General features: G+C 62.1%; 50 protein-coding genes, 1 tRNA gene and 1 pseudogene. 21 read left to right on the top strand and 31 right to left on the bottom strand.

Annotated elements, in window-relative coordinates:
* The 3 genes from GOQ25_RS16260 to araD all read right to left on the bottom strand — a co-directional run.
* On the bottom strand, positions 1–345 hold a 345-nt coding region (locus GOQ25_RS16260), incomplete at its 3' end, for a tripartite tricarboxylate transporter substrate binding protein (protein ID WP_255448253.1).
* 98 nt (positions 346–443) lie between these two features.
* Positions 444–1,163, bottom strand: coding sequence for a ribonuclease activity regulator RraA (locus GOQ25_RS16255; protein WP_160351520.1), 720 nt, complete (start codon positions 1,161–1,163; stop codon positions 444–446).
* A gap of 42 nt (positions 1,164–1,205) precedes the next feature.
* Entirely contained in the window at positions 1,206–2,939 is a 1,734-nt protein-coding gene (gene araD, locus GOQ25_RS16250) for an L-arabinonate dehydratase (protein WP_160351519.1), read from the bottom strand.
* 102 nt (positions 2,940–3,041) lie between these two features.
* On the opposite strand from araD, the gene GOQ25_RS16245 reads away from it, so the two are divergent.
* Together GOQ25_RS16245 and GOQ25_RS16240 are read left to right on the top strand one after the other, a co-directional pair.
* Positions 3,042–3,746, top strand: coding sequence for a GntR family transcriptional regulator (locus GOQ25_RS16245; protein WP_160351518.1), 705 nt, complete (start codon positions 3,042–3,044; stop codon positions 3,744–3,746).
* A 73-nt stretch (positions 3,747–3,819) separates the two neighbouring features.
* Positions 3,820–4,737, top strand: coding sequence for a PhzF family phenazine biosynthesis protein (locus GOQ25_RS16240; protein WP_160351517.1), 918 nt, complete (start codon positions 3,820–3,822; stop codon positions 4,735–4,737).
* Between the two features lie 154 nt (positions 4,738–4,891).
* Here GOQ25_RS16240 and GOQ25_RS16235 read toward each other — a convergent pair whose 3' ends face one another.
* The 3 genes from GOQ25_RS16235 to GOQ25_RS16225 all read right to left on the bottom strand — a co-directional run bounded on the left by GOQ25_RS16235 (position 4,892) and on the right by GOQ25_RS16225 (position 9,306).
* Positions 4,892–6,691, bottom strand: coding sequence for a gamma-glutamyltransferase family protein (locus GOQ25_RS16235; protein ID WP_202109512.1), 1,800 nt, complete (start codon positions 6,689–6,691; stop codon positions 4,892–4,894).
* Positions 6,692–6,711: 20 nt separating this feature from the next.
* Positions 6,712–8,214 carry an ABC transporter substrate-binding protein gene (locus GOQ25_RS16230; RefSeq protein ID WP_160351515.1) on the bottom strand — a complete coding sequence of 501 codons (1,503 nt, stop codon included), beginning with the start codon at positions 8,212–8,214 and terminating at the stop codon, positions 6,712–6,714.
* Between the two features lie 180 nt (positions 8,215–8,394).
* On the bottom strand, positions 8,395–9,306 hold the full coding sequence (locus GOQ25_RS16225; RefSeq protein ID WP_236844382.1) for an MBL fold metallo-hydrolase: 912 nt from the start codon (positions 9,304–9,306) through the stop codon (positions 8,395–8,397).
* 103 nt (positions 9,307–9,409) lie between these two features.
* Between GOQ25_RS16225 and GOQ25_RS16220 the strand changes: the two genes are divergently transcribed.
* Positions 9,410–10,306, top strand: coding sequence for a DMT family transporter (locus tag GOQ25_RS16220; protein ID WP_160351525.1), 897 nt, complete (start codon positions 9,410–9,412; stop codon positions 10,304–10,306).
* Between the two features lie 100 nt (positions 10,307–10,406).
* Entirely contained in the window at positions 10,407–11,099 is a 693-nt protein-coding gene (locus GOQ25_RS16215; protein ID WP_160351513.1) for a GntR family transcriptional regulator, read from the top strand.
* 70 nt (positions 11,100–11,169) lie between these two features.
* Here GOQ25_RS16215 and GOQ25_RS16210 read toward each other — a convergent pair whose 3' ends face one another.
* A complete protein-coding gene (locus GOQ25_RS16210; RefSeq protein ID WP_160351512.1) occupies positions 11,170–11,433 on the bottom strand; it encodes a hypothetical protein in 264 nt (87 codons plus the stop codon).
* 114 nt (positions 11,434–11,547) lie between these two features.
* On the opposite strand from GOQ25_RS16210, the gene GOQ25_RS16205 reads away from it, so the two are divergent.
* The 4 genes from GOQ25_RS16205 to GOQ25_RS16190 are packed head-to-tail and all read left to right on the top strand — an operon-like array spanning position 11,548 to position 13,192.
* Entirely contained in the window at positions 11,548–11,970 is a 423-nt protein-coding gene (locus GOQ25_RS16205; protein ID WP_160351511.1) for an organic hydroperoxide resistance protein, read from the top strand.
* Positions 11,971–11,992: 22 nt separating this feature from the next.
* Complete coding sequence (locus GOQ25_RS16200) at positions 11,993–12,316, top strand: hypothetical protein (protein WP_370519971.1); 324 nt, start codon at positions 11,993–11,995, stop codon at positions 12,314–12,316.
* A 50-nt stretch (positions 12,317–12,366) separates the two neighbouring features.
* Entirely contained in the window at positions 12,367–12,966 is a 600-nt protein-coding gene (locus GOQ25_RS16195) for an NUDIX domain-containing protein (protein WP_160351510.1), read from the top strand.
* On the top strand, positions 12,947–13,192 hold the full coding sequence (locus tag GOQ25_RS16190; RefSeq protein ID WP_160351509.1) for a DUF3820 family protein: 246 nt from the start codon (positions 12,947–12,949) through the stop codon (positions 13,190–13,192). Before GOQ25_RS16195 ends, GOQ25_RS16190 begins: the two co-directional genes overlap by 20 nt.
* 59 nt (positions 13,193–13,251) lie before the next feature.
* On the opposite strand, the gene GOQ25_RS16185 is transcribed toward GOQ25_RS16190, so the two are convergent.
* Entirely contained in the window at positions 13,252–14,388 is a 1,137-nt protein-coding gene (locus GOQ25_RS16185) for a hypothetical protein (protein WP_236844617.1), read from the bottom strand.
* Between the two features lie 37 nt (positions 14,389–14,425).
* Positions 14,426–15,154: a helix-turn-helix domain-containing protein gene (locus GOQ25_RS16180; RefSeq protein WP_160351508.1), complete on the bottom strand. Its 729-nt coding sequence runs from the start codon at positions 15,152–15,154 to the stop codon at positions 14,426–14,428.
* Positions 15,155–15,353: 199 nt separating this feature from the next.
* On the opposite strand from GOQ25_RS16180, the gene clpB reads away from it, so the two are divergent.
* Positions 15,354–17,951, top strand: coding sequence for an ATP-dependent chaperone ClpB (clpB, locus tag GOQ25_RS16175; protein WP_160351507.1), 2,598 nt, complete (start codon positions 15,354–15,356; stop codon positions 17,949–17,951).
* 125 nt (positions 17,952–18,076) lie between these two features.
* Here the strand turns inward: clpB and GOQ25_RS16170 are convergent, their stop codons facing one another.
* Positions 18,077–19,036 carry a LysR family transcriptional regulator gene (locus GOQ25_RS16170; RefSeq protein WP_160351522.1) on the bottom strand — a complete coding sequence of 320 codons (960 nt, stop codon included), beginning with the start codon at positions 19,034–19,036 and terminating at the stop codon, positions 18,077–18,079.
* 144 nt (positions 19,037–19,180) lie between these two features.
* Between GOQ25_RS16170 and GOQ25_RS16165 the strand changes: the two genes are divergently transcribed.
* Positions 19,181–20,623: an amidohydrolase family protein gene (locus tag GOQ25_RS16165; protein ID WP_160351506.1), complete on the top strand. Its 1,443-nt coding sequence runs from the start codon at positions 19,181–19,183 to the stop codon at positions 20,621–20,623.
* An 11-nt stretch (positions 20,624–20,634) separates the two neighbouring features.
* Complete coding sequence (locus tag GOQ25_RS16160; protein ID WP_160351505.1) at positions 20,635–21,591, top strand: tripartite tricarboxylate transporter substrate binding protein BugE; 957 nt, start codon at positions 20,635–20,637, stop codon at positions 21,589–21,591.
* Between the two features lie 50 nt (positions 21,592–21,641).
* On the opposite strand, the gene GOQ25_RS16155 is transcribed toward GOQ25_RS16160, so the two are convergent.
* From GOQ25_RS16155 to GOQ25_RS16135, 5 genes are all read right to left on the bottom strand, one after another.
* The gene (locus tag GOQ25_RS16155) at positions 21,642–23,024 is read right to left on the bottom strand and encodes a sulfite reductase subunit alpha (protein WP_160351504.1); all 1,383 of its coding nucleotides are present in this window, start codon (positions 23,022–23,024) and stop codon (positions 21,642–21,644) included.
* Between the two features lie 19 nt (positions 23,025–23,043).
* Positions 23,044–24,096, bottom strand: coding sequence for an FAD:protein FMN transferase (locus GOQ25_RS16150; protein WP_160351503.1), 1,053 nt, complete (start codon positions 24,094–24,096; stop codon positions 23,044–23,046).
* Positions 24,097–24,119: 23 nt separating this feature from the next.
* The gene (locus GOQ25_RS16145; protein ID WP_160351502.1) at positions 24,120–24,920 is read right to left on the bottom strand and encodes a DUF4198 domain-containing protein; all 801 of its coding nucleotides are present in this window, start codon (positions 24,918–24,920) and stop codon (positions 24,120–24,122) included.
* Positions 24,921–25,007: 87 nt separating this feature from the next.
* Positions 25,008–25,523, bottom strand: a complete 516-nt coding sequence (locus GOQ25_RS16140; protein WP_160351501.1) for a DUF2271 domain-containing protein — start codon at positions 25,521–25,523, stop codon at positions 25,008–25,010.
* A gap of 23 nt (positions 25,524–25,546) precedes the next feature.
* Positions 25,547–26,176: a PepSY-associated TM helix domain-containing protein gene (locus GOQ25_RS16135; protein ID WP_160351500.1), complete on the bottom strand. Its 630-nt coding sequence runs from the start codon at positions 26,174–26,176 to the stop codon at positions 25,547–25,549.
* Positions 26,177–26,241: 65 nt separating this feature from the next.
* Between GOQ25_RS16135 and crcB the strand changes: the two genes are divergently transcribed.
* Complete coding sequence (gene crcB / locus GOQ25_RS16130) at positions 26,242–26,628, top strand: fluoride efflux transporter CrcB (RefSeq protein WP_160351499.1); 387 nt, start codon at positions 26,242–26,244, stop codon at positions 26,626–26,628.
* A gap of 17 nt (positions 26,629–26,645) precedes the next feature.
* On the opposite strand, the gene hpnE is transcribed toward crcB, so the two are convergent.
* From hpnE to hpnC, 3 genes are read right to left on the bottom strand one after another with little or no spacing between them, the layout of a single operon-like run.
* Positions 26,646–27,968 carry a hydroxysqualene dehydroxylase HpnE gene (gene hpnE, locus GOQ25_RS16125; RefSeq protein WP_160351498.1) on the bottom strand — a complete coding sequence of 441 codons (1,323 nt, stop codon included), beginning with the start codon at positions 27,966–27,968 and terminating at the stop codon, positions 26,646–26,648.
* Entirely contained in the window at positions 27,965–28,828 is an 864-nt protein-coding gene (hpnD, locus tag GOQ25_RS16120; protein WP_160351497.1) for a presqualene diphosphate synthase HpnD, read from the bottom strand. Before hpnD ends, hpnE begins: the two co-directional genes overlap by 4 nt.
* Positions 28,829–28,875: 47 nt before the next feature.
* Positions 28,876–29,700: a squalene synthase HpnC gene (gene hpnC / locus GOQ25_RS16115; protein WP_160351496.1), complete on the bottom strand. Its 825-nt coding sequence runs from the start codon at positions 29,698–29,700 to the stop codon at positions 28,876–28,878.
* A 193-nt stretch (positions 29,701–29,893) separates the two neighbouring features.
* Between hpnC and alr the strand changes: the two genes are divergently transcribed.
* The 4 genes from alr (at position 29,894) to GOQ25_RS16095 (ending at position 34,011) form a co-directional block, all read left to right on the top strand.
* Complete coding sequence (gene alr, locus GOQ25_RS16110) at positions 29,894–31,024, top strand: alanine racemase (protein ID WP_160351495.1); 1,131 nt, start codon at positions 29,894–29,896, stop codon at positions 31,022–31,024.
* Positions 31,025–31,048: 24 nt separating this feature from the next.
* Positions 31,049–31,765: an SDR family oxidoreductase gene (locus GOQ25_RS16105; protein ID WP_160351494.1), complete on the top strand. Its 717-nt coding sequence runs from the start codon at positions 31,049–31,051 to the stop codon at positions 31,763–31,765.
* A gap of 65 nt (positions 31,766–31,830) precedes the next feature.
* Positions 31,831–33,192, top strand: coding sequence for a DNA repair protein RadA (gene radA / locus GOQ25_RS16100; RefSeq protein ID WP_160351493.1), 1,362 nt, complete (start codon positions 31,831–31,833; stop codon positions 33,190–33,192).
* A 42-nt stretch (positions 33,193–33,234) separates the two neighbouring features.
* Positions 33,235–34,011 carry a sulfite exporter TauE/SafE family protein gene (locus GOQ25_RS16095; RefSeq protein WP_160351492.1) on the top strand — a complete coding sequence of 259 codons (777 nt, stop codon included), beginning with the start codon at positions 33,235–33,237 and terminating at the stop codon, positions 34,009–34,011.
* A gap of 10 nt (positions 34,012–34,021) precedes the next feature.
* Here GOQ25_RS16095 and GOQ25_RS16090 read toward each other — a convergent pair whose 3' ends face one another.
* From GOQ25_RS16090 to radC, 6 genes are all read right to left on the bottom strand, one after another.
* Positions 34,022–35,425 (bottom strand): MATE family efflux transporter, encoded by a 1,404-nt coding sequence (locus tag GOQ25_RS16090; RefSeq protein WP_160351491.1) that lies wholly within the window; start codon positions 35,423–35,425, stop codon positions 34,022–34,024.
* Positions 35,422–37,152, bottom strand: coding sequence for a glycosyltransferase (locus GOQ25_RS16085; RefSeq protein WP_160351490.1), 1,731 nt, complete (start codon positions 37,150–37,152; stop codon positions 35,422–35,424). The genes GOQ25_RS16090 and GOQ25_RS16085 overlap by 4 nt, the downstream gene beginning before the upstream one ends.
* A 120-nt stretch (positions 37,153–37,272) precedes the next feature.
* On the bottom strand, positions 37,273–37,539 hold the full coding sequence (locus tag GOQ25_RS16080; protein ID WP_160351489.1) for a type B 50S ribosomal protein L31: 267 nt from the start codon (positions 37,537–37,539) through the stop codon (positions 37,273–37,275).
* Between the two features lie 111 nt (positions 37,540–37,650).
* Entirely contained in the window at positions 37,651–38,499 is an 849-nt protein-coding gene (gene kynA / locus GOQ25_RS16075; protein ID WP_160351488.1) for a tryptophan 2,3-dioxygenase, read from the bottom strand.
* Between the two features lie 58 nt (positions 38,500–38,557).
* A complete protein-coding gene (gene kynB, locus GOQ25_RS16070; protein ID WP_160351487.1) occupies positions 38,558–39,187 on the bottom strand; it encodes an arylformamidase in 630 nt (209 codons plus the stop codon).
* Between the two features lie 74 nt (positions 39,188–39,261).
* Positions 39,262–39,939, bottom strand: coding sequence for a DNA repair protein RadC (gene radC / locus GOQ25_RS16065; RefSeq protein WP_160351486.1), 678 nt, complete (start codon positions 39,937–39,939; stop codon positions 39,262–39,264).
* 183 nt (positions 39,940–40,122) lie between these two features.
* On the opposite strand from radC, the gene GOQ25_RS16060 reads away from it, so the two are divergent.
* The 3 genes from GOQ25_RS16060 to maiA are packed head-to-tail and all read left to right on the top strand — an operon-like array spanning position 40,123 to position 42,266.
* Positions 40,123–40,602 (top strand): peptidylprolyl isomerase, encoded by a 480-nt coding sequence (locus GOQ25_RS16060; protein ID WP_160351485.1) that lies wholly within the window; start codon positions 40,123–40,125, stop codon positions 40,600–40,602.
* Positions 40,602–41,585, top strand: a complete 984-nt coding sequence (ispH, locus tag GOQ25_RS16055) for a 4-hydroxy-3-methylbut-2-enyl diphosphate reductase (protein WP_160351484.1) — start codon at positions 40,602–40,604, stop codon at positions 41,583–41,585. The genes GOQ25_RS16060 and ispH overlap by 1 nt, the downstream gene beginning before the upstream one ends.
* A gap of 36 nt (positions 41,586–41,621) precedes the next feature.
* Positions 41,622–42,266, top strand: coding sequence for a maleylacetoacetate isomerase (maiA, locus tag GOQ25_RS16050; protein ID WP_160351483.1), 645 nt, complete (start codon positions 41,622–41,624; stop codon positions 42,264–42,266).
* 78 nt (positions 42,267–42,344) lie between these two features.
* On the opposite strand, the gene GOQ25_RS16045 is transcribed toward maiA, so the two are convergent.
* The 6 genes from GOQ25_RS16045 to GOQ25_RS16020 form a co-directional block, all read right to left on the bottom strand.
* Positions 42,345–43,328 (bottom strand): tripartite tricarboxylate transporter substrate binding protein, encoded by a 984-nt coding sequence (locus tag GOQ25_RS16045; RefSeq protein WP_160351482.1) that lies wholly within the window; start codon positions 43,326–43,328, stop codon positions 42,345–42,347.
* A 191-nt stretch (positions 43,329–43,519) separates the two neighbouring features.
* Positions 43,520–44,335, bottom strand: a complete 816-nt coding sequence (locus GOQ25_RS16040; RefSeq protein ID WP_160351481.1) for an enoyl-CoA hydratase — start codon at positions 44,333–44,335, stop codon at positions 43,520–43,522.
* An 80-nt stretch (positions 44,336–44,415) separates the two neighbouring features.
* Positions 44,416–45,189 (bottom strand): FadR/GntR family transcriptional regulator, encoded by a 774-nt coding sequence (locus GOQ25_RS16035; RefSeq protein ID WP_202109508.1) that lies wholly within the window; start codon positions 45,187–45,189, stop codon positions 44,416–44,418.
* A gap of 36 nt (positions 45,190–45,225) precedes the next feature.
* Positions 45,226–46,389 carry a CaiB/BaiF CoA transferase family protein gene (locus GOQ25_RS16030; RefSeq protein ID WP_370519970.1) on the bottom strand — a complete coding sequence of 388 codons (1,164 nt, stop codon included), beginning with the start codon at positions 46,387–46,389 and terminating at the stop codon, positions 45,226–45,228.
* Between the two features lie 265 nt (positions 46,390–46,654).
* Positions 46,655–46,730: transfer RNA gene (locus tag GOQ25_RS16025), tRNA-Thr, on the bottom strand.
* A gap of 594 nt (positions 46,731–47,324) precedes the next feature.
* Positions 47,325–48,260, bottom strand: a complete 936-nt coding sequence (locus GOQ25_RS16020; protein ID WP_160351479.1) for an aromatic alcohol reductase — start codon at positions 48,258–48,260, stop codon at positions 47,325–47,327.
* Between the two features lie 266 nt (positions 48,261–48,526).
* On the opposite strand from GOQ25_RS16020, the gene GOQ25_RS16015 reads away from it, so the two are divergent.
* A complete protein-coding gene (locus GOQ25_RS16015) occupies positions 48,527–49,432 on the top strand; it encodes a LysR substrate-binding domain-containing protein (RefSeq protein WP_028353760.1) in 906 nt (301 codons plus the stop codon).
* Between the two features lie 95 nt (positions 49,433–49,527).
* Here GOQ25_RS16015 and GOQ25_RS16010 read toward each other — a convergent pair whose 3' ends face one another.
* Positions 49,528–49,983: a hypothetical protein gene (locus GOQ25_RS16010; protein ID WP_202109507.1), complete on the bottom strand. Its 456-nt coding sequence runs from the start codon at positions 49,981–49,983 to the stop codon at positions 49,528–49,530.
* Positions 49,984–50,185: 202 nt separating this feature from the next.
* On the opposite strand from GOQ25_RS16010, the pseudogene GOQ25_RS19600 reads away from it, so the two are divergent.
* Positions 50,186–50,262 (top strand): annotated as a pseudogene (locus GOQ25_RS19600) (DUF1153 domain-containing protein); the annotation flags it as partial.

The raw sequence follows: 50,262 nt of genomic DNA, 5'->3' as shown, positions 1-50,262 counted from the left end.
GTCGTAGCGCAGGTTCTTGTACAGACTGGCGTTGATCGCGTGTGTGCTGATCGTCCCGCCAAACAAGGTGTAGCCATCTGCGGGCGCTTTGGCTACATAGGTCGCGCCGATGCCGCCAGCCGCGCCGGGCTTGTTTTCGACGACCACGTTTTGCTTGAGGCGCTCGCTGAGCTTTTGGGCGAGCGTGCGGCCGACGACGTCGGTGGAGCCGCCTACGGTAAAGGGCACCACATAGGTGATGGGCTTTTCAGTCGGCCACTCGGCGGCTTGCGCTGACAGGCCACAAGCGCTGAACGTGACGGCAAGCAATGCCGCAAGCAGATGGCGGCGTTGGGATGAACGCATTGTGGTCTCCGTGATTTTTATTGGATAGTGTGCGGCGCGCGAGCGATGCGCGCGCCGTTGGACGCTGCGCGGTGACGCACCGCGCAGCAGGCCTGACATCAACGGCCGTTTTGCTTACGCCATTCGGCGAATTGATCGCGCGTTTGCGGATCGGTGGGCGGGTACAGACCCAGGATGCTGCGGCCACCCTGGACTTCGCTGGTGACGAAGTCCTCGAAGGCGGTCATCTCGTGGGCTTCCTGAGCGATCTCTTCAACGATATCCGCGGGAATGATGACCACGCCTTCGCCGTCGCCCACCACGATATCGCCGGGGAACACGGCCACATCGCCGCAGCCGATCGGCACGTTGATATCCAGGGCTTGGTGCAAGGTCAGGTTCGTCGGGGCCGAAGGACGGTTGTGATACGCGGGGATGTTCAGCGTGGCGATCTCAGGCGAATCGCGAAAACCGCCGTCGGTTACGACGCCGGCGACACCACGCTTCATCAGACGCGTCACCAGAATCGAACCGGCCGACGCGGCGCGCGCGTCCTTGCGGCTGTCGATCACCATCACGTGGCCTTCCGGGCAGGTTTCCACGGCCACGCGTTGCGGGTGACCGCGGTCTTCGAAGACCTTGATCGTATTCAGGTCTTCACGCGCCGGAATATAGCGCAGCGTGAAAGCCGGGCCCACCATGTTCGGTAGGCTGGGATTGAGCGGGCGCACGTCCTGGATGAACTGGTTGCGCAGGCCGCGCTTGAACAGCGCGGTGCACAGCGTAGCGGTGCTCACCTTCGAGAGGCGGGCGCGGGCGGTGTCGGATAAGGCGGTCATGAATGTCTCGAATCAGGTTGCGTTGTAGTTAGCGAAATACGGTTAGAAAATGCTGGGTTCGGGCACGGGCTCGCCGAAGCTCGTTTCGAGGAAGTCGAAGTCGCAGCCTTCGTTGGCCTGCAGGATGTGCTTGGAATACATCCAGCCGTAGCCGCGCTCATAGCGCTTGGGCGGGGGCGTCCAGGCGGCGCGGCGAGCCGCCATTTCCTCGTCGCTGATGTTCACGTTGATGGTCCGATTGGGCACATCGACGGTGATGAGGTCGCCGGTGCGAACCAACGCCAGCGGGCCGCCGATGTAGGCCTCGGGCGCGGCATGCAGAATGCACGCGCCGTAGCTGGTACCGCTCATGCGTGCGTCGGACAGGCGCAGCATGTCGCGCACGCCTTGTTTGACCAGCTTGGTCGGGATGGGCAGCATGCCCCATTCCGGCATGCCGGGGCCGCCTTGCGGGCCGGCGTTGCGCAGGATCAGGATATGGTCGGGCGTCACATCGAGGTTTTCGTCATCGACGGCGGCCTTCATGCTGGGATAGTCGTCAAAGACCAGGGCGGGGCCGGTGTGCTGCAGGTATTGCGGCGCGCAGGCGCTGGGTTTGATCACGCAGCCATCGGGAGCCAGGTTGCCCTTCAACACGGCCAGTGCGCCTTCGTTGTAGATGGCGTTGTCCAGTGGGCGGATCACGTCATCGTTGTAGACCGCGGCGCCTTCGATGTTTTCACCGAGGGTGCGGCCCGTGACCGTCTTGGCCGATAGATCGAGGTGGTCCTTCGCCAGACGCGACATCAGGCCCGGCAGGCCGCCCGCGTAGTAGAAGTCTTCCATCAGATACTTGTCGCCGCTGGGACGGATGTTGGCGATGACGGGCACCTTGCGGCTTGCGGTGTCGAAATCATCCAGCGTCACGGCGCAACCCGCGCGGCGCGACATCGCGACCAAGTGCACGATCGCGTTGGTCGAGCAGCCCATGGCCATGGCCACATTGATGGCGTTCTTGAACGAGGCCACAGACAGAATGGACTGCGGCGTCTGGTCTTCCCACACCATTTCGACGACACGGCGGCCGCATTCAGCCGACATGCGCATGTGGTTCACGTCCGCCGCAGGGATGGACGATGCGCCAGGCAGCGTCATGCCGATGGATTCCGCGATCGCGGTCATCGTGCTGGCCGTGCCCATGGTCATGCAGGTGCCGTAGCTGCGCGCGATACCGCCTTCCACTTCGGTCCATTCGGCCTTGGTGATGTTGCCCGCGCGGCGCTCGTCCCACAGCTTCCAGGCGTCGGAGCCGGAACCCAGCACTTTGCCTTTCCAGTTGCCGCGCAGCATGGGACCGGCGGGCAAATAGATGCAGGGCAGGTTGGCGCTGAAGGCGCCCATCAACAGACCCGGGGTGGACTTGTCGCACCCGCCCATCAGCACCGCGCCATCCACGGGATGGCTACGCAGCAGCTCCTCGGTTTCCATCGCGAGGAAGTTGCGATAGAGCATGGTGGTGGGCTTGACGAAGGATTCCGACACCGAGATCGCGGGCAGCTCGACGGGGAAGCCACCAGCCTGGAAGATGCCGCGCTTGACGTCTTCCACGCGCTGCTTGAAATGGCTGTGACAGGGGTTCAGATCGGACCAGGTGTTGATGATGGCGATGATGGGCCGGCCGGCCCAGTCTTGCGGGCCATAGCCCATCTGCATCATGCGTGAGCGGTGGCCAAACGAGCGCAGATCATCGTGTGCCATCCAGCGGGCGCTGCGCAGGTCTTCGTATGAACGTGTCATGAATAGGGTCTCCTTGATGTGCGAGCGATTAAAACACTAATATATTAGTGCGTCAACGAAATGACGCCGGTTACACTCAGCCCACTTTACGCCCCGATTTTTATGACCCAATTGTCAACGTTGCCCATCGATCTGCGTCTGGATCGCTCCCGACACGCGGCGCCCCAGGTGTTCGAAAAGCTGCGCGCGTTGATTGTGTCGATGGACCTGAAACCGGGCGCGCCGTTGGCCCGGGGTGAACTGGCCGAGGCGTTTGGGTTGAGCCAGACTCCGATTCGGGATGCGCTGATTCAGCTACGTGACGAAGGGCTGGTGGATATCTATCCGCAGCACACCACGACGGTCAGCCGTATCGATATCGCGGCGGCGCGACAGGCGCATTTTTTACGGCGCTCGCTGGAGCTTGAGATTGTGCGCGTGCTGGCGCAACGCAGCGATCCGGATTTGATTGCGCGCTTGCAGGCGCATATCGATGTGCAGCACGCGAATTGCGGTCAGGAGGGATTTCCGGCGTTCATGGCGGCGGATCAGGGCTTTCATTTCGACATGCATGTCGCGGCGGGTGTTGAAGCCTTGTGGGAATTGGAGCAGCGATATAGTGGTCATGTGGATCGGCTGCGTCGTTTGCATTTGCCCGAGGAAGGCAAGGCCGAGCGTATCCTGCGCGACCATCAGCGGATTCTGGATGCGATTGCGGCGCAAGATGTCGCAGGCGCTCAACTCGCGCTGCGCGAGCATCTGTCGGGCACCCTGAGTCAGATCGACGAGATCTGTCAGCGCTATCCGGATTACGTGCGGTTGGGGTGAGCGGGTCGCCACGATAGTGGATCGATCAGCAATGCGATAAAGTGAATGTCTCCTCAGCCTGGCAGGAACAGACATGCGCTACCGATATGTGACGACCGACGTCTTCACCCGACATGCCTACGGCGGCAATCCGTTGGCGGTGATCCTGGACGCCGAAGGCTTGACGACGGAGCAGATGCAGCTCATCGCGCGCGAGTTCAATTTTTCCGAGACCAGCTTTGTGCTGCCGCCTAAAGACCCGGCACATACGGCATGGGTGCGAATTTTCACGCCGGACCGCGAGGTGCCGTTCGCGGGCCACCCGAACGTGGGGACGGCGGTGGTCGTGGCGCGTGAGATGGCGGCAAAGGGACAGCCACTGCCTGAGCAGTTGATATTCGAAGAGGCCGCGGGCTTGGTCAGGCTGGCGGTCGCCGTGGGCGGCGACGGTGTCGAGCGTGTGCAGTTGCTGGCGCCCGAACCTTTGTCGCGACGCGCGCAGGTACCCGTCGAAGCGGTGGCGCGGGCCCTGTCGCTCGATACGGCCGATATTGATGTCAGCGAGCATGCGCCCCAGGTGGTGTCGGTCGGCTTGCCTTTCTTGGTCGTGCAATTAGCTGACCGCGAGGCGTTACGGCGCGCGCGTCCGGATGGAGCAGGATATGCGAGTTTGCTGCCGCTGGACGGCGCAAAATCGATCTACGCGTATACAACGGATACCCAGGCCGATGCCATCGATAGTCCCACGGACATCCAGGCAAGGATGTTTACCGCGCGCATGACTGAGGATCCCGCCACGGGTAGCGCCACTGCGGCCGCTACCGCATTACGGGCCGCGTTACAAGCGCCCGGGGCGCTGCGGCTGCGCGTGGGCCAAGGCGTGGACATGGGCCGCCCCAGTTTGCTGCTGGCGCATGCCGAACATCGCGGCGACGGGATATGGGCGGGCGTAGCCGGCCAAGCGGTAATCGTGATGGAAGGCAGCTTGATCCCGCCGTCGGTTGTCGGTTAGAGCTGGGCCAGGCAGGCGGCGGCGTTGATGACGGATACGCCATCAGACGCCTCGTGTCATCTTGACCGCCTACCGCCGCATGGGGGAGGGCATTAACGCAAGCGATCGCCGCCTGCTGGTTGCAACGCCAGCGTCGACACCATGTCCCCGCCTTCTATCTTCCCACCGCATACGCCTGCATCAATCGCGGCGTAGCGGCAGCGTGCAGCAGACCGTCTTCATCGCGCGATGCCGCGGTCAAACGCCCGGTTGACCATTCGGGGGCTTCCTCGATGACGTGCCCGCGCGCTCGCAGGTCGGAAATGACTTCCGCCCCGAACGAGGTTTCCACCGCAAGATGCCCCGGCTTTCTGTCGCGAGGATAGAACGAGGAAGGGAAGTGCATCGTATGCGACATGGGTTGATCAATCGCTTCCTGCAGATTCAGACCATGATGCACGTGCCGCAGGAATAGCAATAGCTGCCACTGCTCTTGCTGATCGCCACCGGGTGTGCCGAACACCATATACGGCTTGCCATCGCGCAGCGCCAGGGAGGGCGTGAGCGTGGTGCGGGGGCGTTTGCCGGGCGCGAGCGTGCCGGGCAGGCCTGACTCCAACCAGAACATCTGCCCGCGCGTATTCAACGGGAAACCCAGCTCCGGGATCACGGGCGATGATTGGAACCAGCCACCCGAAGGCGTAGCCGAGACCATGTTGCCCCAACGGTCGATCACGTCCACATGCGTCGTGTCGCCGCGCTTGACCGAGGCGCGCATATCGGCAAGCGTGGGCTCGTTCGAAGGCGAACCGACAGGCGTGACCTTCGACAGACGCGACAAGACGTCCATCACACGATCGACCTGCGCCTCGTAGCCAGCAATACGCCCGGGGCGCAGCTCGTGCGAGGCCGAACGTCCAATGAGCATGCGACGCTCGTCGTTATACGAGTCCGATAACAGCTGCGCGAGCGGTACATCGACAAAGCTCGGGTCGCTGTAGTATGCCTCGCGGTCCGCGAAAGCCAGCTTCATGGCCTCGGTCACTTGATGAATGAACGCGGCGCTGTTGGGGCCTTCCTTTTGCAGATTCAGTGACTTGAGCAAGGCGAGCGTCTGCAGGAACACCGGGCCCTGGCTCCAAGCGCCGGCCTTGGCCACCGTATAACCGTGATAGTCATAGGTCGCTGGCGCCTCATAGGTTGCGGACCACCCGGCCATATCGTCGGCGGTCAGCACGCCGCGATGCGCTCGCCCGCTCTCGTCCATGACCTCATTGTTCCGCGCATACTGATCGATCGCTTCGGCGACAAAGCCGCGATAAAACGCATCGCGCGCGGCATCGATTTGCCGTTCACGGTCGGCGCCCGCGGCTTCGGCTTCGCGCAGGACCCGGCGCCATGTCTCTGCCAGTCGCGGGTTGCGAAACAGCTTGCGCGCTTGAGGGACCGCGTCACCGGGCAGATACACTTCGGCCGTCGTGGGCCAATGCTCGGTGAAGAAATCGCGCAGTCCGGCGATGGTATTGGCGATGCGCGGCATCAACGCATGGCCATGATCCGCGTAATAAATCGCGGGCTCCAGCACATCGCGTACACGCATGGTGCCGTGATCGCGCAATAGCAGCATCCAGGCATCGAATGCGCCTGGGATCACCGCGGGCAACAGGCCGTTGCCCGGGATCAGGCTAAGGCCAAGCGACTGATACCGTTCCAGGGTCGCACCCGCCGGCGCCGTGCCTTGGCCACACAGCACTTCGGTGCGGCCGGTGCGGGCCGAATGGAAAATCACCGGGACTTCGCCGGCCGGGCCGACCAGATGCGGCTCCACGACCTGCAGCACAAAGCCGGCCGCCACGGCGGCATCGAACGCATTGCCGCCACGCTCCAACAGTGACATGCCGGCGCTGCTGGCCAGCCAATGGGTAGAAGTCACCACGCCGAACGTGCCCAAAATTTCAGGCCGCGTGGTGAACATGCGATAGCCGGAGTCAATACTCATTGCTTGGCGACTTTCACGTCTTTGAGACGGATCAGACCGTCGGGATAAGGCACAAAGCCCTGCACATTAGCCTGCGTACCGAAAATCCACGGCAGGTAGAACAGATAAATGTGAGAGTCCTCGTCCTGCAGTTTCTTGAGCGCCTGCGCATACAACTCGCGGCGCTTTGCTTCGTCGGCGGTGCTACGGGCCTCATTGAGCAATTTGTCCATCTCGGCGTCGCAATAACGGCCGTCGTTCAGATTGCCTTTGCATGTGACGTATTGATGAATGTTGCCGCTCGGATCGACGCGGCCCGACCAGCCTGTCTGACCGACCTGGAAATCGCCTTTGGGCAATGCCGATTGCAGCGAGGCGAATTCCAGAGGTTTGAGCGAGATATCGAAACCCGCCTCGGCGCCCATGGCCTGCACCAGTTCGAAGACCTGCTGCATCGTGGTGTTGTTGCCATAGGTGAGCTCGAACGCCACGCGGTCATAGCCAGCCTGCTTGAGCAGTTCGCGCGCCTTTTGCGGGTCGCGACCGGCGCGCTCCGCGCTCTTGTCGTAGGCAAAGCTCGCGGGCGGGAAGGGCTGATAGGCGGGTTGGAACATGCCTTCGCCCACCACTTGATTGATGACATCGCGGTCGATCGCCAGATCCAGCGCCTGACGCACGCGTTTATCCTTGGCCAAGGGAGTGTCGGCGCGCGGACCATTGGCGAGGTTCACCGAGATGGCTTGAAAGCCAAGACCAGTCACCGGGGCGAGCCGAAGCTTCGCATCCGACTTCACGGCCGCCACGTCGCTTGGCGCAATGCGCTCGATGATGTCCAGGCTGCCGGCGCGCAGGTTGTTCAGACGCACGGTCGTGTCGGGCATCGGGGTGAAGACGACTTGATCAAAGTGATAGCTGTCTTTGTCCCAGTGCTTGTCGAATCGTTCCAGCACGATACGATCATTCTGCACGCGGTTCTTGAACTTGTAAGGGCCCGAGCATACCGGGTTGCGGCCCGGGTCTTTGTCGAACGAGGCGGGCGACATCATCATGCCTGCGCGATCAGAGAGTTGCGATAGCAACGATGCGTCGGGCTCTTTCAAACGCAGTACTACCGTGCGGGCGTCGGGCGCCTCCACGCTCGCGACCGAGATCAGCTCGCTCTTGCGGTTGCTTTCCGGCAAGGTCATCGCGCGATCCAGATTCGCTTTGACCGACGCGGCATCGACCGGCGCGCCATCGTGATAGAACGCGTTCTCGCGCAGCTTGAACGTCACCGACATTCCGTCGTCGCTGATCTGCCAGGATTCCGCCAACTGCGGGACGATCTTGAGATCCGGCGTGATGTCGACCAGCTTGTCGCATAGCGAAGCGAATACGATGCGGCCCACGAAGGTCCGTGCGCGCACGGGATCCAACACATCGGGGTCGTCCTGCAGACCGATACGCATCGTGGTCTGAGCGGTTGCGGCGGTGCTGGCCAGCAGGCCGGCGGTGAGCAGCGCGAGGCATAGGCTACGCATGGGAATTCCTTAGGTGTGACTACGGATAAACCGATGATCGACTATTGATCGGGGTAGTGGAAACTATTTTAATGTTCAACTACTGGAGGGCTTGGGTACTCGATTAGGTGATTTCCCTGGCGCCGGTTCGGCGCGGCACGACCGTGCGCCGCAGCCGTGGGCGAGTAAACAGGTACCGAATTACAGCGTGTTCAAAGGCACCTTCAGATAGCGCACGCCGTTGTCCTCGGGCTCTGGCAAATGGCCAGCTTGCATATTGACCTGTACGGAAGGCAGCATGAGCTTAGGCATGGATAATGTGGCATCGCGTTTTTCGCGCATGGCGACGAAGGTCGGTTCGTCGATACCGTCATGCACGTGGATATTGCTCGCGCGTTGCTGCCCGATGGTGGTTTCCCAAGCGTACACGTCGCGCGGTGGCGCGGTGTAGTCGTGGCAGACAAACACTCGCGTCTGTTCGGGCAATGCCAATAGCCGTTTTATCGAGCGATACAGCGTGGCCGCATCCCCGCCCGGAAAATCGCAGCGCGCGGTCCCGTAGTCGGGCATGAACAGGGTGTCGCCGGTAAACACAGTGTCGCCGATGACATAGGCCATGCAGGCCGGCGTATGACCCGGCACGTGCAGCGCGATGCCTTCGAGGCTGCCAATCTGAAAGCATTCCCCATCGTCGAACAGGTGATCGAACTGACTGCCATCGCGCGCGAATGCCGTTCCCGCGTTAAAGATTTTGCCAAACACGGCTTGAACTGCGGTGATGTGCTGGCCAATCGCCAGTTTGCCGCCCAGACGCGCTTGCAGCCAGGGCGCCGCGGACAGGTGGTCGGCATGCGCGTGTGTTTCCAGTATCCACTCGGTGCGTAACGCTGCAGTCTCGATATGACGGGCCAGCTTTTCCGCCGACTTTTCTTCGGTGCGCCCGCTGGCGTAGTCGAAATCCAGCACGCTGTCGATCACCGCGCACGCGTCGCTGCGCGGATCTCGCACGACGTGCGTGGCGGTAAATGTGTCTCGATCGAAGAACGTGTGCACCTCCGGGCGGGCAAGTTCGCCTGCCAGCGTGCGTTCGACGATCGAGATGGCGGAATTCAATGAGGTGTCCATGATGCGAAGGAAAATGCAGATACAACAGATGAGATAGGATAGTGGGCTACTGATCCCAGGCTCTTTTGTGGATCGTATCACCGAGCGCACCATGCAGGTCACCTCTCCGTCTTCCTCTCACGCCTCGCCGCTGGCAGGCATTGCCTGCGTGTGCGCGGGCGTGTTTTTTCTTACTTGTAGCGACGCGCTGGCGAAGTGGATAGGACAGTTTTACAGTCCGATCCAGATTTTGTTCCTACGGGCCGCGATTGCACTGCCGGTCGTATTGGCGATGGTGCTCGCTCTGGGCGGACGGCGCGCGGTGCGCACGAGTCATCTGGGGCTGCATCTGGTGCGCGGCGCGATCAACGTTGTTTCCGCCACGTTTTTCTATTTGGGGCTGCAAGCCCTGCCATTGGCGGAGGCGACTGCCATCGCGTTTTCCGCGCCGCTGTTCGTGACGGCGTTGTCGGTACTGGTGTTGAAGGAAACGGTCGATGCGCGCCGCTGGCTTGCTGTCGCGGTGGGATTCGCCGGGGTGCTGGTGATCGTCCGCCCGGGGGCGGCCAGTTTTCAGATGGCGGCGTTGCTGCCTTTGGCCACGGCGGCGATGTATGCGGTGATGATGCTGACGGCGCGAGCCATCGGTGCGACCGAGAGCATGCTGACGACGACGCTATACATCGTCGCGGGGCAACTGGTGTGCAGCGCGGTGGCCGTACCGGCTTTCTGGACGCCGCTGACGTGGTCGGATTGGCCGTTTTTTGTCGGAATCGCGCTCTTTAGCACCTTGGGCCTGGCGTTTATCACCCAGGGATTTCGCATCGGCCCCGCTTCGGTGGTGGCGCCTTTTGACTATATGGGGCTGTTATGGGCGTCGGTGATCGGCTGGCTGGTTTGGCGAGAGGCGCCGGACTGGATTGACACCGTGGGCGCAGCGCTCATCGTCGCCAGCGGGGTGGCGATTGCATGGCGCGAGGCCCGGCAAGCGAAAAAACATCGCAGGTGAACGCCAATCGCTGCCTGGTCGCGGGCGGATATTGATATAGTGGCGGCTGCCGCGCTCCTAGACAGCGCGGCTCGCGTTTACGCCCCGATTTTGTGATGTCATGACAGATACATCGTCCCCTATACACGCTGCGCCCGCTGGCCCGGAGGCCGCTGTGCGCGTGCTGGAAGAAGAAATCGTATTGGGCAGCCTGCACCCGCGCGAACGCCTGATCGAGGACGATCTGATGAGGCGCTTCACGCTCAAGCGTCATGCGGCGCGCGAAGTCTTAGCCGAGCTGGCCCGCCGTGGCCTGGTCGAACGGCGCAAACATATCGGTTGCGAGGTCAAGGCGTTCTCGGTCCAAGAGGTCAAGGAACTGTATCAATTGCGCGAGCTGCTAGAGGCCGAGGCCGCGCGGACGTTGCCATTGCCGCTCGCGCCCGAAGACCTGGAACAGTTGAAAAGTATCCAGCGCCAGCATGACCGGGCGGTGGCCGATGGTGACCCGCGCGGCGTTTTTCATACCAATCTACGCTTTCACGAAACCTTGTTTGGCTTCTGTCATAACGGGGTGCTGCTGCGCGCGATACAGGAATACGCCAGGCAGACGCATGCCATTCGCTTTGGGTCACTGGTCAACCCGGACTATCGGGAACGGGCGCGCGACGAGCACTGGGCGATGATCACGGCGCTGGAGGAAGGGCGGCGCGATGAACTCGTGCGGCTGTGCCGCGACCATCTGGCGCCGTCGCGCGATGCTTATCTGACGGCCACCCGGCATTTGAGCCGACACGACGCCTTCACCGGCTAGCTCTGGCATCTTGGATTGCGCAAAGGCCAAGGCGTGCAGCGCGCGGCGATGGCGAGCGATACCCCGCCTTTCAGGCAGCCGAGTCGTCGGTATTTTGTCCCGTGAACGCTTGAACCAGTCGGGTGATCTGATCCAATTCATCGTGCGCGCCGACTGCCCAAGCGGGCGTCTCGAACGGGCTGTCGGCCGGGGTGTTGTCCAAATTGGCGCGCAGGTCCGACAAAATATCCAGGGCCAGATCGGTGGCCTGCGCGTTCCCGCGCGTTGAAAGCGCCAATGCCAGCGCGACCGTCTGTCGTAGGGCCAGCAAGCGACCGTCGAGTTCGTTATCCATAAAAGGGCCTTTTCAAAAAGTCGCAAAAATCGTGGCCGCGATTTGTATTTGTATCGGGCCCGCCGTATGCTGAAGTCACCGCAGAGTTTCATCTGCCATCTATGGGAGCCTAGCATGTCTATCGAAAAAGTCGTTTACCGTGCTCGCGCTAAGGCCACAGGCGGTCGTGACGGTCGCGCCGTGTCTTCTGACAATGTTTTGGACGTCAAACTCGCGGTGCCACGCGAAATGGGCGGCGCGGGCGGCGGTACGAATCCGGAGCAGCTTTTCGCGGCCGGCTATTCGGCGTGCTTTCTGGGCGCCATGAAATTTGTAGCGAATCGCGACAAGCTCAGCATCCCCGCGGACGTCTCTGTCGAGGGCGAGGTCGGTATCGGTGCGATTCCGACGGGCTTTGGTATTGAGGTGGAACTCAAAATCTCGTTGCCGGGGCTGCCGCGCGAGCAGGCGGAAGAACTGGTGCAGCGCGCGCACATTGTCTGCCCTTATTCGAACGCCACGCGCGGCAATATCGATGTCACGCTGACGGTGGTGTGAGGGGGTTTATTCAGGAATGAAAATGATGAAAACCACGATGCTGGGGGCGATCGCCGCCGTCGCGTGCTTGACCAGCGCGGCGGCCTTCGCGCAGGCACAGCAGCCGGCGCAGACACAGCAATACAGCTTTCCCGGAAGCGACGGCAGCTATTCGCCGCCGTCGACGTTACGCATTACTGAGCAACCGGGCACACCTCCTGCGCCCGCAGTGCGGGATACGCAGGAAAGCATTGCGCTGTACCAGCGTTGCCGCAATAACGCCGATCGGGAGGCCGTGGATCGCAACCAGCTGCAGACCATGGTCGCCACTTGCCTGGCCGAGCTGCAACAGCGTCGTCAGCAGTGAACCCTCGGTGGTAAGCTCGCGGCATTGTTTCAATCCTGGACTTTGCCGCGATGACTCTTCCTGATGACGCTCATTTGACCGAAACCTTGGTGGAAAGCCGTTCTCTGTGTGAGGGCAGCTTTCTCAAGGCGCGTTGCGATACGGTGCGACTTCCCGATGGCCGGCTGGCCACGCGCGAATACGTGGTGCATCCTGGCGCGGTCGTCGTGATCCCGTTACTCGATGATGGGCGCGTGTTGATGGAGCGCCAGTATCGTTATCCGGTCGAGCGCGTGATGACGGAGTTCCCCGCGGGCAAAATCGATCCTGGCGAGGACCCGTTTCACTGCGCGCAACGCGAATTGCTCGAGGAAACCGGGTACACCGCGCGTGAATGGGCCTGCGCGGGAGCCTTGCATCTGGCCATCGCCTATTCCACCGAGATTATTCACATCTATTTCGCACGGGGCCTGGTGGCCGGCAAGGCGCAGCTCGATCAAGACGAATTTTTGGAAGTCTGCGCCATGCGGCCCGATGAACTGTACGCCGCGTGTCGCGACGGCAGCGTCACCGATGCGAAAACCCTCACCTGCACACTGTGGCTGCAAAACGTGCTGAGGGGCCAATGGCCCTTGGAATGGCGGCAAGGTAATGAATCCGCAGGATCTTGAGCGACTCGTCACCTTGGAGATGCCATTCGGCAAGTACCAGGGGCGGCTGATCGCGGATTTGCCGGGCCCATATCTGGCGTGGTTTGCCCGCAAGGGTTTCCCGCCAGGGCAGATTGGGCGGCTACTGCAACTGATGCACGAGCTGGACCACAACGGGCTCACGCCTTTGCTGGCGCCATTACGTCAGAAATCGGTCAACGGGAAAACGCAGTCGGATACGGAATAGCCTTCGCAAGCCTGACGGAGGCATATTGACTTCATTGACGCGCGAGCGTGGTCAGTCTGTTACCGCGCAGCCGTAACGGGTTCGCACACCGCAGCGTGGGAACTGGCCTGCGCGCCGTGCCCCAGCAGCGCCTCGGCGCCGCATTCCGACGCGAACATGGCTGCCGCCTCGTGTCCTACCCCGATTACCTGATAGGCCGGCGGCGTACGCGGCGCGGCGTGGTTCGTGCGCTGCGTCAGCATACGGTCGTAGCGCGCATAGCCCAGCCCGCGCGCCAGCCGCGTGGCGCCCTGAGCCTCGGCGGCGCAGTGTTGATCGAGCTGGCGATCTTCCGGATTGTTGTCCGCGCTGCCCAGCAAAATCACCACATCGCGCGCGGCATACCTGACATAAAGGTCCGACGCCACACTATGTTGGGCGTAGGGAGGCAGTTGCTGGGGCCCATAGGGGAATTCGTTGTAGCTCGGGCAAATGCCGCGCTCGTAGGGCGCATACCCTTTGCCATCGCGACGCGGCCGTTCGTTGGTGAGATACAAATACGATGGGGCGTTGGCCACGACATAGCGCAAGTCCACGCCCTTGCGGCGCACCGACCCATCGATGCCATTGAGCACCGCATAGCGCTGCAGCAGCTGCGCCCCGCTGCCATGCGCGGCGAGCACGATATCAGTGAGGGCGGGCAAAGATTTGTTGTCGGCCAATCCGGTGACGACATCGTCCAGCACTTCAAACGCACTCAGGGGCGACGGACGCCCCGCAGCGCGCACACTCCTGCCGCCGGTTACCCAGCTGGATTTGCGCCAGGCTGGCAACCCTGCATAGGCGGCATCAACGGGCGAGGGGAATTGCAGCGCCACGATCAAGGTCTCGGCCTTGCGCGACGGATTCATCGCCACTAGCGCGGCGACGTCCCGATAGTGTCGGCCGGCACTGCCTCGCGTTTCGGGCAGCACCAACAGGATACGGCGAATGTCGCGTAAATCCCGCCCCAGGTCGTGGTTCGCATACACCGGCATCCGATACGCGTGCCCACGATTCTCGAGCGTGAGCAGTTGCGCTTTAGGCAAGCTTGGGTGGGGCACCGACCCAGGGGCTTCATAGTCGTACGGTGGCGGTAGTGGCGTTTGCGCGGCCGCACCCGAGGTCAGCAATGCCGATAACCAAACGGCCACTCGCGCTGAGGCGCGGGTCATCATACGCCTCGCCAAAAAACCGGGTTGGCATGCCGTGGCCTTAACAGTGTTCGCGTCCGAGCAGCGTTTGCAGAGCGGGGATGTCCAAGAGCTGCAGATCGCGCTGCCGGATCGCGATAAGCTTTTCGCGCGCGAATTTCGAGAACAGCCGGCTCGTCGTCTCCAGCGTCAACCCCAGATAATTGCCGATTTCCTCGCGGCTCATGCGCAGGACGAATTCGGACGCCGAATAGCCCAGCGCCGAGTACCGTTGCGACAAATTGAGCAGAAAGCCGGCCAGGCGTTGTTCTGAGCGCATGCCGCCGATCGAAGCCAGGAATTGGAAAGAGCGCGTCAGTTCCCGGCTCATGAGGCGTCGCATCTGCTGTTGCAATGATGGCAACTGGTTCGCGACCAGATCGACTTGCGACAAACGGATCACGCATACCTCGGAATCCTCCAAAGCCGTCGCCGTACTGACGTGGTGGCCTTCCAACATGCCGTCCAGGCCGACCATTTCCCCGGGCAGGTGAAAGCCGGTGATCTGCATGTGCCCGCTGGCGTCTTCGATCTGGGTCTTCAGACAGCCGTAGCGCACACTGTAGACGGCATCAAGGGTATCTTGTTGGGTATAGAGCGTGGTGCCCTTGGGCAGCCGCACACGTTCCTGTACCAGCTCTTCCAGTTGCCGCACATCCGAAGGCGCCATGCCGACAGGAACGCAGATATGGCCAAGCCCACAGGTGGAGCAGTCGGGCGAATCCGGTGTCAGGGCAACGCGTTTTTGCATGGAGGAATAACTGGAAAGCAGGGACGTGTCCCCAGATAGATAACGCCCAACAAAATCGGACGGGCAGAACGCTATTGTAAGCCGTTGGGAAATTTGCTGTTTTACCCTTGAAAAACGCGCCTGCAGTCCACACATGGTATGCATCGAGCCAGCCGCTTGTGTTCCGGTCAGGCTCCCAATCAAGCCTTACGAAAACATCATGCGATTCGACAAATTAACCACCAAATTTCAGCATGCCTTGGCAGACGCTCAGAGCCTGGCTGCTCGTAACGATCATCCCTACATTGAGCCCGTGCACGTGCTCTCGGCCTTGTTGTCCGACGCGGAAAGCGGCGCAGGCAGCCTGCTGGCGCGCGCCGGCGTCGCGGTCAACCGCGTGCCGGCCGCCTTGGACGCTGCGCTAAAGGCGCTGCCGCAGGTCCAGGGTAATGACAATGTGCAGATCAGCCGCGATCTGCAGACCGTGCTGACCCGCACCGACAAGGAAGCCGCCCGTCGAGGCGATACCTATATCGCCAGTGAATTGTTCCTCTTGGCCCTGGCCGATGACAAGGGCCCGGCCGGTACCATCCTGCGCGACGCGGGCCTGCAGAAAAAGGCACTCGAAGCCGCGATCGACGCCGTGCGCGGCGGCGAGGCGGTGTCTGCCGCCGAGGGCGAGTCCAACCGCGAGGCCTTGACCAAGTACACGCTCGATCTGACCGAGCGCGCGCGTGAAGGCAAGCTCGATCCCGTGATCGGCCGCGACGACGAGATCCGCCGCACCATTCAGATCTTGCAACGCCGCACCAAGAACAATCCCGTGTTGATCGGCGAGCCTGGCGTGGGTAAGACCGCCATCGTCGAAGGCCTGGCCCAGCGTATCGTCAATGACGAAGTCCCGGAATCGTTGCGCGGCAAGCGCGTGCTGTCCTTGGACCTGGCCGCCTTGCTCGCTGGTGCAAAATTCCGTGGCGAATTCGAAGAGCGCCTGAAAGCGGTGCTGAAAGAGCTCGCGCAGGACGACGGCCAGAACATCGTCTTCATCGACGAGCTGCACACCATGGTGGGCGCCGGCAAGGCCGAGGGCGCGATGGACGCGGGCAATATGCTCAAGCCGGCGCTTGCGCGCGGCGAGCTGCACTGCATCGGCGCGACCACGCTCGACGAGTATCGCAAGTACATCGAGAAAGACGCCGCGCTGGAGCGCCGCTTCCAAAAAGTGCTGGTCAACGAGCCGGATGTGGAATCGACCATCGCGATCCTGCGCGGTTTGCAAGAGCGCTATGAAATCCACCACGGCGTGGAAATCACCGACCCGGCGATCGTGGCGGCCGCCGAGCTGTCGCACCGCTACATCACCGATCGCTTCCTGCCGGACAAGGCCATCGACCTCATCGACGAGGCCGCAGCCCGTATCCGTATGGAAATCGATTCCAAGCCCGAGGTAATGGACAGGCTCGACCGGCGCATTATCCAGCTCAAGATCGAACGCGAGGCCGTGCGCAAAGAGACCGACGACGCTTCCAAGCGCCGCCTGGCCGTGATCGAGGAAGAGCTCGAAAAGCTGCAGCGCGAGTACAACGACTACGAGGAAATCTGGAAAGCCGAGAAGGCCGCCGTGCAAGGCACGCAAGCCATCAAGGAAGAGATCGACCGTGTGCGCGCCGAAATGGCCGAGCTGCAACGCAAGGGTCAATTCGACAAGCTCGCCGAGCTGCAATACGGCAAGCTGCCCGAACTGGAGGCGCGCTTGAGCGCGGCCGACCACGCCGAGCAGCAAGGCCAGCAGCCTGCCAGCGATCAGCCGCGCCTGTTGCGCACCCAGGTGGGCGCCGAGGAAATCGCAGAGGTCGTCTCGCGCGCGACGGGTATCCCTGTGTCCAAGATGATGCAGGGCGAACGCGACAAGCTCCTGCAGATGGAGGACCATCTGCACAAACGTGTCGTGGGTCAGGATGAGGCGGTCAGCCTGGTATCCGATGCCATCCGCCGCTCGCGTGCGGGTCTGGCGGATCCTTCGCGTCCGTATGGTTCCTTCCTGTTCCTGGGGCCCACGGGCGTGGGCAAGACCGAGCTCACCCGTGCGCTCGCGGACTTCCTGTTCGATTCGGAAGAGCATCTGATCCGTATCGACATGAGCGAGTTCATGGAAAAGCACTCGGTCGCGCGTCTGATCGGCGCGCCTCCGGGATACGTGGGCTACGAGGAAGGCGGTTATCTGACCGAAGCCGTGCGCCGCAAGCCTTACAGTGTGGTGCTGCTCGACGAGGTCGAGAAAGCGCACCCCGATGTGTTCAACGTGCTGCTGCAGGTGCTGGACGACGGTCGCCTGACCGATGGTCAAGGACGCACGGTCGATTTCCGTAATACGGTAATCGTCATGACCTCCAACCTCGGTTCGCAGCATATCCAGAGCATGGCCGGTCAGCCGTACGAAGTGGTCAAGGAAGTCGTGTGGGATGAGCTCAAACAGTCGTTCCGCCCCGAATTCCTTAACCGTATCGACGAAGTGGTTGTCTTCCATGGCCTGGAGGCGCAACACATCGAGTCCATCGCACGCATTCAGCTCAAGCGTCTGGCCGATCGTCTGGAGCATCAGGACATGCGCCTGGAAGTCACCGACGCTGCGCTGGCCGAGTTGGCACGCGCGGGCTTCGATCCGGTGTTTGGCGCGCGTCCGCTCAAGCGGGCGATCCAGCAACAGATCGAGAACCCGGTCGCCAAGCTGATGCTGCAAGGCGCATTTGGGCCCCGCGATGTGGTGCCGGTGGACTGGCAGGACGGCAAGTTCGTGTTTACGCGGACCTTGCAATAGCGGGCAGACGCGATCGCTCCACTGCCGGCGTCGTGTAGCGACGACGGCGGGATTGATCGCGATGAAACCGTGTACGAAGGGCGATACCTGATGAGGGTATCGCCCTTTTTTGGGGCTCGCTTGCCCTATGCGCCGTCGGTCGCCACGACGCGACAGCCATCAGGCAGCGTCATCCGCGCGACGTGCTGGCGCAGCGTTTCAATGACCGCCTGCGCTGCCGGTGTCAACGCATAATCGCGGTGCCGTATCAGGCACAAGGTGCGCACCAGCTTCGGACGGGTCAGCAACGAAAATCGCAAGGCGGCGTTCTGTACCCGCTGTGCCGCCAGTGCTGGCAGCAGCGCCACGCCCAGGCCGGCCTCCACCAGTGCGGCCTGTGACGTGGTGCTGGAGGCTTCGTAAAAAGGCGCGCCCGCAGCGATCGGCAGGTCCGCTCGCCCGCGCAACAGCGCCATGATCCCCGTTTCATCGACCACGCCCACCAACTTGCGTCCTCCCAGGCTCGACCAGTTCACATAGCCGCGACTGTCGCGCTTGATGGTGGGATCGTCGGCGCGCGTCAGCACGCCGAAGCGGTCTTCGATCAGGCCTTCGAATATCAGGCTGGGTGCATCGGCCCAGGGGCTGGTCAGGCCAAAGTCGACCTCTTGTGCGGCGATGAGGCGTTGGATACGCCCCGAGTTGTCATCGCGTAGATAGAGGCGGATGCCAGGGTGTTGCTCCGCGAACGAGGCCATCGCGGGGGCGATGAGTTCGGTGATGGCCGAGGGCGCAGCAGCGATCCCCACGCGACCACGTTCCAGCGTGCCATAGCGCACCACGTCTTCAATCGCGCCGTCAAAGTCCGCCAGCAATCGCATGACCCGAGGCAGAAATTCCTGACCGATAGGCGTGAGCGCCACATGCCGGCTGGTTCGGGCAAAGAGCGGCGTACCCAGGGCGTCCTCAAGCTGGCGAATGAGGCCGGTAATGGATGACTGTGTCTGAAACAGCCGCCGGGCCGCGAGCGTGAAGCTTTTTTCCTGCGCCACCGCGACAAAGGCCGTCAGATGCTTGAGCGTGACGTGCTTGGGAAGCCGATTGATCATGAAATCAGATTGATGGATAAAGTTAAATGATTTTTCCAGTTCGATGGGTAAGGCGATACTCCTCGTTTTTACCAATGGGCGCAACGGGCTGAGCGTGCCGAAGTCTGGTACGGGTGCCAAAGCGCGAGGCTGGGAAACATCATGCTGGATATAAAGATCACCAACGGATGGGTGATTGATGGAAGTGGCGGTGCGCGTCGGCGCTGCGACGTCGGTATCACCGGCGAACGCGTGTCCGCCGTGGGCGATTTGTCCGCCATGGCGGCGCGTCGCGAGATCGATGCGACCGGCAAAATCGTCGCGCCCGGCTTTATCGACGTGCACGGTCATGATGACCTGATGTTCGTCGAACGACCGGACCTGCGCTGGAAAACGTCGCAAGGCATCACGACCGTCGTGGTCGGCAATTGCGGCGTGAGCGGCGCCCCCGCGCCCATCCCGGGCAATACCGCCGCCGCGTTGGCGCTGCTGGGTGAAACGCCGTTGTTCGCCGATATGGCGACGTATTTCGCGACGCTCGAGAGCCAACGGCCGATGATCAATGTGGCCGCGTTGGTCGGGCATGCCAACTTGCGCCTGGCCACCATGGCCGACCCGCGTGGCAAGCCCACGGCCGACGAACAGGCGGCGATGGAAACGCTGTTGGATCAGGCGCTGACGGCCGGCGCGGTGGGCTTTAGCACGGGCTTGGCCTACGACCCGGGCGCGTGCGCCGACTTTGACGAACTGGCAGGGCTGGCGCGGGTCGCCGTCCGGCATCAAGCCTTGCATACGAGCCATATCCGCAATGAAGCCGACGAGGTCGAAGCCGCCGTCGATGAGGTGTTGCGCGTGGGGCGCGAGACGCGCTGCGCCAGCGTGCTGTCGCATCACAAATGCATGCTGCCGCGCAACTGGGGGCGCAGCGCGATGACCCTGGCGAATATGGACCGAGCGCGCGCCGAAGGGCTGGACGTGGCGCTGGACATCTACCCGTATCCGGGCAGCTCGACCATCCTCATCCCCGAACGGGCAGAGATCATCGATGACATTCGCATCACCTGGTCCACGCCACATCCCGAGTGCAGTGGCGAATTCCTGCGCGACATCGCTCAGCGCTGGGGATGCGACAAAACCGAGGCCGCCCGGCGTTTGTCCCCCGCAGGCGCCATTTACTTTGCGATGGACGAGGCCGAAGTCCAGCGCATCTTTCAGCACGATGGCTGCATGGTGGGCTCCGATGGCCTGCCCAATGACGCGCAGCCGCATCCCAGGCTGTGGGGCACCTTCCCACGCGTGCTGGGGCGTTATGTGCGAGAAGCGCAGATCGTCACGCTGGAGCAGGCCGTGGCCAAGATGACAGCGCTGCCTGCACGCGTTTTTGGTCTGGCCGACCGGGGATGCTTGCGCGAGGGGGCCTGGGCCGATGTGGTGGTCTTTGATGCCGATACGGTCATTGATCGCGCCACTTGGGACGCTCCCACCGAAGAGTCGTCCGGGATCGACGTCGTCATGGTCAATGGTGCACAGGTTTATCCCGTCGCGCCCGAAGGCAACCGCCCGGGCCGCGTCCTGAAACGCACCCGTCAAAAAACACAATCCTAAGGAGCAATTTCATGCGTAAAACTCTATTGGCAGCAGGCCTGCTCGCGTTCACCACTACGGCGCTCGCCGATTTCCCAGATCGTCCGATCACGCTCATCGTGCCGTTCTCGGCCGGTGGCCCCACCGACGTGGTGGGCCGCGTCGTCGCTGCCAAGGCCGGCGAGATTCTGGGCCAGCAAATCGTTGTCGAAAACCGCACCGGCGCCTCGGGCACCATCGGTCTGACCGCGACGGCTCGCGCCAAGCCTGATGGCTACACTCTGGGCCTGGCCACCGTCAGCACCCACGGCACGGCGCCCCATCTGTTCCCTAAGCTGGCCTATGATCCGGTCAAGGACTTCACGCCCATCAGCAATCTGGTGACCAGCCCCAACATCCTGAGCGTCAACCCTTCGTACCCGGCCAAGACGCTGACCGAATTCGTGGAACGCGTGCGCGCCAACCCCGATACCGAGAGCTATGCGAATGCCGGCGCGGGCGGCGTGAATGACTTGGGCATGATCTGGTTCCTGCAACTGATCGGCGGCAAGATGAACAGCATCGCGTATCGCGGCTCGTCGCCTGCCTTGACGGACACCGTCAGCGGCGTGGTGCCGGTGATCTTCGACAACTTTCCGTCCTCGCAAGCCTACGTGAAGAGCGGCCACCTGCGTGCCTTGGCCATCACCGGCAAAGAGCGCAATCCCAGCCTGCCCGACGTGCCGACCTTCGCCGAACAAGGCTACAAGGATTACGACGTGACCGCCTGGTATGGCGTGGTCGCTCCGGCCGGCGTCCCGGACGATGTGCGCGACAAGCTGGCTGATGCGTTCGCCCGCGCGGTGCGTGATCCGGAAACGGCGCGCAAGCTGGCCGACACCGGTTCGTTCCCCTTGGGCAATACCCCTCAGGAATTCGCCGAGCAGATCCAAGCCGAGAAAGATCGCTGGGGTGTGGTGATCGAAAAAGGCCAGATCAAACTGCAGTAAGGCTGCGAAAACGCGTCGCGGCGGCAAACCCGCCGTGACGATGACAGCGATTAGTAAACGTCGCGGTGATAGCGTCCCTCTTGACGCAATCTTGTCATCGCGTCGCTACCCAGGATGTGCTGTAACGCCTGATCCACATCCTGCGCCATGCCGTTCAGGCTGCCGCACACATAGATGTCGGCCCCGTCATTGACCCATTCCCGCACGCTGTCTGCCGCTTGCAGCAGCCGATGTTGCACATAGGGGTGCTCACGGTCGTCGCGCGAGAACGTGAGATCCAGCCGGTGCAACCGGCCCGAGGCGAGCCAGGCTTGAAGTTCCTCGCGATAGAAGCCATCGGTGGCCGCGTTGCGCTCGCCAAAGATCAGCCAATTGCGATGATGCCCGGCCGCGATACGCGCCTTGAGCAGCGCGCGCAGGCCCGCGATGCCGGTGCCATTGCCGATGAATAGCGCTCCCCGTGCATCCTGGGGAGGGCGGAAATTCTCGTTACTGCGCAGGCGCAGGTCGATCAGGTCACCTATCTGAGCGATCTGTGTGAGCCAACCGCTGCCCACGCCTAAACCGCCATTAGCGTTGCGACGTAGCCTCACCAGCAGGTGTACGGCGCCATCGCTCGGGACAGAGGCAATCGAGTATTCCCGATGCGGCAGGACGTCGCCGCCTCGCGTCTTGCGCGGCCCGATCTCGGCGATGTCGCCAGGCTGCCATCGCGCGTTGTCGGGATCGAGCGCTGTCAGTTCCAGATGAAAGCAAGGTTCGCCCTGGCTACCCGGGTTGAGCAGCGTGCGGGCGGTCAGCCGCCATGGCTGATAGGCCGGGGTTTCCCAATCGGGCAATTCATGTTGCCCGATCATCTGGCCTAACTGATGCACCCAATGCCGCAATGCGCCGGCATCGATGCGGTCCACATCGACGCGGTCGAATAGGGGGGTCGCGCCCCAGTTGCGCAACCAGCCATCCAGCTGTCTGCCAAAGCCGCAGAAATGCCGATAGGTGCTGTCGCCCAGCGCGAGCAAGGCATATTGCAATCCATCGAGCGCCATGGTGGGCATGCCCGATATCGAATCGGCGAAGGCGGCTGCGTTATCCGGGGGATCGCCTTCGCCATAGGTGCTGGCGACAATCAACACCCGGGGGTAGCTGCGTAATACCGCCGGATTCAGTTGCCCTAATGCGGCCACCCGGGTGGGCACGCCCGCCAGGCTGAGCGTTTGTGCCGTCTGCTGGGCAAGTGATTCTGCTTGTCCGGTTTGACTGGCGTGCGCGATCAGTATGGTGTCGCTGGTGACCGGCGCGGTTAAAGCGGATGCCGCCTCCGCCACTTTCCTGTGACGGATGCGAGCCTGATGCCATGCCCATAGGCATAACAGCAGCCATAGCGCAACGACGCAACACGCACAGATCAAACGGTGGGTAGGCGACATCGACATAGCCTTGGGTGTGGGGCCGCTATTGTGCCGCCAGCAGCGCTTCAAACGCCGGACTTGCCGTCATTCGCAGTTGCTGCCCGTCACGCACAATGAACAAGGCTGCCAGCCCGCGGCTTTGGGCGTAGTCCATGCCTTCTTGTTCGCCCATCACCGTCAACGTCGTGCTCAAGGCGTCCGCGTCCATGCACGCCGCATGCACGACAGTCACGGAAGCCACGCCGTTGGCGATAGGCCGCCCCGTGCGCGGATCCACCGTATGGGCGTATCGCCCCATCTGGTCTTCACGGTAGCGGCGATAATCGCCAGACGTGGCAATGCTGCGTCCTTGCAGGGCAATCGCCATGGCGTGGTCCTCGCTGCCATCGGGAAACTCCACGGCGACTCGCCAGGGTGCACCATCCGGCCGGCGGCCAGACGAACGCAATTCTCCGCCCACCTCCATCAGGAAATCGTGCACGCCCAGCCGCGCCAGCGACTGCGCCGCCAAATCCACGCCATAGCCTTTGGCGATGGCCGACAGATCGATACACACGCCACCCTTTTGCCAGGCGCGCCGATGATCGTGATCCAGCCGCAGGTGCTGCCATCCACAACGTTGACGCAGCGCCGACAACAGTTCCGGTCCGGGCGGCTCGCTGGCATACGGGGGCGGGCCAAACCCCCAGGCATTCACCAGAGGCCCTACCGTCGGGTCATAGGCACCGCCTGTTTCGGCAGCCCAATGCAGTGCCCGCGTCAGTACGTGAAAACAAGGCTCGGGCAGTGGGTGCCAGCCGACTTCAGCCTGATTGAATCGGGACAAATCGGATCGTTCGTCCCAGGTGCTCATCTGCGCGACGACGAGATCCAGGGCTTCTGTGATCGCCCGTTTGGCGTCCAGAGGCGATACGCCTGGCGGCAGCCCCAGACGCGCCGACCAAGTCGTGCCCATCGTCGCGCCCGCCAAGGCGGCGGGCGTCAAGCCCAACGCCTGGGCAGGGCGCTGATCAACAGTCCCTATGGCCGCCGTCAAGATCTGCGGGGCATACCCGACTCCCCAGCCACCCGAGACGTAGGACACCTTATGCTTCATGCGTGCGCTGCGAAGGGCCGTGCTTATTGAGCCAGGACTTCGAGCGTGGCGACATACGACAGACGCCGCTTGGATGCATCCTTGACGGTGGTGTTCTGATCTTCGGTACCCGCCTCCAGCCAGTACAGCCCTGGCTGCGGCCACTTGATTTCGAACTTGCCTTCCTTGTCAGTTTTCAGCGCGATTTCACCGACCGGGTCGCGGTAACGGCCGCCGCCGGGCACGATATTGACCTCAAGATCGGCCGCGGGCTTGCCGTCAATTGTCATCTGAAAGGTTGCCGTTTCGTCTGCGTACAGATCGTTCGGGTGCGTGACCGGCACCAGTTCCAGGCCACGAGCCGCCGCCGCCAGGGTAGTCGGCTTGCCAGCCGTGGCGAAGGTCTCGACACGACCTATTGACTCGGAGACGTCCAGGTCCTGCGCCTGCGCCGGGATGGCGGCGGCCATGTTCTCGACCTTGCCAAAATAACGCTTGGGCTTACCGTCTTCTTTCCAGCGCGCGAAGACGCCGTCGTTGACGACGGCGATGCGGTAGGTGCCGGGCTCGGTCAGCTGCAGGTCGAACGTGCTGCGCAGCTTGCCACGGTTGGCGTTTTCTGGCGACACGGTTTTGCCGCTAGGCGAGACGATGACCAAGTTGTCCAGGCGCAGCGGCGCGTGGTTGAAATAGAACTTGTCGTTACCGACGGAGGCGTCAACCGTGATCCAGCTGTCGTTGCCCGACAGAACCGTGGAGGAGGGCACCAGCCACGCATCGTGCGCGTGAGTCACGGCAGGCAGGCTCAACGCTAACGCAGCGGCAAAACGAAGGGCATATTTCATCGGAGTTCCAATAACCAGGGATTTGAGGACGGTGTCGGCAGCGGACAAATGGCGGTGCTCAAAGACGGGTGCCGACAAGTGGCAGGATCAAGGGGTAAACGTGACTGTGATTGCGCCCAGCTCATGTTCGCCTTGGGCCGTCAGGGTGTCGGCTTTGGTGGGCGGCCAGTCGAATGGCACTCGCACCAGTTCGCGGCCGCCAACCTCACGCGCAGCTTCGACCACCAAGGCATAGCGTCCGGGCTTGAGTTCGGCCAAAGGCTTCTGGTTGCCCGAAAAGGACAGCGCGTGTTTACCGGCCGGGCGGGTTGCGCCGCTCACGCCGTCCACGGGGAACTGTTGATTGCGCCCGCTGCGCCGCCACCATTGGCGCATGTCTTTCAGCCATTGCGCGCCTTCGTTGTTTTTCATGGCCACGTCGTACCACACGGCCAGATCGCCCACGGCGTTCTGATCGGCGGTTTCCAGCCAGATCGCCACATAGGGACGGTGATACTCCGCTACGTCCAAGCGCGGAATTTCCACGTTCAGATTGAGATCGGCGGCCTGCGCCGTCCGGGCAATCAGGCCAGCCAGCAACGCCGACAACAGCAGCTTACGCATAAAGTCTCCAGACTCGTGCTTCATCAATGGATAAATACCAGCGCCAGCACAACAGGAATCACCACGCCCAGGCCCACCATGGGCCAGGTCGCCGCGCGCTGGCCCGCGTGCATCTGTAGCAGCACCAGTCCCGTCAGCGAAAACACCAGCGCGGCCACGGCGAACAGGTCCAGGAACCAGCTCCACGCCGTGCCGGTATGGCGTCCTTTGTGCAGGTCGTTCAAATACGCGATCCAACCGCGGTCCGTGTACTCGTATTCCACCAGGCCGTCGTCCAGCGATATCGACACCCAGCCGTCGCCCCCAGGGCGGGGCAGGGACAGGTAGAGTTCGTCGGGCGACCATTCGGGTGTCCGGCCAGTCGCATCGGCGTGCGCTTCGCTGCGCAGCCATTGGGCGACGTTGGCCGGCACGGGGGCTTGCTTGCCCGCGGCCTTGGCCGCTTGCAGCTCCGTCAGCAACGCATCGGGCAACTGCGCCTCGCCAGTCGTGACTACGGGCGTGGCGGGAATCAACGAGGCATTGTTCAGCGTCAACCCGGTGATGGCGAACAGCAGCATCCCCAACAGGCATAATGCGGAACTAATCCAGTGCCATTGGTGCAGGGTTTTCAGCCAGTAGGCTCGTCGGCGAGAGGGTGTTTGTCGGTCCATGACGCAAATGGCGAATTGGCTGCGGATTCTACCAGTGAAATGAGAATGAGTCTCAAGTTATTTTTATGCAAACGCTGACTACGATCAATGTCCTTGCCGTGGCGCTGGGCGCCGCGTTGGGTGCTTGCGCTCGTTGGTGGGTCGGGCTCTGGCTCAATACGGCCGGGTGGCCGTGGGGGACGCTGGCGGTGAATCTGGCCGGTGGGTATTTGATCGGGGTCGCGTTGGCGGTGTTATGGGCGCATCCGGATTGGCCACAATGGGTGCGCTTGGCGGCTGTGACAGGTTTCCTGGGCGGGCTGACCACGTTTTCGACGTTTTCGGCCGAAACCGTGGGCATGCTGGAACGGGGCGACTATGTGCCCGCGATCGGCTATGCAGGATTGAGCTTGCTGGGATCGCTTGGGCTAACCGCCCTCGGATTAGCAAGCGCCAATTCCATGCTGCGTTAAAACGGCCGTATCGGCGCCTATTTCCCGGCCAGCAGTACCTGTGCCGCCTTCAGACCACTGCGCACTGCGCCTTCCAGCACTCCTGGATAGCCTGTGTCGGTCCAGTCGCCCGCCAGGGCTAGCGTCGGCCATGGCGTGCTGTTAAGCGGGCGGTTCAGCCCTGGCTCCGCGGCGAAGGTGGCGCGTTTCTCGACGAAAAGCTCAGCGGCCACCACCGCCGGCATGGGTGGCAGACGGGAAGGGTGCCGGGCGGCCTGCTCGGTGACTTGTTGCGTCAAGTTCGCGATGATGGTTTCCCGCGACTCGGACGAGAGCGCGCGCGCCGCACTCGTCACGATGGCCAACTCGGATTCAGGGCTACGCCCGGTCAGGCGCGATCGGTCGAATACCCATTGGCCCCAATGCCCGCGCGACTTGTCCTCGCGCAGCAGCATCATGGGCGCCGGCAGCGGCCATGGCGCGGCCAGGCGCAGGTTCAAGGTGGCGATCGGCACATACTCAAACGCCTGCAGCGCATGCAGCAGACCCGGCGAGTCGGCATCGAGCAGGGCATCTTCCAGCAGGCGGGCGGCCACGAAGGGCGGTACCGCGAGCACGGCCGCGTCGAACCGTTCCCGATTGACATCCACCCAATAATCGCCGGGCTTCAGATGGCGTACCGTGGCCCCATAACGCATGGTGGCATGCAGCGCGACCGCATCCGGCCACAACGCCGACAAATCCACGCAGGGCAGCAGTAAATCGCTATTGCGACGGTCGCCGGTCAGGCTGTCCTGCAAAATACGCGCGAAGAGGTCCGCGCTGGCCTCGTCCAGCGGCGTGTTCAGTGCCGCCAAGCATAGCGGTTCCCACAGGCGCTGCACGATCTGCGCCGGTTGCTGATAGTGCGATAACAATCGCGACACGGTCCAGTCGCGTGGGGTGCGCCAGCCTTGCTTTTGCAGTCCGCGCATCAACCGTATCGCGGCAAGCCGGCTTTCCCACGAAAGGCCACGCGCCGTTACCAGCGCGGCCAAGGCGTGAAAAGGTGCGGGCAGGGCGGGCGCGGCCAGATTAAATGCACCGTCCAAACTGCTCAGTCGCAAGGAACGCCGCATTAGCAGCGTGGCCGGATTGCGCCCAAGGCGCCGCATCAACGCGAGCGTCTGCTGATAGGCGCCCAGCAAAATATGCTGGCCATTATCCAGGTGCCCGCCAAAATCGGGATGCACCACGCGACGCGCCCGGCCCCCTGGCGTGCGGCCCGCTTCAAACACGGTGACCTGTGCGCCCGCGTCGCGCAACGCCGCACAGGCCGCAAGGCCTGCCCAGCCAGCGCCGATAATCGCGACCTTTTTCATGTCGAGAGGCGGCGCACGAGGCCGCGGCCACCACCGACCCAGGTTTTCCAGGCCAGCCAGAATTTCCGAATGGGCGTGAGCGAGATGCGTTGATGCAGCACCTGCCAGTTATCGCGCTCGATTTCATCGAGCAGGGCGTGATAGATGGCTGCCATCAACAATCCCGGTCGCTGCGCGCGGCGGTCGGTTTCGGGCAGACTCTGCATGGCTTCTTTGTAAAGCTGTCGCGCCCGGTCGGCCTGGAACTTCATCAGCGCGGCGAACCTGTCCGAATAGGTGCCGTTCAGTATCTCGGCGGCCTTCACGTCGAACTGCTGCAGCTCATTGACGGGCAAGTAGATCCGCCCGCGCCTTGCATCGTCGCCCACGTCACGAATGATGTTGGTGAGCTGAAACGCCAAGCCTAGCTTGGACGCATATTCCAGCGTGCGCGCATCGGTATACCCGAACACGCCCGCCGACAACTCGCCGACCACGCCGGCCGCATGCCAACAGTATTTACGCAGCCCCGGCCAGTCCAGATAACGCGTCTGGTCCAGGTCCATTTCCATGCCGTCGATGACCGCCAGCATGCGTTCGCGCGAGATATCGCACGACGCCAAGTGCGGCTGCAGCGCCTGCATCACCGGATGCTCCGCATGACCGGCAAACAGCTGATCGACCTGCGTTCTCCACCAGGCGAGCTTGATGCGCGCCACGGACGCATCCGTGCACTCGTCCACCACATCGTCCACTTCCCGGCAAAACGCGTACAGCGCCGTGATGGCGCGGCGGCGTTCGGGCGGCAGGAACAGGAACGAGTAATAAAAACTCGACCCGCTTTTGGCGGCTTTTTCCTGGCAATAGTCGTCAGGCGTCATAAATTTGGCATGTATCCCATCAGTATGTCAGCGCGTGCGGTGTCGAGTTATCGGATGCGCCACAGCATGACGGCCCAGTCCTTCCAGCCCAATTCGGGCCGGTTCATGAACACGTCATAGCCACAGCGCTCAATCCGCTCGAGAATGCGTAGTCCCCCTTGCACGATCAGGCGCAGTTCCAGGCCGATACGGCCCGGCAACCGGCGTGCCAGTGGAGCGCCAGAGTGTAGCAGTGCCCGGGTGCGTTCTACTTGAAAGGCCATGAGATCGCGCCATTGTGGGGTCAAGCGACAAGTGGCGATGTCGTCCTCGGTGACGTGATGATGCAGCAAGTCCTCGCGTGGCAGATAGATGCGTTGCTTGCGCCAGTCTACCCGCACATCTTGCCAGAAGTTCGCCAACTGCAGACCCGTGCAAATCGCGTCGGACTGCGCCAGATTGTCGGGCGTTGCCGCATCGTATAAATGCAGCATCAGCCGTCCGACCGGATTGGCCGAGCGCGAGCAGTAGTCCAGCAGCGATGCGTAGTCGTCGTACCGTTTGACAGAGACATCCTGCTCGAACGCCGACAGCAGATCCAGGAACGGCGTGATGGGCAACTGATATTGGGCAATCGTCTGGGCGAGCGGCGCAAAGATAGGCGCGAGGACGTCCGCAGGGCGGCATTCGCCTCCCGGCTCGGCACCGATGCGATGCAGCTCCGCGCGGAAAGCGGCCAACGCCGCCAACCGTTCAGCGTCGCTGGCGTTGCCCTCGTCGGCGATGTCGTCGGCCGCGCGCGCGAACCGATAGATATCCGTGACCGGACGGCGCAGCCGGCGCGGCAACAGTACCGAGGCAACGGGGAAATTTTCGTAGTGATCGACTGCCATACCTCTGAATTGCAACGGCCTGAAGGCCAGCTTGGCGGAAACCCTGAGTCCCTATTTTAGTCGGGCGCATCCCGGCCGCCCCACGGCGGCCAGCCGGCGGATAAGTAGCTAATAATTTCTGTGTGATTCCGCCGCACACTCTCGACCCGCTGCGAGGCAGATCAGGTAGACTAACTGCCATAGGAAATTACAAATGCCACGCCCGATCAAAGCCACTATTTCAGTTTCCGCACTCAGCCATAATCTGGCCGTCGTGCGACGTCATCTCGATCAGGCAGCCCAAGCCGCGGCGGCGAAGTCCCCATCGATTTGGGCCGTCATCAAGGCGAATGCCTACGGGCATGGGATCGAGGCCGCCGTGGCGGGATTTTCTGCCGCCCAGGGTCTGGCCATGCTGGATCTGTCCGAGGCAGTACGCTGTCGCGAGGCAGGTTGGGGCGGGCCGATCTTGCTGCTCGAAGGGTTTTTCGAGCCTGGCGACCTGGAGTGGGTGGATCGCTATCATCTATCGGTCACCGTGCATACCCGCGAGCAGCTCGACATGCTGGCGCGCGCGCGTCTGGCACGCCGCGTCGACATCATGCTCAAACTGAACACGGGGATGAACCGGCTCGGCTTTACGCCGGATACATTCCAAAGCGCCTTTCAGCGCGCCAACCAGTTGCGCGATCAAGGCAGCGTCGGCAGTATTGGCACCATGACCCATTTCGCCTGCGCCGACGGTCCCGAGGGCGTGGCGGAGCCGATGCAGGTTTTCCGCGATGTGACCGACGGTTTGGGTAATGGGCCCGTCAGTGTTTGCAATTCGGCGGCCACGCTGCGTTATCCGGAGATCGCTTTGACTAGCGGCGCGCAGGCGCACTGGGTCCGTCCGGGCATCTGCTTGTACGGCGCCTCGCCTATCGCTGGCGAAAGCGCGGAACAACTCGGCCTGCGTCCGGCGATGTCGCTGCGTTCCGAGATCATCGGCGTGCAGGAAGTGCCCGTGGGTGCGGCCGTGGGGTACGGCGCCTTGTTCCGCGCTGACCGGCCCATGCGCATCGGTGTGGTCGCTTGCGGATATGCCGACGGTTATCCGCGTCATGCCAGCACAGGCACGCCGGTCGTCGTGGGCGGCACGCGCACCACGCTGGTCGGGCGTGTCTCCATGGACATGTTGATGGTCGATCTGACCAGCGTTCCGTCCGTACGCGTGGGTACCCCGGTGTCGCTGTGGGGCGCCGAAGGGCCGTCGGTCGACGAGGTGGCCGAATCGTGCGGCACGATCGGATACGAGCTATTGTGCGCGGTGGCCCCGCGCGTGCCCGTCGAGCGTATCGCCTGATTTCGATATTTAGCGAGGAATTCCATGAAAGACAAATGCGTGCTGGTCACTGGCGCGACGAAAGGCATCGGCTGGGCGCTGACCCAGCGGCTTGCCGACCAGGGCTGCCATGTCGTGGGAATCGCGCGTAACACCGAACACGTCGATTTCCCGGGCTATCTGTATGCCTGTGATCTGGCCGATGCCGGACGCACCGAAGAAGTCCTGCGTGAGATCCGCGAGAAATATCCCGTCGACGCCATTGTGAATAATGTCGGCATGGTGCGGCCCCAGCCGCTGGGCGAAATCGATTTGGCTTCGCTCTACAGCGTCATGGACCTCAATGTACGCGTGGCCGTGCAAGTCACGCAGGCCTTTCTGGAATCGATGAAGGCGCGCCGCACCGGGCGCATCGTCAATATCGTCAGTCGGACCATCCATGGGGCGCACGAGCGCACCAGCTATTCGGCCGCCAAAAGCGCCCTGGTCGGATGCACGCGCACCTGGGCGCTGGAGTTGGCCGAGTACGGTATCACCGTCAATGCCGTCGCTCCCGGCCCCATCGAGACCGAGCTATTCCGCCTTGCTCAACCCGCGGGCAGCGAGGGCGAGCGTCGCGCGTTGGCGTCCATTCCAATGAAGCGCATTGGCACTCCGGATGAAGTGGCCGCCGCGATCGCCTTTTTCCTGTCCGACGAAGCCGGCTTCGTCACGGGGCAGGTGCTAGGCGTCGATGGCGGGGGCAGTTTGGCGGGACGCTGAGTCGCGAGTGTCAAAAACGTAGCGCCTGCTCCAACGGGCCACGTTTAGGCGGGTAAACTTGCCACATGGCCAAGCCTCGAACCGTCTACGTCTGCGCCGAATGCGGCGGCACTACTCCCAAATGGCAGGGCAAATGCCCGCATTGCGCTGCCTGGAATACCCTCGAAGAAACCGTCGAGTCCGCAAGCCCCACCGCGGCCTCGCATCGTTATGCGCCGCTGGCCGCTTCGACGCCAGTGCGTACCCTCGCCGATATCGAACCGCGCGAAACGCCGCGTCAGCCCACCGGTCTGGATGAGTTCGACCGCGTCTTGGGGGGTGGCTTGGTGGCCGGGGCCGTGGTCCTTATCGGTGGCGATCCCGGCATCGGGAAATCCACGTTGTTGCTGCAGGCCCTGGCCGCCCTGTCGGCCAATTCACGCGTGCTTTATGTGACCGGCGAAGAATCCGCCGAACAAGTCGCACTGCGCGCGCGTCGTCTGGGCGTTCCGACCGGCAATGTCAGCCTCTTGGCCGAAATTCGTCTGGAATCCATCCAGGCGGCGGTGTCCGAGCAGCGTCCCACCGTCGCGGTCATCGACTCTATTCAAACGCTCTATAGCAGCGAACTGACGGCCGCTCCCGGCTCGGTATCGCAGGTCCGGGAATGCGCCGCGCAGCTTACCCGCCTAGCCAAGCAAACCGGCATCTCCATCGTCATGATCGGTCACGTCACCAAGGACGGCGCGCTCGCCGGTCCACGCGTGCTCGAACATATTGTGGATACCGTGCTGTACTTCGAGGGTGATACGCATTCCTCGTTTCGCCTGGTGCGTGCCTTCAAGAACCGATTTGGCGCGGTCAATGAGCTTGGCGTTTTCGCCATGACAGACCGTGGCCTGCGTGGCGTGGCCAACCCATCGGCATTGTTCCTCTCGCAACACGAACAGCAGGTCTCCGGTTCCTGCGTGATGGCCACGCAAGAGGGCACCCGCCCGTTGCTGGTCGAAATCCAGGCGCTGGTAGACAGCTCGCATGCCCCGAATCCGCGCCGACTGACAGTCGGTCTGGAAGGCAACCGTCTCGCCATGCTGCTCGCCGTGCTGCATCGTCACGCTGGCGTGTCCACGTTCGATCAAGATGTGTTCGTCAATGCCGTGGGCGGCGTGCGGATCACCGAGCCGGCGGCCGATCTCCCCGTGCTGCTGGCGATTATGTCTTCCTTGCGCGACAGGCCGTTGCCGCGCGGGCTGATCGCATTTGGCGAAGTCGGTTTGGCGGGTGAAATCCGGCCCGCGCCGCGTGGACAAGAACGACTGCGCGAGGCCGCCAAGCTGGGCTTTAGCGTGGCCCTGATCCCGAAAGCCAACGCCCCCCGTCAGCCCATCGAGGGTCTGGAAATTTGGGCCGTCGATCGCCTCGACGCGGCCATGGAAAAGCTGCGCTAAAAACATCATGCCGTTCTCGTACGCATTCGCCGGGACTCTCACATGAGTCTGTGGATCATCGCGGCCTGCCTCGCCAGCGGCGCACTCATCGGGTTCCTAGGCGGTGTACTGGGCATAGGCGGGGGTCTGATCGCGATTCCGGCGCTGGTTTTGCTCATGGACATGCCCCAGCAGCTGGCGCAAGGCACGGCTCTGATCATGGTGCTGCCCACCATCATCATGGCCGTACGTAAATACAATCAAAAAGTCCCCATCGATCCGCGTGTGGCCGCTGCGGGTGCGCTGGGGGCGGTAGCCTTCACGTGGCTCGGCGCCCGGCTCGCGCTTGGTATTGCGTCCAGCACGCTGCGCGTGAGTTTTGCCATTTTTCTGTTCTTTGTCGCCGTGTTTTACGTCTATCGCATGGTGCGGCCCCCGCGTCCGCTGCATGCGAACGAGATGCCAAGACGCGCCGCGCCGGTGCTCACGCCTCGCCGGTCAGCGGCGCTAGGGATGTTGTGCGGCACATTCGGCGGATTTTTCGGAGTGGGGGGTGCGGTGCTATGCGTGCCGATCCTGACGGCCGGTTTTCGCCTGTCGCAAACCGCCGCACAGGCCTTGGCCTTGACCATGGTCATACCTGGCTCCACCATCGCGTTGATCACCTACAGCTGGGCAGGGCAGGCCAATGGCTGGGTCGGCATCCCGCTGGCGCTCGGCAGCCTCGCTTTCGTCCCCGTTGGGGTGCGCTTGGCGTATCGCATGCCGGACCGCCATTTACGCGGCTGCTTTGCCGCGATGTTGTTCGTGACCGTGGGATTGCTGATTTATCAGGCGTGATCCGGGGGCGTCACGCGTCGTGGAAATTGCGCACGACTTTCCAGAACCACGCATGCAGCAGCACAGCCGAAAACGCCAGCCCCAGCATGGCCATCAGCCACATCGTGCCGGCGCCTTGCGGCGATCCGGGCAAGATCAGCGTGCGCAAGCCATCAAGCATTCCGCGCCCAGGCCCAAAACCCAGCCACCAACCACCCAGCAACCCTAGCCCAGCCAACGCGACCACTTGCAGCAATAACGGCACCACCGCGACTTTATAGGCGCGCAACACATACGAGTTAATACACTGCATGGAGTCCGCCAAGTGAAACAGCGGGATGATCGTCAGCAGCGTACTCGCCACGGCTGCGACTTCTGGATCGTCCGTATAGGCAGCCAGAATGAGAGGCTGGCCCACCAGCAGCACGGCGGCCGTCAATACCGCCCCGATCAGCCCTAGCGCCATGCCGGCCAAGCTGTGGCGTCGCGCCAGGACCAAGTCGCCCGCGCCGATCGATTGCGCGGCCAAGGCCGCCGTCGCCACGCCCAGCGCCATCGGCATCATGTAGCACAGCGCCGCCAGGTTCGACATGATCTGATGGCCGCCGCTGACATAGGTACCCTCGCGAGCCACCAGCAACGCCATAAAAGTAAAAGCCGAAACTTCCACCAGATACGAGCCGCCCATGGGCAGGCCTAGCCGTAGCAGTTCCTTCTGAGCGGCCCAGGTAGGACGCCCTAATGTCAGATGAAAACGTCGGAAGTAGGGGTCATGCGTGATCACCCATAGCCCCACGCTCAGACTGATCCAGAACGTAATTGCCGTGGCCAGCCCCGCGCCCGCCGCACCCAAGGCCGGCAGCCCCAGATTGCCGTAAATCAGTACCCAGTTCAAAAATGCCTTGATTCCGACCGCCACCAGATTGATGGTCATCACAACCTTCGGTCGCGAGACCGCCGTGCCCAACGCATAAATGGTGCGAAACACCAGCGCGGCTGGCAAGGCCAGCGCGAGCGCGCGTAGATAATCCGTCACGCGGGCACGCACTTCGGGTGCAACGTCACCCGAGAGCGACAGCCACATATCGGGAAACATCATCAGCACGGCGCCCGCGAGCGCCAGTCCCAGCGCCAGCCACACACCCTGACCCCAGGCGCGTCCCACCTCATCAAAGCGCCCCGCGCCAAAATGCTGAGCCTGGATCGGGATCAACGCATGGACCACGCCCATCAGTCCCACGAACACCGTGATGTACACCGAGATCGACAGGGACATCGCGGCCAGGTCCGCCGCACTGGCATGTCCCGTCATCGCCGTGTCCAGCACGCCGAAGGCAATCCCCGCCCATTGGCTCACCAGCACGGGCCAAGCTTGCCGGGCGATACCCGACATCGAAGCGCCAAAGCCTTTAGTCGTGGGAGCCGCGGCGTTCATCGTGATTGGTCGATACGCAGCAGACGGAAGATCTCATGACGGTCCGCGCGCCGCCCACCGCGCCACAACTCCGTCGCGCCTTCGCTAAAGGCGGCCTGGCCGTCGCGCAGCCGTTCGCGCGTCGTCTGCTGTAACACCAAAGCGCAGCGCGAGTCATAGCTCAGCGTCAGATTATCGAAAATCAGTAACGAAGCACGCTGTCCGCTACCCACGCTCAATCCGCGTACGCACTCGCCCGGCCGGCGATGCTGGTCGAGCGCCGTTTTCAATTCCGCCGACACATCGCGATAGCTACGCGCATAATCCACGGCCGGCTGCCACAGCAATACCAGCAAAATCCAAGTCGCTGTCAGGCCGCTGGCCGACAGCACCGTCCCGCGCCATAGCGCCAGCGGCTTCGAGCGCAAGCGCCAGGCCACCAGAACGGTCCAGGCCGCGGTCACGATCAACGCCAGGGCAAACGCGAACCACGAAATCGTAGGCTCGTAGCCCGTCGTCTGGCGCGCGATATTGCGCGCGATCTGCGCCGGCCACCCGAAGTGCAGCGCGATCCATCCCAGCCAGGCGGTGGCGACCGTCAGCGAAAAGCACATGATGGCGAACCAGTCCAGCGTGTTCACCACACCGCGCCGCAACGTCGGCAGCGAAAACGCACCCAGGATCGCGCAGGGCACAACCAGCAATATGTATTCCGCCTCAGTCGGCTCCGACAGGAACACCAGCTCGCCCGCCGCAAAGAGCGCCAATCCCGAAGCCAACCAGATATGTGGCGCGAAAACCCAATCGCGCCACCGCCACACCGCCAGCAATGCCAACGGCCAGGTCGGCCACAAATACCAAGGTAGATCCCTTGCGGTCCTGCCAATATCCGACCAGCTAGGCCAGCTGAACGAGGCCAGATTCCAAGTCTTCCAATTGTCGATCCAGTAGCTGCTGCCGTGTGACGCCGGTATCCACCACGCCAGGATCAGCACCGCTGCCACGGCAATCGCCCCCGCCAGCCAATAGCGCCTCGCCCACAACGCACTACGGGGAGCAAAAGCGACCAGCGTACCCAGCATAATCGGCAGGGCGCCGACCCACCCCCGGGTCAAAAACGCGGCCGCCAGCGCCACGCCCAGCGTGATCACGCCCGACAGCGGCCGATCCAGCGTGCGTGCCATGCCGTAGAACGCCAATGCTTGCCACGCCATAATGGCCGGCACCACCGAGGTCTCATGCGTGCGTTGCAGAATCCCGACGGTCGCCAGCAGCAACAACAGCGCCGCGTCGGCCAGCATGCGGCCATAGTCGCGCGGTGCTGGTTCTCCGCCAAACGGCAGCGCCAGCGGCTGCGCCTCCGCGCGGCGCCCAACCAGATAGGTACCGTACCAAACACTGACCGTCGTGATACCGAACCACAATAAATTCGGTAGCCGCCCGGCCGTGATCTCACCCAGCCAGGGGCCGAACAGTGCGATGCAGATCGCTCCTGCCCATGTCAGCAGCGGCCCTTCCTGCGCGAACGCAAGCTGCCCCACCTGCGGCAGCAGCCAAGTCGATCCGCCTTCCCGAAACGCCGTGATCATGGTGGCCAATCCCACCGCGTCCTCGGTCTTCCAAGGGTCGCGCATGAACAGGCCAGCGAGGATATAGGCCAGCGACAAGCCCAGCAGGACTAGCCGCGGTAACTTGGCAGTCGCCGAGGCGGTGAGTCGGGCCGGAGTAGAGCGCGAAATGGGAGACACGTAGCTAATGATACTGAGCAGTCCAGGGCCCGGGGCCCTCAAACGGGATGGAGGGGAGCGTCAAGGAAAAAAAAACAGCCCGAAGGCTGCTTTTTTTCCAGCATCTCGGAAGATGCAAGTTTACGACGCGGACTTGACCGTGCCAGCCGTACGGGCGAAACGCGCGCGGAATTTCTCAACGCGGCCGGTTTCGACGATACGGGTTTGCGCGCCCGTGTAGAAGGGATGCGACTCGGAGGTCACGTCGCACTTGAACAGCGGGTAGGTCTTGCCATCGAGCTCGATGGTTTCGCGGGTGTTGACCGTCGAACGCGTGACAAACTTGTTGCCCGTTTGCAGGTCCAAGAACACCACTTCGCGGTATTCGGGGTGAATGCCTTCTTTCATGAGTATTTCCGGTTCTTCCGGTCTTGCCGGGGGTTAGCGGGTCGCCAGCCTGACGGGTCAAAACGCCGTAGGCCACGTATCCAGGAAGCAACTCCGCATTCTAACATGGACTCAAAGGTTTGTACGCAGCGCCCAGATCTCCGGGAACAACACCACATCCAGCATCTTGCGCAGATAGCCCACACCCGACGTGCCGCCCGTGCCGCGCTTGAATCCAATCACGCGCTCGACCGTCGTGACGTGTCGAAAACGCCACAGCCGGAATGCATCTTCCAAATCCGTGAGCTTTTCGCCCAGCTGATACAGGTCCCAGTATCGGTCTGGATTGCGATAGACCGTCAGCCAGGCGGCTTCCACCACCGGATCCGCCTGATAGGGCTGCGTCCAGTCGCGCTCGACATGGCTCTCGGGGATCATCAGCCCTTCGCGCGCCAACAGGCGCAAGGACTCGTCATACAGCGACGGGCTTTCATAAGCAGTCCGGACCGCGCCGAGCAGGTCGGCGCGGTGCGCGTGCGGCTTTAGCATTGCCGCGTTCTTGTTACCCAGCAAAAACTCAATTTGCCGGTACTGATAGCTTTGAAAACCGCTGGAGCGCGCCAGATACGGCCGCAGGGCGGAATACTCGGGCGGCGTCATCGTCGCCAGCACATCCCAGGCGTGGACCAGCTGTTCCATGATTTTGCTCACCCGGGCCAGCATCTTGAGCGCCGGAGGCAGCTGATTCTGAGACACATTGGTGATGGCCGCGCGCAGCTCATGCAACATGAGCTTCATCCACAGCTCGCTGGTTTGATGCTGCACGATAAACAGCATCTCGTTATGTTCGGGCGACATCGGGTGCTGAGCACCCAATAGCTCATCCAGATGCAGATAATCCCCGTAGGTCATATCGCGGGTGTAATCGAGCTGTGCGTTTTCTTGCCGAACGATGTCTTCGGGTTTGTCGGACGTGGTCATCGAGTCATGCCTTGTCAATACTGACCGCCGCTCGCAAGCGGCGATACAAGGGGAACAATCAGTCCAGCTCGCGCAAGATCGCGCGCACCGGGCTGGCATCGGCCTCGGACAGCGCCAGGGGCAGGGCGATCAACTCGTAATCGCCCGGTTCCACGTCATCGAGCAGCAAATTTTCCAGCACACGCAAATCGCGGCGCAGAATGACGTGATGGCTGTCCAGGGTCTTGCTCGAGGCGGGGTCAATGCTGGGCGTATCCAGCCCGATCAACACCACCCCGCGGTCAGCCAGCCATTCGATGGTATGCGGCGCATAGGCGCTAAAGTCATCCGTCCACCAGGACACCGCGGCATTGCGCGCGGTGCGTACCAGCACGCGAGGCGGCAGATCGTCCATCGCGTGTTCCAAGTGTTCGGGCAGGATCAAAGGCCCACAGTCCAGCGCGTGAATCACGCGACAGGGGCCCAAAAAAGGTTCCAAGGACAACTGTCCGATCGCCGGCGCGCCGTTCTGGTAATGCAGCGGTGCATCGGCGTGCGCGCCAATATGCGGCGACATGGCAATCTCGCTGACATTGACCGGGCATTCCTGCGTCAGGGTCCATTTCCATTGCTGGCGATACGGCGTGTCCCCGGGGAAAACCGGAGAGCTGGCCGAGACCGGCGGCGAAATATCCCAAAGACGTTTCATCAGGCGTGTAGGCAGAGATGACAGCAAAGCACTGATGATACCGGCTGGTGTCTGCTGCGCGCCAGCGCTCACCCTCACATCATGCCCAGCTCCGCCATCGACACAACCTGGTGGCCCGCCACAATCAAATGATCGACGAGCCGCACATCCACCAATGCGAGCGCCTGCCGCAAATGGGTGGTGAAACGCAAATCCGCGTCGCTAGGCCGCGCTATGCCCGACGGGTGGTTATGCGCCAGTATGATCGCCGCGGCATGATGTCGCAGCGCCTCGCGCACGACCTCCCGGGGGTATACCGACGCCTGATTGAGCGTTCCGCGCGCCAGCTCGCCCGTGGCGATCAGATTAAGCTGGTTATCCAGATAAAGCGCGATGCAGTGTTCCACGGTGCGATGCCCCAGTGCGGTGCGGAAATACTGTTTGACGTGCGAGGGTTCCGACAGGACATGCTGACGCGTGAGCTGTTCCTCGGTCGCGCGCCGCGCCAGCTCGAGCACCGCCGCCAGCGAACACGCCTTGGCCGCCCCCAGCCCTGACAACGTCATCAGCTCGTCGGGCGAGGCGGAAAACAATCCGCGCAGGCCACCATAATGCTGCATCAGCAGGTTGCCCATATCAATCGCACTGCGCCCGCGCGTGCCGGTACGCAGCGCCAGGGCCAGCAACTCGGCATCGCGCAGGGATCCCGGGCCGTGGCGCAGCAGTCGCTCCCGGGGGCGTTCATGGACAGGCAGATCTACAGGTAAGCTCATCGCGATACGGCAGAATTCGAACAACGGGCAGGATGCCAGAGACCGGCCTTCGCAGGGTCCTACGGTGCACACTTTTATCCATCCGCAAAACTACGGTGTGACACCCCGCCGCACCGGTGCGCCAGAACGATTCGCTAAGTCGTTCTAAAATCAGGGACTACGTTCATTTATTGGTGATCCGCTTTGACCGCCACGCCTGATTCTTCCGCCACGCCCGTCGTCCGTCCCGACTCCTACCTGACGCTGCATTACCGCATCGTGTTGGCCTCGGGCCCGGCCGAAGGCTCGATCTTCGCCGATACCTTCGACGGCCGGCCCGCCACGCTGCAAATGGGCAGTGGCCAGTGGGCCCCCGGCCTTGAGCAGGCGCTGCTCGGACATGCCGAAGGCGACGAGTTCAGCGTCACCCTGGAGCCGGCGCAGGCCTATGGCGATCGCAATCCCGATCTGATTCAAAAAATCACGCGCACCATGCTGGCTGAGCATGCCGGCGCCGACGCCACCTTCGAACCTGGCGATCTGGTCGAATTCGCCGCGCCCAACGGCGGCCGCTATTCGGGTGTGCTCAAGCAGCTCGAACCCGACTGGGCCCTGTTCGATTTCAATCATCCGTTGGCGGGTACGTCGCTGCGCGTCGATGTAAATATCCTCGGAGTGCTTTAATGACTGTTGCCGTCACCCACCCCGAAGCCGAAGTCGTCCTGGCGCAGCCGCGCGGCTTCTGTGCGGGCGTGGACCGCGCCATCGACATCGTCGAGCGCGCGCTCGAGCTGCATGGCGCGCCCATTTATGTCCGCCACGAAATCGTGCATAACCGCTACGTCGTCGAAGACCTGCGCAACAAAGGCGCGATCTTCATCGACGAACTCGACGAGGCCCCGTCCGGCGCGATCGTGGTGTTCTCCGCGCACGGCGTTTCCAAGGCCGTGCGTCAAGAGGCCGAGTCACGCGGTCTGCAGGTATTCGATGCGACCTGCCCGCTCGTGACCAAGGTGCATATCGAGGTCTCTCGCATGCGCGCTGCGGGCCGCGAAATCATCATGATCGGGCACAAAGGTCATCCCGAGGTCGAAGGCACGCTGGGCCAGGCGCAAGGTGGCATGTATCTGGTCGAGACCGTCGAGGACGTGGCCGAGCTGCAGGTGACCGATCCGGCAAATCTCGCCTTCGTCACCCAGACCACGCTGTCTGTCGACGATGCGGCTGCGGTGTCTGCGGCCTTGCGCGCGCGCTTTCCGCAGATTGTCGAGCCAAAGAAAAGCGACATCTGCTATGCCACGCAAAACCGCCAGGACGCCGTCAAGATTTTGGCCCCCCAATGCGATCTGATGCTCGTGGTGGGCAGCACCAATAGTTCCAACTCCAACCGCCTGCGCGAGGTTGCCGAGCGTATCGGTATCGACGCATATCTGGTCGACGGTGCGGATTCCATCGACCCGGCGTGGCTGGTGGGACGCCAACGCATTGGCATCTCGGCGGGTGCTTCTGCCCCCGAAGTGCTGGTGCAAGAGGTCGTGCAGCGCCTGAAAGCGCTGGGCGCGGTTTCGGTTCGCACCATGCCAGGGCTCGAGGAAAACGTCGCCTTCCCGCTACCCAAAGGTCTTTCGCGTAAAGTCGCGCCAGCCCCTGACTCATCGGCCAGCTAGTTATCGATCATCGGTCATTGCATGGAAGGAGACATCATGCAGTTGTATAGCTATTTCCGCAGTTCCGCCGCCTATCGCGTCCGCATTGCCTTGAATCTCAAGGGCCTCCCTTATGAGTATCTGGGTGTGCATTTGCTAAAAAGCGGCGGCGAGCAGTTTTCCGAAGCCTATCGCAGCGTCAACCCCACGGCGCTCGTGCCCACGCTCGTCGATGGTGATGTCTCTATCGGTCAATCGCTGGCCATCGTGGAATACCTGGACGAAACGCATCCCGATCCGGCATTGCTACCGGCGGATGCCGCCGGCCGTGCCCGCGTGCGAGCGATCGCACAGACCATCGCCTGCGACACGCACCCGCTCAATAACCTGCGCGTGCTGAAATACTTAAAGCGCGAACTGAATATCGACGACGAAAGCCGCGATGCCTGGTATCGCCACTGGGTGGCTCTGGGCCTGGGTGCGGTCGAAACCATGCTGGCCAACTCCGCAGCCACCGGCGAGTTCTGCCATGGTGATGCGCCCGGTCTGGCCGACATCTGTCTCGTTCCGCAGGTCTTTAACGCCCGCCGTCTAAACTGCGATCTGTCGGCCATGCCCAACGTGCTGCGCATTGATGCGGCATGCCGCGCCTTACCGTCGTTCGATCTGGCGGCGCCGGAGAAACAGCCGGATGCGGAGTAACCGGCGCGCCGAGCGGTGTTGATTCGCTGACGCCCTCGGCTCGCTACAACCCCTCCGTGATCAGGGCAGCGCGTCGCTTCAATCCACCCGGATGTTCACCGACTCGACGACCCCCGCCCACTTCTTCAGCTCATCCGGAATGAAGGCGCTCAATTCCGCAGGGGTACTCTGAGCGGGCACTGCGCCTTCTTTTTCAAAATGTTGGCGCAGCGTCGGGGACTTCATCGCTGCGTTCAGCGCGGCGCTCAGGGTATTGATGACGCCGGCCGGCGTGCCTTTCGGGGCGAGCAGGGCGTTCCAGGTGTTGATTTCATACCCCGCGAAGCCATCTATCTCCGCCAGTGCAGGGACGTCGGGCAGCTGGGGCGACCGATCGCGCGTGGTGACGGCCAGCGGCACGAGTTTGTTGGCCCGGACCTGCGGCATGGCGCCGGGCAGTGTGGCAAAGCTGAATTGTGCGTCGCCGCTCATCACGGCAGTATTGGCGAGCGCGCCGCCACGGTAGGGAATGTGCACGAGATCCAGATTGGCCTGCTGCGCGAACATGGCGCCGGCCAAGTGAACGGGTGAACCATTACCACTGGATGAATAGTTCAGATCGCCGGGCTTGGATTTCGCTAGCGACACCAGTGCTTGGACCTTGTCTACCCCGAGTTTTGGGTCCGCCACCAGTAGTAGCGGGATCGCTGCCACCATGCCGACCGGTTCAAAGCCCTTGATGGGGTCATAACCCAGCGTGCGCTTATATAGCGCGGGGTTGATACCATGACTGGCCACCGTCGCGATGAACAAGGTATAGCCGTCGGGCGAGGCGTCTTGCACATACGTAGCCGCGATATTGCCAGCGGCCCCCGGTTTATTCTCAATGATGACGGGCTGCTTGAGTTCCTTGCTCAATTGTTCGCCAAGTACGCGAGCCAGGATATCAGTGGTTCCGCCCGCGGCGTAGCCGACCACGATGCGTATGGGCTGCGAGGGATAATTGTTAGCCATCGCTGCCGTCGCGGCAAAGGACGTCACGAGCAGTGTTCCGAAAAAACGCTTAAATGCACGACCTGTCATGTTTGTCTCCTGATTATTGATTTGTCGAGCTCGGCCACGAATGACACCCATCGCGCTGGCCTACTCGGGGTGAAACAAAGTCAGCATCCACAGCCTCGCGGGGCGAGCACAGGCGTTCCCGCCTGAGCAATGCAAAGCGTGAATGGCACCAAAAACCACGAAAAGGTCGGCTGCCTGATAGGCAGCCATGCTTATTTACCGGTGAAAACGGGTTTGCGTTTCTCCGCGAACGCACGGCGGCCTTCGCGATAGTCCTCACTTTCAAAACAGGCCATCACCAGCTGGCGCATCGCCTCAATATCTACCTGGGGCCCTAGTTGCTGCATCTGACGAATCATCTTCTTGCCTGCGTGCAGTGTCAGAGGTGCATTCGCGGAAATATGGGCGATATATTCCTCTACAGCCGCGTCCAGTTGATCCACCGGCGTGACTTTATGCAGGAGACCCCGTGCCTGCGCTTCAGAGGCCGAATAGCGCGCGGCAGTCAGGAAAATCTCCATCGCGTGGGCAGCGCCCACGGCGGTGACCAGATTGCGAATCGCAGTCATGCGATAGCCCAGCCCCAGTTTGCCTGCTGGAATGGCAAAGCTGCTGTCGTCCGACGCCACGCGCAGGTCGCAACATAATGCGATGTTCAGCCCGCCGCCGATGCAATACCCCTTGATCCGCGCGATCGTGGGTTTGTCATAGTCATAAAGCGCCAACTGAGCCGTTTCGGCCACCCTTTCGTACGCCTGTACCGGTTCCTCGCCCGACCTCAGGGTGTCGAATTGCGAAATATTCGCGCCGCTGACAAAGGCGCGTTCGCCCGCGCCGGTCAGGACCACCACGCGTATGGCGGGATCTTCGGCCAGGGCTTGCAATGCGATGGGTATGCCTTCCCACATCGCAAAGGAGATCGCGTTGTGACGACCCGGGTCATTGAATGTGATCCATCCGGCCGAACCGCGCTTTTCAACAATCAGATTCTGGGTAATGCGATCTTGGAGAATGCGTTCTACAGTCATTGGGTGCCTATATCCTGATCTGGAATCGAATTTGTCTTGCGATCGCGCTTCTATCGGCTCTGTGCGGACAGATGTGATGCCTATTTCAGCGCGGTTGAGTCTCGTTCGGCGCTCGCGTCTGTCCGTTCTAGCAATGCGCGCCGGCGCTGCATGCCGTTAGAGAGGTGCGTGCGCATCGCCGCGCGGGCAGCTTCGCTGTCGCGCGCGGCGATCGCATCGAAAATCTGATGGTGTTCTGTTTCAATCTGCGCCACGCGATCCGTGCCCGCGCTGGTGTAGCGCAGCGTGCGTACGGCGTCGCCAATCGCGCGGCCGAACAGCGATAGCAGGCGGACAAAATACGGGTTATTCGTCGCCTGGCACACCGCCATATGGAAGTCGATCGCGCGGTCCGCACCGTGTCGCCAGTCGTCGCCCGCCGCGTCCACCCGTAGCAGGGCATCGCGCAAAATATCAAGCTGGCTATCCGTCCGTTGTTCGGCGGCCAACGCGGCGGCGCCGGCCTCGATCTCCAGGCGTAATTGATAAATCTGCTCCAAGGCCTGCGGCTGCAACAGGTCTGCCGGCAGGATCTCGAAATGCTGCGGCCCCGGTTGTGCGGCGACAAAGCTCCCCACCCCTCTGCGCGTTTCGATATAGCCCGAAAGCTTTAGCCGGGCGATCGCTTCGCGCACCACATTGCGGCTGACGCCGAACGTCTGTGACAACTCGAACTCCGTTGGCAGGCGCTGGCCAGGCTCGAATGCCTGGCTGATGATTTTCATGCGGATCTGTTGCGCAATCTCGTCGGGCAAGTTGTCCGGCCGGTTGAGACTGTCGAACATCGCGTCGGGTGCAGGGGCAGGGATGGCCATGAGGATCCTGGGTGGTGAAGGGTTCGCGCGATGTTGTCACACCACGCGCTGCGCGCGCAAACGCTCGCGCGCCTCCGCATCCAGCCCTAGCCACTGTAGTATTTCATCCGAATGCGCTCCGGTTTCAGGCGCAGGCCGCACCGCGGGCATTTCTGCGCCCTCGAATACGACGGGCGGCGCCATGATGTCGATCTCGCCGCGCTGGGGATGCGAGACTCGGCGCGTGACGGCCAGGTGCCGGACCTGCTCATTGTCGAACGTCTGATCCATGGAAAGAATCGGCCCGCAGGGGACGCCGGCCTCATTCAGCCATTCGATCCAGTCCGCGCTGGAAGCCGTGCGCGTCTTGGATATGATCGCGCGGTTCAGTTCCGCGCGGTTATCCACCCGCTGTCCGGCCGAGGCAAAACGTGGGTCGGCGATCATCTCGGGCATGCCGAGGACTTCACACAAACGGGCAAACATCCCCGAGCCCATCGCAGCAATATTGATGTACCCGTCGGCGGTAGGATAGACGCCGGTCGGCGAACTGGTCGGGTGATCATTGCCCGATTGCCCGGGAACTTCGCCGTCGATCAGCCATCGGGTCGCCTGGAAATCCATCATCCACATCTGGGCTTGCAGCAACGAAGTATGGACCCAGCGGCCTTCGCCAGTGCGCTCGCGATCGAGCAGGGCCATCAGTATGCCGATCGCCGCAAACAGTCCCGCGCTGAGGTCGGCGATGGGGATTCCGGCACGCATAGGGCCGCGCCCGGCCTCTCCGGTCACCGACATCAGCCCGCTGAGCCCTTGGGCAATCTGATCCAGCCCCGGCCGATCGGCATAGGGGCCAGTCTGGCCGAATCCCGAAATGCTGGCATAGACCAGGCGAGGGTTGATCTTGCGCAGCGACTCATAGTCGATACCGAGTTTCTTCTTGACGGAGGGCCGATAGTTCTCCACCAGCACGTCCGCCCGCTTGATCAGCTCCAGAAAGAGCGCTTTGCCCTCGGGGTGCTTCAAATTAAGCGTGAGGCTGCGTTTGTTCCGGTGCGTATTCTGGTAATCGCTGAATTTCGCGGCGCCCCCCGGTTTATCGTCCTTGACCTCGGTGGGCTCTTCGACCTTGATGACATTAGCGCCCCAGTCCGCGAATTGCCGCACGGCCGTCGGACCTGATCGCACGCGGGAAAGATCGACGACTGTGAAGCGATCCATTGGAGCGAATACCATGCTTGTCTCTCATATAGTTGTTGGATGTTGGACATCCTATAAATATCGAGACTGCACGCCTATCCGTGGAAACCCGCAATGCGTTATGCGATTGAATCGTTGAACGCGCGGGGCGGGGGAGGGGGTATGTTGATTTCTGTTCGGTTCGCCGGACCGCATCTGTCTGATGCTGGGCCCACGCCGCGCTATCAGGAGGCACAAACAAAAAGCCCCGCTAACTGTGGGCTAGCGAGGCTTGTCGAGAATCTTGTGGTGCCGGCAATAGGAGTCGAACCTACGACCTTCGCATTACGAATGCGCTGCTCTACCAACTGAGCTATGCCGGCGTGCATCAGCGCTATCGCGCCTTTGCTAGTGTGCGCTTAGAGCGCAGCACCAAAGACCGAAATAATAGCAGAAAATTTTGTGTTGTGGGGTCAGATCGCACCTGAGGCACCAAGAATCTCAAAAAAGGGCTGGTGTCAAGCCCTTCGTACCAATGACTGACGGCATGAAACGGTAAGTGGGACAATAGGTTATCTATTGCGGAGGCGGCTATGGGAGGTCTCAATATTGTGAGCTAGGAGCCACATAGGAGCGTCGGGAGAGTAAGGGGCATCGTGCTTCGTAGGGCTCGATTGCCTACACAGCGGCGCTTATCGGTTCATCGTAGCCCAATACGTCGTCACTTTTCAGAACAACGAATGCGCAGCTTCGGGCTACGCGCCCGAGGAATCATCCGTTTAGTCAGCGACCAGCATCCGCTCGATTTCGGGTGTGTGGTATTGCTGCAAAGGGATCGGGCGACTCATGCCGGCTGATGAACGCAATGCGCATCAGCCGGCCAGTCGATTTTTCGGATCCACGCTTGGCGTTGGAAAGCGCCACGCTCGGCTTGTCCCCTGATGGAGGACGCGCACAGTCTCATGCAAGCGACCGGGTCAGGCTTCCAACAGGTGCTGCAGGTAATGCGCGACATCGACTGTTTCAATGCCGTGTTTTGCATTGAAGGTGTTGGCCTTGTCCCACCACATCCCATCACCCAGCGCGAAGGCGGCCCGGTAGCGCGTCATGACATCATCAGGAGCCAATGCAAGGTCGGCGCGCAACTTATCCAGCGACCACAGCGTCTTCTCGAACGCATATCCGGTGACGCGCTCGACGACCTCGGCCAACTCGCCATAGGAAATCGTATCGCCGGCCACATACACCACCTCGTTGGCGATGCGCGGCTCGGCCAGCAGTATCTCCGTGGTGAGCCTGCCAATGTCTTCCGGCGTCGTGACCGTGACCCTGGTGTCCCAGGTGCCCAGGCCATGGACAGTCCTGGCGGCAAGGTTCACCACGTCGAACGCCGGCTCGAACAGGAAGCTGGTGAACATGCCGGTGGAGATGATCACCCACTCGGTCTGCTGCTGCGCGCGCAGCAGTTGGCGTACGTCGTATTGCTCGTCGAACACCGGCTGGCCGCTGCCTTGTCCGACCACATCGTAGTCAACGCCGAACTGCCACGGGAAATAGCGCTCGACCTCGGCGTCTAGCGCGGCGCGGGTGATTTTCAACTGCGTGCCGGGGCCAGCGACAAAGCCGGTGCAATTGACTACCGTGCGATAGCGCTCAAACAAGGCTTGCAGGGCGGCGGCATCGCCCGCCAGATCGAAGCCAATGACCTCCACGCCCAACGCCTGCAGGATACCGAGACTTTCGATATCGCCGGGGCGGGAGCTAGAGACAGTCTGCGGTGAGACAACAACCGTGACCGATTGGCGGCGCTCGGCCGCGCGCGGAGCGAGCGCACGCAGCACCGCCATGCCCAGTTGACCGGCGCCAAGGACCAACAGGTCACGGCGATTGGATTCTTTTGCTGACATAGACATAATTTCTCATAATCAAATAAATGAATGATTTCGCACCAGCCCGCGAGAACGGTCAACGAGCGACTCCGTGACGAGAATCACGCAAAATTGTGCTTCCATACTTGTCACATGCATGGAAGTTTAGTTCCATGGCAGTAGATGAAAAAGCGGACAAAGCAACATTCAATATTTGAATAAATGCAATAATTAGTCATTTCAGTCCCGATGCGATGAAGGCTCCAACCCTGGCGCCTTAGCGCGCCCACCCTCACAAGGAGACGTTCACCATGGATAGACTGCAAGCCATGGAGACTTTCGTGCGCGTGATCGAGGCCGGCAGTTTCAAACAGGCTGCCAATACGCTGAACGTGCTTCCCTCAACCGTCACGCGCAACATCAAGGAACTGGAATCGCACCTCGGCACGCGGCTGCTCAATCGCACGACGCGCGCTGTCAGCGCCACCGATGCGGGTCTGCGCTTCTACGACAGTTGCAAGGCGATCCTGCGTGAACTGCAGGAGGCAGAGGCCCAAGCCTCTCAACAAGCCGAAGCGCTGCACGGCACGATCAAGATCGGCACCACCTCGTCGCTGGCGAGGCATTGCCTGATTGCAGCCTTGCCGGCGTTCATGCGCCGCCACCCCCGAGTCGAACTGGAACTGCATCTGTCTGACACCACGGCAGATGTCGTTCGACAGGGACTGGACTGTGTCATCCGCACCGGCACCCTACGCAGCTCACAGTTGGTGGCCCGGCGCATCGGCCGCTTTCACTGGATCGTCTGCGGCGCCCCGGATTACCTTTCGCAGCACGGAACGCCTGACAGCCTGCAGGCCTTGCAACAGCATGTCGCGGTAGGCTACCTCGGCGGCCACGCTGGCCGCCTGGCACATTGGAATTTCCAGGACGGCGCGCAGACCACTGCCATTGCCATGCGGGAATGCATACGCGTTGATGACACCGACGCCTACGTGGAAGCCGGTATCGCCGGCCTGGGCCTGATCCGCGTGGCCAGCTACATGGTGCGAGATCACTTGGCTGCAGGCCGACTGGTCCGTGTGCTGGAGGCGGCGCATGCCGAACCGGAGCCAATTTCCGTTCTTTACCCACACAGCCGGCACCTTTCCCCGGTCGTGCGGGCTTTCGTCGACTGGGGCAGCGAAGTGGTGGCGCGGGCATCAAGCCAGTGGTGATGCAACTGGCCATTGAAGACCTGCGGCTCCACCCTGATTCTGCGCTCTTACAAGTTTTCGATCCTGTGCGATGAAGGCTCCCAGCACGCGGGTGACTACGACTGCCTCAGTCCCCCGGCTGTGCTCGCCAGAATCTCGGCCAGAGAACACGGCGCGCATCCAGTCAAACGCTCGATGTCACCGCTGACGAGGTCATAAGCGCCGCGCGCCTGCCGCGCCTTCATGGATATCACTGCGTCGATAATGACCTCAGGCAGCCCCGCCTTGATCAGCCCGGCTCGCAGTCCTTCGGCGGGCATCACGTTCAAGACGAAAGGACGCTGCACAAGCTGCTCAATCAACCTGCAGACCGTTTCACTGCGCAGGACGTCAGATCCCGTCAACTGATAAATGGCGCCCTCGTGGCCCTCACTGGTCAGTGCAGCGGTTGCCGCTTTGGCCACATCACTGCGCGAAACGAAACTGACGCGACTGTCCGCGAGCGCGGAAAGCCCGCCTGCAGTCAAGGACATCCGCACCTCTTCGGCCAGCGTCTCGGAAAAATAGCTCATTCGCAGAATCGTCCAAGCCGGGATCGTGCTCTTGATCAACGCCTGCTCACTGTGCCAGTACGCCGCGCCAACGGCTGGCTCCTCCTCACGTTGCGTCCCGGTTGCCGACAACAGGAAGACGTGGCCGACCTGGGCGCGTGCCGCCGCATCCAATGTAATGACCCACTGATTTTCTGCTCAGGTGATAATTGAGGAAATCACCATGAGTTTGAAGATGGAAGACGACATCAAGCGTTGGACAGCCAAGCGCAAAAGTGCGTTGGTGCTGGACATCATCCA

The sequence above is a fragment of the Bordetella sp. 15P40C-2 genome, from assembly GCF_009763235.1.
Lineage (GTDB): Bacteria > Pseudomonadota > Gammaproteobacteria > Burkholderiales > Burkholderiaceae_B > Bordetella_A.
This window is presented reverse-complemented; position numbering and strand designations above follow the sequence as displayed.

What these genes read in the sequence shown, in the direction of transcription:
- GOQ25_RS16255 (WP_160351520.1), bottom strand. Translation starts at nt 1,163, where the DNA reads ATGACCGCCTTATCCGACACCGCCCGCGCCCGCCTCTCGAAGGTGAGC.
- araD (WP_160351519.1), bottom strand. Translation starts at nt 2,939, where the DNA reads ATGACACGTTCATACGAAGACCTGCGCAGCGCCCGCTGGATGGCACAC.
- GOQ25_RS16245 (WP_160351518.1), top strand. Translation starts at nt 3,042, where the DNA reads ATGACCCAATTGTCAACGTTGCCCATCGATCTGCGTCTGGATCGCTCC.
- GOQ25_RS16240 (WP_160351517.1), top strand. Translation starts at nt 3,820, where the DNA reads ATGCGCTACCGATATGTGACGACCGACGTCTTCACCCGACATGCCTAC.
- GOQ25_RS16235 (WP_202109512.1), bottom strand. Translation starts at nt 6,691, where the DNA reads ATGTTCACCACGCGGCCTGAAATTTTGGGCACGTTCGGCGTGGTGACT.
- GOQ25_RS16230 (WP_160351515.1), bottom strand. Translation starts at nt 8,214, where the DNA reads ATGCGTAGCCTATGCCTCGCGCTGCTCACCGCCGGCCTGCTGGCCAGC.
- GOQ25_RS16220 (WP_160351525.1), top strand. Translation starts at nt 9,410, where the DNA reads ATGCAGGTCACCTCTCCGTCTTCCTCTCACGCCTCGCCGCTGGCAGGC.
- GOQ25_RS16215 (WP_160351513.1), top strand. Translation starts at nt 10,407, where the DNA reads ATGACAGATACATCGTCCCCTATACACGCTGCGCCCGCTGGCCCGGAG.
- GOQ25_RS16210 (WP_160351512.1), bottom strand. Translation starts at nt 11,433, where the DNA reads ATGGATAACGAACTCGACGGTCGCTTGCTGGCCCTACGACAGACGGTC.
- GOQ25_RS16205 (WP_160351511.1), top strand. Translation starts at nt 11,548, where the DNA reads ATGTCTATCGAAAAAGTCGTTTACCGTGCTCGCGCTAAGGCCACAGGC.
- GOQ25_RS16200 (WP_370519971.1), top strand. Translation starts at nt 11,993, where the DNA reads ATGATGAAAACCACGATGCTGGGGGCGATCGCCGCCGTCGCGTGCTTG.
- GOQ25_RS16195 (WP_160351510.1), top strand. Translation starts at nt 12,367, where the DNA reads ATGACTCTTCCTGATGACGCTCATTTGACCGAAACCTTGGTGGAAAGC.
- GOQ25_RS16190 (WP_160351509.1), top strand. Translation starts at nt 12,947, where the DNA reads ATGAATCCGCAGGATCTTGAGCGACTCGTCACCTTGGAGATGCCATTC.
- GOQ25_RS16185 (WP_236844617.1), bottom strand. Translation starts at nt 14,388, where the DNA reads ATGATGACCCGCGCCTCAGCGCGAGTGGCCGTTTGGTTATCGGCATTG.
- GOQ25_RS16180 (WP_160351508.1), bottom strand. Translation starts at nt 15,154, where the DNA reads ATGCAAAAACGCGTTGCCCTGACACCGGATTCGCCCGACTGCTCCACC.
- clpB (WP_160351507.1), top strand. Translation starts at nt 15,354, where the DNA reads ATGCGATTCGACAAATTAACCACCAAATTTCAGCATGCCTTGGCAGAC.
- GOQ25_RS16165 (WP_160351506.1), top strand. Translation starts at nt 19,181, where the DNA reads ATGCTGGATATAAAGATCACCAACGGATGGGTGATTGATGGAAGTGGC.
- GOQ25_RS16160 (WP_160351505.1), top strand. Translation starts at nt 20,635, where the DNA reads ATGCGTAAAACTCTATTGGCAGCAGGCCTGCTCGCGTTCACCACTACG.
- GOQ25_RS16155 (WP_160351504.1), bottom strand. Translation starts at nt 23,024, where the DNA reads ATGTCGATGTCGCCTACCCACCGTTTGATCTGTGCGTGTTGCGTCGTT.
- GOQ25_RS16150 (WP_160351503.1), bottom strand. Translation starts at nt 24,096, where the DNA reads ATGAAGCATAAGGTGTCCTACGTCTCGGGTGGCTGGGGAGTCGGGTAT.
- GOQ25_RS16145 (WP_160351502.1), bottom strand. Translation starts at nt 24,920, where the DNA reads ATGAAATATGCCCTTCGTTTTGCCGCTGCGTTAGCGTTGAGCCTGCCT.
- GOQ25_RS16140 (WP_160351501.1), bottom strand. Translation starts at nt 25,523, where the DNA reads ATGCGTAAGCTGCTGTTGTCGGCGTTGCTGGCTGGCCTGATTGCCCGG.
- GOQ25_RS16135 (WP_160351500.1), bottom strand. Translation starts at nt 26,176, where the DNA reads ATGGACCGACAAACACCCTCTCGCCGACGAGCCTACTGGCTGAAAACC.
- crcB (WP_160351499.1), top strand. Translation starts at nt 26,242, where the DNA reads ATGCAAACGCTGACTACGATCAATGTCCTTGCCGTGGCGCTGGGCGCC.
- hpnE (WP_160351498.1), bottom strand. Translation starts at nt 27,968, where the DNA reads ATGAAAAAGGTCGCGATTATCGGCGCTGGCTGGGCAGGCCTTGCGGCC.
- hpnD (WP_160351497.1), bottom strand. Translation starts at nt 28,828, where the DNA reads ATGACGCCTGACGACTATTGCCAGGAAAAAGCCGCCAAAAGCGGGTCG.
- hpnC (WP_160351496.1), bottom strand. Translation starts at nt 29,700, where the DNA reads ATGGCAGTCGATCACTACGAAAATTTCCCCGTTGCCTCGGTACTGTTG.
- alr (WP_160351495.1), top strand. Translation starts at nt 29,894, where the DNA reads ATGCCACGCCCGATCAAAGCCACTATTTCAGTTTCCGCACTCAGCCAT.
- GOQ25_RS16105 (WP_160351494.1), top strand. Translation starts at nt 31,049, where the DNA reads ATGAAAGACAAATGCGTGCTGGTCACTGGCGCGACGAAAGGCATCGGC.
- radA (WP_160351493.1), top strand. Translation starts at nt 31,831, where the DNA reads ATGGCCAAGCCTCGAACCGTCTACGTCTGCGCCGAATGCGGCGGCACT.
- GOQ25_RS16095 (WP_160351492.1), top strand. Translation starts at nt 33,235, where the DNA reads ATGAGTCTGTGGATCATCGCGGCCTGCCTCGCCAGCGGCGCACTCATC.
- GOQ25_RS16090 (WP_160351491.1), bottom strand. Translation starts at nt 35,425, where the DNA reads ATGAACGCCGCGGCTCCCACGACTAAAGGCTTTGGCGCTTCGATGTCG.
- GOQ25_RS16080 (WP_160351489.1), bottom strand. Translation starts at nt 37,539, where the DNA reads ATGAAAGAAGGCATTCACCCCGAATACCGCGAAGTGGTGTTCTTGGAC.
- kynA (WP_160351488.1), bottom strand. Translation starts at nt 38,499, where the DNA reads ATGACCACGTCCGACAAACCCGAAGACATCGTTCGGCAAGAAAACGCA.
- kynB (WP_160351487.1), bottom strand. Translation starts at nt 39,187, where the DNA reads ATGAAACGTCTTTGGGATATTTCGCCGCCGGTCTCGGCCAGCTCTCCG.
- radC (WP_160351486.1), bottom strand. Translation starts at nt 39,939, where the DNA reads ATGAGCTTACCTGTAGATCTGCCTGTCCATGAACGCCCCCGGGAGCGA.
- ispH (WP_160351484.1), top strand. Translation starts at nt 40,602, where the DNA reads ATGACTGTTGCCGTCACCCACCCCGAAGCCGAAGTCGTCCTGGCGCAG.
- maiA (WP_160351483.1), top strand. Translation starts at nt 41,622, where the DNA reads ATGCAGTTGTATAGCTATTTCCGCAGTTCCGCCGCCTATCGCGTCCGC.
- GOQ25_RS16045 (WP_160351482.1), bottom strand. Translation starts at nt 43,328, where the DNA reads ATGACAGGTCGTGCATTTAAGCGTTTTTTCGGAACACTGCTCGTGACG.
- GOQ25_RS16040 (WP_160351481.1), bottom strand. Translation starts at nt 44,335, where the DNA reads ATGACTGTAGAACGCATTCTCCAAGATCGCATTACCCAGAATCTGATT.
- GOQ25_RS16035 (WP_202109508.1), bottom strand. Translation starts at nt 45,189, where the DNA reads ATGGCCATCCCTGCCCCTGCACCCGACGCGATGTTCGACAGTCTCAAC.
- GOQ25_RS16030 (WP_370519970.1), bottom strand. Translation starts at nt 46,389, where the DNA reads ATGGATCGCTTCACAGTCGTCGATCTTTCCCGCGTGCGATCAGGTCCG.
- GOQ25_RS16020 (WP_160351479.1), bottom strand. Translation starts at nt 48,260, where the DNA reads ATGTCTATGTCAGCAAAAGAATCCAATCGCCGTGACCTGTTGGTCCTT.
- GOQ25_RS16015 (WP_028353760.1), top strand. Translation starts at nt 48,527, where the DNA reads ATGGATAGACTGCAAGCCATGGAGACTTTCGTGCGCGTGATCGAGGCC.
- GOQ25_RS16010 (WP_202109507.1), bottom strand. Translation starts at nt 49,983, where the DNA reads ATGAGCTATTTTTCCGAGACGCTGGCCGAAGAGGTGCGGATGTCCTTG.